The organism is Desulfovibrionales bacterium (assembly GCA_028715605.1).
In the GTDB taxonomy this organism is placed as follows: Bacteria; Desulfobacterota; QYQD01; order QYQD01; family QYQD01; genus QYQD01.
The window spans coordinates 1-57,671 of record JAQURM010000007.1 but is presented as its reverse complement, the minus strand read 5'-3'; the positions used below and the strand labels follow the sequence as shown (position 1 = coordinate 57,671).

General features: G+C 49.6%; 57 protein-coding genes. 17 read left to right on the top strand and 40 right to left on the bottom strand.

Annotated elements, in window-relative coordinates; genetic code table 11:
• Window positions 1–104: 104 nt before the first annotated feature.
• From PHT49_08425 to PHT49_08325, 21 genes are all read right to left on the bottom strand, one after another.
• Window positions 105–1,070, bottom strand: a complete 966-nt coding sequence (locus tag PHT49_08425) for a radical SAM protein (GenBank protein ID MDD5451901.1) — start codon at window positions 1,068–1,070, stop codon at window positions 105–107.
• Entirely contained in the window at window positions 1,067–1,333 is a 267-nt protein-coding gene (locus tag PHT49_08420; GenBank protein MDD5451900.1) for a zinc ribbon domain-containing protein, read from the bottom strand. Before PHT49_08420 ends, PHT49_08425 begins: the two co-directional genes overlap by 4 nt.
• 38 nt (window positions 1,334–1,371) lie before the next feature.
• Complete coding sequence (locus PHT49_08415) at window positions 1,372–2,430, bottom strand: hypothetical protein (protein MDD5451899.1); 1,059 nt, start codon at window positions 2,428–2,430, stop codon at window positions 1,372–1,374.
• Window positions 2,431–2,654: 224 nt separating this feature from the next.
• On the bottom strand, window positions 2,655–2,906 hold the full coding sequence (locus PHT49_08410; GenBank protein MDD5451898.1) for a hypothetical protein: 252 nt from the start codon (window positions 2,904–2,906) through the stop codon (window positions 2,655–2,657).
• A 162-nt stretch (window positions 2,907–3,068) separates the two neighbouring features.
• A complete protein-coding gene (locus PHT49_08405) occupies window positions 3,069–3,974 on the bottom strand; it encodes an ARMT1-like domain-containing protein (GenBank protein ID MDD5451897.1) in 906 nt (301 codons plus the stop codon).
• Window positions 3,971–4,342: a DUF5320 domain-containing protein gene (locus tag PHT49_08400; protein ID MDD5451896.1), complete on the bottom strand. Its 372-nt coding sequence runs from the start codon at window positions 4,340–4,342 to the stop codon at window positions 3,971–3,973. The genes PHT49_08405 and PHT49_08400 overlap by 4 nt, the downstream gene beginning before the upstream one ends.
• A gap of 50 nt (window positions 4,343–4,392) precedes the next feature.
• Complete coding sequence (locus tag PHT49_08395; GenBank protein MDD5451895.1) at window positions 4,393–5,004, bottom strand: NifB/NifX family molybdenum-iron cluster-binding protein; 612 nt, start codon at window positions 5,002–5,004, stop codon at window positions 4,393–4,395.
• A gap of 26 nt (window positions 5,005–5,030) precedes the next feature.
• Entirely contained in the window at window positions 5,031–5,504 is a 474-nt protein-coding gene (locus PHT49_08390) for an iron-sulfur cluster assembly scaffold protein (protein ID MDD5451894.1), read from the bottom strand.
• 21 nt (window positions 5,505–5,525) lie between these two features.
• Window positions 5,526–5,903 (bottom strand): CGGC domain-containing protein, encoded by a 378-nt coding sequence (locus PHT49_08385; GenBank protein MDD5451893.1) that lies wholly within the window; start codon window positions 5,901–5,903, stop codon window positions 5,526–5,528.
• Window positions 5,904–6,191: 288 nt separating this feature from the next.
• Window positions 6,192–7,580: a sigma 54-interacting transcriptional regulator gene (locus tag PHT49_08380; GenBank protein ID MDD5451892.1), complete on the bottom strand. Its 1,389-nt coding sequence runs from the start codon at window positions 7,578–7,580 to the stop codon at window positions 6,192–6,194.
• Between the two features lie 192 nt (window positions 7,581–7,772).
• The gene (locus PHT49_08375) at window positions 7,773–8,495 is read right to left on the bottom strand and encodes a 2Fe-2S iron-sulfur cluster-binding protein (GenBank protein ID MDD5451891.1); all 723 of its coding nucleotides are present in this window, start codon (window positions 8,493–8,495) and stop codon (window positions 7,773–7,775) included.
• Between the two features lie 16 nt (window positions 8,496–8,511).
• Window positions 8,512–10,365 (bottom strand): NADH-ubiquinone oxidoreductase-F iron-sulfur binding region domain-containing protein, encoded by a 1,854-nt coding sequence (locus tag PHT49_08370; protein ID MDD5451890.1) that lies wholly within the window; start codon window positions 10,363–10,365, stop codon window positions 8,512–8,514.
• Entirely contained in the window at window positions 10,352–10,837 is a 486-nt protein-coding gene (locus tag PHT49_08365; GenBank protein ID MDD5451889.1) for an NAD(P)H-dependent oxidoreductase subunit E, read from the bottom strand. The genes PHT49_08370 and PHT49_08365 overlap by 14 nt, the downstream gene beginning before the upstream one ends.
• Window positions 10,838–10,840: 3 nt before the next feature.
• Window positions 10,841–11,308, bottom strand: a complete 468-nt coding sequence (locus PHT49_08360; GenBank protein MDD5451888.1) for a 4Fe-4S dicluster domain-containing protein — start codon at window positions 11,306–11,308, stop codon at window positions 10,841–10,843.
• Entirely contained in the window at window positions 11,274–12,020 is a 747-nt protein-coding gene (locus tag PHT49_08355) for a hydrogenase iron-sulfur subunit (GenBank protein ID MDD5451887.1), read from the bottom strand. The genes PHT49_08360 and PHT49_08355 overlap by 35 nt, the downstream gene beginning before the upstream one ends.
• A gap of 279 nt (window positions 12,021–12,299) precedes the next feature.
• Entirely contained in the window at window positions 12,300–15,335 is a 3,036-nt protein-coding gene (locus tag PHT49_08350) for an FAD-dependent oxidoreductase (protein MDD5451886.1), read from the bottom strand.
• A gap of 18 nt (window positions 15,336–15,353) precedes the next feature.
• Window positions 15,354–15,548 (bottom strand): FAD-dependent oxidoreductase, encoded by a 195-nt coding sequence (locus PHT49_08345; GenBank protein ID MDD5451885.1) that lies wholly within the window; start codon window positions 15,546–15,548, stop codon window positions 15,354–15,356.
• A gap of 26 nt (window positions 15,549–15,574) precedes the next feature.
• Window positions 15,575–15,949: a hypothetical protein gene (locus PHT49_08340; GenBank protein MDD5451884.1), complete on the bottom strand. Its 375-nt coding sequence runs from the start codon at window positions 15,947–15,949 to the stop codon at window positions 15,575–15,577.
• Between the two features lie 2 nt (window positions 15,950–15,951).
• The gene (locus PHT49_08335; GenBank protein MDD5451883.1) at window positions 15,952–17,766 is read right to left on the bottom strand and encodes an aldehyde ferredoxin oxidoreductase family protein; all 1,815 of its coding nucleotides are present in this window, start codon (window positions 17,764–17,766) and stop codon (window positions 15,952–15,954) included.
• Between the two features lie 85 nt (window positions 17,767–17,851).
• The gene (locus PHT49_08330; protein MDD5451882.1) at window positions 17,852–18,061 is read right to left on the bottom strand and encodes a hypothetical protein; all 210 of its coding nucleotides are present in this window, start codon (window positions 18,059–18,061) and stop codon (window positions 17,852–17,854) included.
• A 243-nt stretch (window positions 18,062–18,304) separates the two neighbouring features.
• Window positions 18,305–19,870: an FMN-binding glutamate synthase family protein gene (locus PHT49_08325; GenBank protein ID MDD5451881.1), complete on the bottom strand. Its 1,566-nt coding sequence runs from the start codon at window positions 19,868–19,870 to the stop codon at window positions 18,305–18,307.
• Between the two features lie 372 nt (window positions 19,871–20,242).
• Here PHT49_08325 and PHT49_08320 point away from each other — a divergent pair, with 372 nt between their 5' ends.
• Window positions 20,243–21,502, top strand: coding sequence for a helix-turn-helix domain-containing protein (locus tag PHT49_08320; protein ID MDD5451880.1), 1,260 nt, complete (start codon window positions 20,243–20,245; stop codon window positions 21,500–21,502).
• Between the two features lie 14 nt (window positions 21,503–21,516).
• On the opposite strand, the gene PHT49_08315 is transcribed toward PHT49_08320, so the two are convergent.
• From PHT49_08315 to cobN, 3 genes are all read right to left on the bottom strand, one after another.
• Window positions 21,517–23,538 carry a putative cobaltochelatase gene (locus tag PHT49_08315; GenBank protein MDD5451879.1) on the bottom strand — a complete coding sequence of 674 codons (2,022 nt, stop codon included), beginning with the start codon at window positions 23,536–23,538 and terminating at the stop codon, window positions 21,517–21,519.
• 18 nt (window positions 23,539–23,556) lie between these two features.
• Window positions 23,557–24,642 carry an ATP-binding protein gene (locus PHT49_08310; protein MDD5451878.1) on the bottom strand — a complete coding sequence of 362 codons (1,086 nt, stop codon included), beginning with the start codon at window positions 24,640–24,642 and terminating at the stop codon, window positions 23,557–23,559.
• A gap of 297 nt (window positions 24,643–24,939) precedes the next feature.
• Window positions 24,940–28,836 (bottom strand): cobaltochelatase subunit CobN, encoded by a 3,897-nt coding sequence (gene cobN / locus PHT49_08305; protein MDD5451877.1) that lies wholly within the window; start codon window positions 28,834–28,836, stop codon window positions 24,940–24,942.
• Window positions 28,837–28,993: 157 nt separating this feature from the next.
• Here cobN and PHT49_08300 point away from each other — a divergent pair, with 157 nt between their 5' ends.
• Window positions 28,994–29,296, top strand: a complete 303-nt coding sequence (locus PHT49_08300) for a BrnT family toxin (GenBank protein ID MDD5451876.1) — start codon at window positions 28,994–28,996, stop codon at window positions 29,294–29,296.
• The gene (locus tag PHT49_08295) at window positions 29,293–29,565 is read left to right on the top strand and encodes a BrnA antitoxin family protein (GenBank protein ID MDD5451875.1); all 273 of its coding nucleotides are present in this window, start codon (window positions 29,293–29,295) and stop codon (window positions 29,563–29,565) included. Before PHT49_08300 ends, PHT49_08295 begins: the two co-directional genes overlap by 4 nt.
• 208 nt (window positions 29,566–29,773) lie before the next feature.
• On the opposite strand, the gene PHT49_08290 is transcribed toward PHT49_08295, so the two are convergent.
• The 4 genes from PHT49_08290 to PHT49_08275 all read right to left on the bottom strand — a co-directional run bounded on the left by PHT49_08290 (window position 29,774) and on the right by PHT49_08275 (window position 31,923).
• The gene (locus tag PHT49_08290) at window positions 29,774–30,364 is read right to left on the bottom strand and encodes a hypothetical protein (protein ID MDD5451874.1); all 591 of its coding nucleotides are present in this window, start codon (window positions 30,362–30,364) and stop codon (window positions 29,774–29,776) included.
• A 35-nt stretch (window positions 30,365–30,399) separates the two neighbouring features.
• Window positions 30,400–30,738 carry a hypothetical protein gene (locus PHT49_08285; GenBank protein MDD5451873.1) on the bottom strand — a complete coding sequence of 113 codons (339 nt, stop codon included), beginning with the start codon at window positions 30,736–30,738 and terminating at the stop codon, window positions 30,400–30,402.
• Window positions 30,739–31,009: 271 nt separating this feature from the next.
• Window positions 31,010–31,291 (bottom strand): hypothetical protein, encoded by a 282-nt coding sequence (locus PHT49_08280; protein ID MDD5451872.1) that lies wholly within the window; start codon window positions 31,289–31,291, stop codon window positions 31,010–31,012.
• A gap of 128 nt (window positions 31,292–31,419) precedes the next feature.
• Window positions 31,420–31,923: an isoprenylcysteine carboxylmethyltransferase family protein gene (locus tag PHT49_08275; GenBank protein MDD5451871.1), complete on the bottom strand. Its 504-nt coding sequence runs from the start codon at window positions 31,921–31,923 to the stop codon at window positions 31,420–31,422.
• Between the two features lie 252 nt (window positions 31,924–32,175).
• Here PHT49_08275 and PHT49_08270 point away from each other — a divergent pair, with 252 nt between their 5' ends.
• From PHT49_08270 to gatA, 3 genes are all read left to right on the top strand, one after another.
• Window positions 32,176–33,267 carry a DUF4124 domain-containing protein gene (locus PHT49_08270; protein MDD5451870.1) on the top strand — a complete coding sequence of 364 codons (1,092 nt, stop codon included), beginning with the start codon at window positions 32,176–32,178 and terminating at the stop codon, window positions 33,265–33,267.
• 376 nt (window positions 33,268–33,643) lie between these two features.
• Complete coding sequence (gene gatC / locus PHT49_08265) at window positions 33,644–33,928, top strand: Asp-tRNA(Asn)/Glu-tRNA(Gln) amidotransferase subunit GatC (GenBank protein ID MDD5451869.1); 285 nt, start codon at window positions 33,644–33,646, stop codon at window positions 33,926–33,928.
• A gap of 9 nt (window positions 33,929–33,937) precedes the next feature.
• Window positions 33,938–35,401 (top strand): Asp-tRNA(Asn)/Glu-tRNA(Gln) amidotransferase subunit GatA, encoded by a 1,464-nt coding sequence (gene gatA / locus PHT49_08260; protein MDD5451868.1) that lies wholly within the window; start codon window positions 33,938–33,940, stop codon window positions 35,399–35,401.
• 173 nt (window positions 35,402–35,574) lie between these two features.
• On the opposite strand, the gene PHT49_08255 is transcribed toward gatA, so the two are convergent.
• The 4 genes from PHT49_08255 to PHT49_08240 form a co-directional block, all read right to left on the bottom strand.
• Entirely contained in the window at window positions 35,575–35,865 is a 291-nt protein-coding gene (locus PHT49_08255; GenBank protein MDD5451867.1) for an integration host factor subunit alpha, read from the bottom strand.
• A 69-nt stretch (window positions 35,866–35,934) separates the two neighbouring features.
• Window positions 35,935–37,215, bottom strand: coding sequence for a phosphopyruvate hydratase (gene eno, locus PHT49_08250; protein MDD5451866.1), 1,281 nt, complete (start codon window positions 37,213–37,215; stop codon window positions 35,935–35,937).
• 155 nt (window positions 37,216–37,370) lie between these two features.
• Complete coding sequence (locus PHT49_08245) at window positions 37,371–38,150, bottom strand: hypothetical protein (protein ID MDD5451865.1); 780 nt, start codon at window positions 38,148–38,150, stop codon at window positions 37,371–37,373.
• A 280-nt stretch (window positions 38,151–38,430) separates the two neighbouring features.
• Complete coding sequence (locus PHT49_08240; GenBank protein ID MDD5451864.1) at window positions 38,431–39,339, bottom strand: hypothetical protein; 909 nt, start codon at window positions 39,337–39,339, stop codon at window positions 38,431–38,433.
• Between the two features lie 118 nt (window positions 39,340–39,457).
• Between PHT49_08240 and PHT49_08235 the strand changes: the two genes are divergently transcribed.
• The 9 genes from PHT49_08235 to PHT49_08195 all read left to right on the top strand — a co-directional run bounded on the left by PHT49_08235 (window position 39,458) and on the right by PHT49_08195 (window position 47,505).
• A complete protein-coding gene (locus PHT49_08235; GenBank protein ID MDD5451863.1) occupies window positions 39,458–40,324 on the top strand; it encodes an outer membrane lipoprotein-sorting protein in 867 nt (288 codons plus the stop codon).
• The gene (locus PHT49_08230) at window positions 40,290–41,693 is read left to right on the top strand and encodes a hypothetical protein (GenBank protein ID MDD5451862.1); all 1,404 of its coding nucleotides are present in this window, start codon (window positions 40,290–40,292) and stop codon (window positions 41,691–41,693) included. Before PHT49_08235 ends, PHT49_08230 begins: the two co-directional genes overlap by 35 nt.
• A gap of 40 nt (window positions 41,694–41,733) precedes the next feature.
• Window positions 41,734–43,998: an efflux RND transporter permease subunit gene (locus PHT49_08225; protein MDD5451861.1), complete on the top strand. Its 2,265-nt coding sequence runs from the start codon at window positions 41,734–41,736 to the stop codon at window positions 43,996–43,998.
• A 69-nt stretch (window positions 43,999–44,067) separates the two neighbouring features.
• Window positions 44,068–44,343 carry an AbrB/MazE/SpoVT family DNA-binding domain-containing protein gene (locus PHT49_08220; protein ID MDD5451860.1) on the top strand — a complete coding sequence of 92 codons (276 nt, stop codon included), beginning with the start codon at window positions 44,068–44,070 and terminating at the stop codon, window positions 44,341–44,343.
• Window positions 44,333–44,590 carry a hypothetical protein gene (locus PHT49_08215; protein ID MDD5451859.1) on the top strand — a complete coding sequence of 86 codons (258 nt, stop codon included), beginning with the start codon at window positions 44,333–44,335 and terminating at the stop codon, window positions 44,588–44,590. The genes PHT49_08220 and PHT49_08215 overlap by 11 nt, the downstream gene beginning before the upstream one ends.
• Before the next feature lie 16 nt (window positions 44,591–44,606).
• Window positions 44,607–45,488: a ThiF family adenylyltransferase gene (locus tag PHT49_08210; GenBank protein MDD5451858.1), complete on the top strand. Its 882-nt coding sequence runs from the start codon at window positions 44,607–44,609 to the stop codon at window positions 45,486–45,488.
• A 97-nt stretch (window positions 45,489–45,585) separates the two neighbouring features.
• Window positions 45,586–46,899, top strand: coding sequence for a nitroreductase family protein (locus tag PHT49_08205; GenBank protein ID MDD5451857.1), 1,314 nt, complete (start codon window positions 45,586–45,588; stop codon window positions 46,897–46,899).
• Window positions 46,883–47,170, top strand: coding sequence for a type II toxin-antitoxin system RelE/ParE family toxin (locus tag PHT49_08200; GenBank protein MDD5451856.1), 288 nt, complete (start codon window positions 46,883–46,885; stop codon window positions 47,168–47,170). Before PHT49_08205 ends, PHT49_08200 begins: the two co-directional genes overlap by 17 nt.
• Entirely contained in the window at window positions 47,167–47,505 is a 339-nt protein-coding gene (locus PHT49_08195; protein MDD5451855.1) for a helix-turn-helix domain-containing protein, read from the top strand. The genes PHT49_08200 and PHT49_08195 overlap by 4 nt, the downstream gene beginning before the upstream one ends.
• A 108-nt stretch (window positions 47,506–47,613) precedes the next feature.
• Here the strand turns inward: PHT49_08195 and PHT49_08190 are convergent, their stop codons facing one another.
• Window positions 47,614–48,501, bottom strand: a complete 888-nt coding sequence (locus PHT49_08190; protein MDD5451854.1) for a PEP-CTERM sorting domain-containing protein — start codon at window positions 48,499–48,501, stop codon at window positions 47,614–47,616.
• A 473-nt stretch (window positions 48,502–48,974) separates the two neighbouring features.
• On the opposite strand from PHT49_08190, the gene PHT49_08185 reads away from it, so the two are divergent.
• Window positions 48,975–49,283: a hypothetical protein gene (locus PHT49_08185; GenBank protein ID MDD5451853.1), complete on the top strand. Its 309-nt coding sequence runs from the start codon at window positions 48,975–48,977 to the stop codon at window positions 49,281–49,283.
• Window positions 49,284–49,296: 13 nt separating this feature from the next.
• Here the strand turns inward: PHT49_08185 and PHT49_08180 are convergent, their stop codons facing one another.
• The 5 genes from PHT49_08180 to PHT49_08160 form a co-directional block, all read right to left on the bottom strand.
• Window positions 49,297–50,031, bottom strand: coding sequence for a choice-of-anchor N protein (locus PHT49_08180; GenBank protein MDD5451852.1), 735 nt, complete (start codon window positions 50,029–50,031; stop codon window positions 49,297–49,299).
• Window positions 50,032–50,277: 246 nt separating this feature from the next.
• Window positions 50,278–51,150, bottom strand: coding sequence for a hypothetical protein (locus PHT49_08175; GenBank protein MDD5451851.1), 873 nt, complete (start codon window positions 51,148–51,150; stop codon window positions 50,278–50,280).
• A gap of 440 nt (window positions 51,151–51,590) precedes the next feature.
• Window positions 51,591–52,310: a metal-dependent transcriptional regulator gene (locus tag PHT49_08170; protein ID MDD5451850.1), complete on the bottom strand. Its 720-nt coding sequence runs from the start codon at window positions 52,308–52,310 to the stop codon at window positions 51,591–51,593.
• A 107-nt stretch (window positions 52,311–52,417) separates the two neighbouring features.
• Window positions 52,418–54,409: a ferrous iron transport protein B gene (feoB, locus tag PHT49_08165; GenBank protein ID MDD5451849.1), complete on the bottom strand. Its 1,992-nt coding sequence runs from the start codon at window positions 54,407–54,409 to the stop codon at window positions 52,418–52,420.
• On the bottom strand, window positions 54,387–54,893 hold the full coding sequence (locus PHT49_08160) for a transcriptional repressor (protein ID MDD5451848.1): 507 nt from the start codon (window positions 54,891–54,893) through the stop codon (window positions 54,387–54,389). The genes feoB and PHT49_08160 overlap by 23 nt, the downstream gene beginning before the upstream one ends.
• A gap of 515 nt (window positions 54,894–55,408) precedes the next feature.
• Between PHT49_08160 and PHT49_08155 the strand changes: the two genes are divergently transcribed.
• Window positions 55,409–56,284, top strand: coding sequence for a substrate-binding domain-containing protein (locus PHT49_08155; GenBank protein MDD5451847.1), 876 nt, complete (start codon window positions 55,409–55,411; stop codon window positions 56,282–56,284).
• 157 nt (window positions 56,285–56,441) lie between these two features.
• On the opposite strand, the gene pyrF is transcribed toward PHT49_08155, so the two are convergent.
• The gene (gene pyrF, locus PHT49_08150) at window positions 56,442–57,158 is read right to left on the bottom strand and encodes an orotidine-5'-phosphate decarboxylase (protein ID MDD5451846.1); all 717 of its coding nucleotides are present in this window, start codon (window positions 57,156–57,158) and stop codon (window positions 56,442–56,444) included.
• A partial coding sequence (locus tag PHT49_08145; protein MDD5451845.1) for a TlyA family RNA methyltransferase occupies window positions 57,148–57,671 on the bottom strand: 524 nt, incomplete at its 5' end. The genes pyrF and PHT49_08145, both read right to left, overlap by 11 nt.

The following is a 57,671-nucleotide window of genomic DNA, read 5'->3' as shown; positions in this document are numbered from 1 at the left end:
GTCATCTTCGTTTCATAACGCCGTATAACTATTCGGCGCTTTCAAATCCAAGTCCTACCGAACGAATTGATCTGGACAAAATATGATCAGACCGTTCTCCAACTTCATGACCTCGAAGCTTCTGTCGATCCGATAACGGTATAGAAAACCCGGCCATCCACGAGAACCGTTGTCACCTTTCCGGCAGATTTGAGCGCATCGAGTTGTTTGACCGCTTCCGTGATATGAATGCCAAGACCGCTTGCAACATCGGCAAAGGTACACGGTCGTCTGCCAAGCAACGCCAGAACGTCCTCATTTCTGGAGCCGGAAAGGGCTGTGGCCTGCGAAAGGTCACGTTCATTCTCGCTGATGATATCCACTTGATCCGGAAAAAGTCCTTTCAGAGTGAGAAGCTGGTCGGACGAGAGAGGAAAGGCAAATTCTTCAGAGGGTGGACGAACAACGGTGTTTAGTTGCACCCGCGCCGGTCGGATTTGCCTAATAATGGCAGCAATCTTCTCAACCTCAGCGGGGATTCCCGTAACGCCGCCAAGCAGAAGAACCTCCAGCCACAATTCCCCTGGAAAGCGTTTACTAAAGGAAACAACGCCATCGACCATTTGCTCAAAAGAGATACTTTCATGCGGACGATTGACGTATCTAAAAAGCGACTCATCACCAGCGTCCAGCGATGGAAGTACAAGGTCGGCTGTCATCAGGGCATCCTGGACTTCACTCATCCATAACAGCGAGCCATTGGTCAGGACGGCCACCGGAATATCCGTCAACCCCTTGATCTTGCGGATCAGGTCACCGATGCCGGAATTCAGCGTGGGTTCGCCGGAGCCCGCGAGGCTGATGTAATCAGGAACATCCCCCACAGCCAGCTTCTGTCCCAGTTCGACCAAGACATCTTTAACCGGGACGTATTCCTTTCGCTCAAGGGTTTTATTCGTAGTCCGGCCCAATTGGCAGTACACGCAGTCATAGGTGCAGGTCTTGAACGGCACAAGATCGATCCCGAGAGAACGACCCAGGCGCCGCGACGCAACAGGCCCGTATACGTGCTGAAAACCGCCCGCACTCATAATTTGTCCCCGCACGGCGGTTCTCCGCAACGTTCGTCTCGCCCGCAGCAGGTCTTACCCATTTGTTCCGGTGAACATCCGCCCCCGCGTTGTCCTGTTCGGCTATGCCCAAACCCTTTGAGGATAAATCCTACACTGCCGCTAACCAGCCGCCGGACTTTTCCATGGCATTCCGGACACTCTCTGACGGGGTCCTCCGTAATCCGCTGCCGCCATTCGAATATCAAGCCACATACCTCACATTCGTATTCATAGGTCGGCATGGCTCACCTCCAATATTTCTTTGGCACATGCCACGACGTTATTTTTTATTACTTCTTTGAGGCTTTTCCATCTGCCTTAACTGTTTTTCCGTCAGCGGAGAGCCAAAACCCACATACTGTATCTTTGGAGCAGGTGGATTGGAAATCAGCGTCCACGTTCCGTTGTTAAAATTTTGATATACGCAATTGTACTGAACTCCACTCACAACGGGAATAATACCTTTTTTGTTTTGCTTCTTCCCTCCCTCGAGCCAAGAAAGATCAATGCTTCCCTTAAGAATTTGTTTGACGGTTTCGGTGGCATGGCATTCTTCGCATTTAGTCCCATCTCTCTTCACTGAGTGACTGAACTGGGGGGCAAACATAAGGAATGTTTTGTCTCCCGGCAAAACGAATGATTGCATATTGGCCGAGGTCACTTTCCCTTCATAGTTCATTAGAAATTTCCAGCCGGAGACAGGAAGACTTACCCGCTTCTTTTCTTTGATCATGGTCTCAAAATGACAGTTATTGCAGCTCACCACCTGCCGGACATGACAGGCCTTGCAATCTAACTTATTTCCATGGATCGTGTGTGAAACGCTTTTTGTAAGGGATTCGTGGCATTTTTCGCATGTCACATCCATTGCGCCTTGCTCTTTCATTGATTTGTATTCAATGCCATCGCCGTGAATCTCGCGCGCGGTGTGACAATCCATGCAATTCATTCCGTTTGCAAAATGGACATCCGGCGTATTAGCTTCCCTGTCAATTTTCATGATCACTCCCTCACGGGCATGGCAGCTTAGGCATTTCTCTTGGTTTTTAGCTGTTTCAACAGAGTACGTCGATTTCCCATTAGCCTCTTTTTTATGACAGGCATCGCAGGATGAGACATGACAATTTTTGCATCCAAGGTCTGAGTATGGGACGCCGGTGATGATTTCGAGTCCTCCCCTTGACTTGTCATACCAATAAGACATTCCTCCGGCGGTGGCGTGAAGACCGGATGAAAAAAAACAATCCTCTTTCTTTATCCCCTGCGCGAAGCTGAAAACTGCCATTCCCAACACAACAACGCTTCCCAAAATTAAACCGGCCAGCAAATTTCTTTTCATGGCTCCCTCCTATTATTGATGAAAACTGATTGCCCCGGCGGGGCATATATTCACACATGCACCGCACCCAACGCAGTTTTGCGCATCAACGTTCGCCTTGCCGCCCTTAACAGCAATAGCCCCCATTGGGCAGATATCAACGCACTCGTTGCACCCCTTACACCGTTCCTGGTTAACTATAGCGACATAACGTTTCCTTTTCTTAATATCTTGAACTGGTGGGGTCACTTGCTGCATTTGCTTCGGTTGCTGTGTGGATTGAATTTCTCCGTCTTTGGGGCCGTTATGAGTAGGCAAGGGATATCGGCCGCAGGCAATGCCGCTTCCGAAGCCCATCGAACCCCTACGACCGCCGCCCATCCTACGACCGCCGCCCATCCTACGACCGCCGCCCATCCCACGACCGCCGCCCATCCCACGACCGCCGCCCATCCCACGACCGGCAAAAGCCAGACCAGCGCTTTGGGTCGAGTCAAGGGCAGGACTCGGAGAAAGCTTGGAATCCGGGACGAGATCGGGTTGTCTGGCGGCGTTGGATTTCGTTGTGACTGCTATTTTCATATTCAAAATTTTCCTTTCCCGGTAAAATCCGGCGATGGCCGAACGCCTGTTAATCAGCGCCCTGTAAGCTGATGCTCTCAGCGAACATTTGATCTTTCAGCGGAAAGATCGCTCTCCAAATTCGATATCATATTTCCCGAACGGATCAGCGCCTGTGTCCCCAACGGCAGTCCAGCATGGTCCGCGATTACAGGGCACTTGGCCTTGAACAGAAAAAAAATATTGGCCGGCCCGTCGTTAAGTGTCTCATAGTTGCCTTGCCCCTTGGCAAGGATCAGATCAGCCTCGGCGAATCGCCGTCGAAATTCCTGGTTGCACTCCTCAAGTATCGTCCCCGGCGCATCCGAACCGTTGTCGATGATCTCGACGATTTCGTGGAGTCCCACATCCAGGGCGTCGTCCATGGTCGCGTCGTTGATGACCGGCGCGCCCCGCACGGCTACGGTGACCCGCTCCGGTGAAAGTTGCTCGATCAGCAGCCGGTCAAAGACAATCTCCCCGGCGTTATCGGCCAGGTACAGGATACTTCGGGCTTTGGCGACAGATTGTCGAAATTCATCCATCTCCCCGATGAAAGCCCCCGCCAGCGCCTGGCTAACGGATTGGCGCACATCGGACTCGGTCACGCTGCCGTTTACACCCATGTCGATCACATTCCCTGCAATGGCCAGGCGCACCGCAATGGCCAGCGGGTCCGACGCGGCCTTGATCTCAGCTTTCAGCTCCGGGAGCAGACTCAAGGCCATGCGGTTCTGATGTCCTTTCGCCAGCCGGTAAGGGTCCTCTACGCCGGTAATCTCCCGGAGGTGCCGGTGAATACGTTGACCCATAACGGGAGGCGGATGATCCAAGTCCATTTCACCGGTCCAGCGCAACACATCACGCACAACGCTTTCATGAACGATGCGGTCCGTAGAAACCATCCTAACCGCCTCTAATGCCTGACGAATGAAGCAGGGAATGCAATCGAGAGACGTATTCATGCCTTCGCAGATCCGGTTTCAATCTCGGCGAGGCGCTTCTTGATTAATTCCAGTTCCGACTGCAATGCGTCGGCCTGGCTCTTGAGTGCCTGCTTTTCCATCTCCGCATTGGGTTCCTGGTATGGCATTGGGTATCCATAGGACCCTGCATACCCTCCAAATCGCATCCAGCCCGGACGGCCTGTGGCATAAAACATGTTTCGCCTCCCGCGTCCGCCGTATCCGCTACCCCTTCCAAACCCCATGCCAAAACCCCGTCCTGGGGCAAAATTCGCGTATCCCGGCATCCCAGAACCCGCGCAGTAGCCGGCCGCGCGTCCCGTCATTGGTCCCATTCCCATGGGTCCGGTTCCATCTCCTCCTGGCATCGTCGTGTCCTCCTTTTATGGTTCTATTTAAAATGCATCTGGTTCATCTTCTATTTCCTGGTCATGGTGGCCCCGCACTTTTGGCACTTGCGCTCGACGCAGGGCACGCCGCGTTCGTGTGGTTCTTTATGCCCGCATTGTGGGCATACGCAGTAGCCGGCAGGTCCGGCCGCCACGGAGCCGTCAGATGCTCCCATTCCGCCATGCGCGCCTGCGGTCATAGCGGCTCCCTCCTGATAAATATCGCGCATTCCCCTGAAGCGACGGCGCCCGCGCCCGCAACAGCCCGGCATGGCAAAGGCATTCCAATCGACCCGCCCTGAGAGCCAGGCCCGGACAACATCATGTAAATCGCCAGCTACAAATGAGATAACACGGATTCCGTAAGCTGTGACCAATGCATGCAACGGCCTGGAAATGGCGCCGCAAACCAGCGTCTCGATGTCCAGCTCCGCCAGCCGAAGCGCCTTTTGAACCGGCAGATTGTCCGCCAGCGGCTCCCGGCTTTCGCGAACAATCTGCCCGAACTTGGCCTCGATAACATGAATCTGCCGTGCGGTGTCAAAGACCGGTGCAATTCGCTTGTCCAGAGTTGCGAAAGCTATTTTTGTTCCAGAAAGCGCTTGTCTGGAAGGAGAGGCCTCGGTCCGGCCTCCATTCATCCTACCTTCAAATATTCCGGTTTTGTTCATTCGCAAACGTCTTGACCTACTGTTGTGGTTTTGTATTTTTGCGCTTGCCTGACAAGATAATCGTTAGCCGCCGCCTGGAGAGTCTCGGCGGCCAGAAAGGCGCAATGCTCATGGTCTTTGGGTAGGCCGCCAATGGCTGATAAAATGGCCTCCCCTGATATTTCAAAAAGTCCTTCGGGATCCTTCCCCAAAGACATTTCGGCCGCGAAAGAACCACACACCACGCTGGGACCGCATCCATCTGTTAGAAAAGACGCCCTGGTCACCCGATGCGCATCAACCTTTAGATAAATCTGCATTTGATCTCCGCAAGACCCTCTCAGAGAGGCCTTGCCATCCGCATCGTCCATCGCTCCCAGATAGCTGGGATTTCGCCAGCGCTGGTAGGCCTTCTCACCCCACTCTCTCATGGTTTCCTCAAAAATGCCTGATTGAAGTTGTTGTACAAAGGCATCCAAATCGTCTGTCATCGCCTTGACCTCACCCCATGCTCACTCGAATACTTTCGGCTGATATCCCTCTGGAAGATGGGCCGTACCTTTTACACATGTAATTTCTGCCTCCTGGGAGATACGATTAAGAATCGTATCCACGCTGTCACAAAAGCCGCCGCCCGCCACCCATTTCCCGTTTTCCTGGCGGGCGAAGGTACAGGTACACCAATGAATTACCTCGGCGCCTTTACTCTTCAGGATTTTCGACAGTTCTACAACGCCTTCCCCCGGACACCGGCAGGTGAAAACCCCGACGAGTTCGGCATCCGCATAGCGGGCAAAGGCCTGGGTGGTGTTCTTCATACTTTGAAGACAACCGGTAAGGGGGCATCGCTTTTCGTTTTTTTCACAACGGATCAAACCAATTTTTGCCACTTCGTTCTCCTTTCGATTACAAAGCAATTACCGGTAGTTCTTGAACATGCATAGCGAGCGCATTCCCCGCAGCTTACTGCGGGGAGCTTCAATGTGATTTTATGCCTCACTCAATATATACTTTTTGCCTCGGCCATCAAAATGCATAGACTATGCCAACGCGTAACCCTCGGCTACAGAACTCATATCTTATTGAAATACGATGTTGTTATATGAAGGAAGATAAAATTCGGGGATGGCCAGGTTGCATACAAGCTACCATCATAGCCCGCCAGAGGTGCGCAAACGCTACCGCATGCTCGTGGACCGGCCGGGTTGCCGGGGGAGGGCAATGCCCAGCCTCTTCATTCTGCGAAAGAGCGTGGTCTTGTGAATGCCAAGTTCCCTTGCCGCCGCCAGCCTATTGAAGTTATTGCGTTCAAGAGCGGCGTGAATGGCCTGGGCGTCGAGAATATCGTGGGCGGACCGCAGATCGGAATCCGTACGCCCGGCCTCGCCATGAGCCGTTAACCCCTCGGGCAGGTGTTCGATGCCGATGCGCCCCTCGTTGCAAAGAATGAAAGCGTGCTCGATGGCGTTTTCCAGCTCACGAATGTTTCCCGGCCAATCATGGGACATAAGGAAAGACGTGGCTTCCGATGTGATTCCCTCAACAGTTTTTTTCTGCAACCGGTTGAACCGGGTGATAAACTGATCTACCAAAAGGGGGATGTCCTCTTTTCGCCGGCGCAAAGGAGGCAGTTCGATGCGCACCACGTTCACGCGGTAATAGAGGTCCTCTCGAAAAAGGCCCTGACGTACCAGCTCAGCCAGATCCTTGTTTGTGGCGACGACGACCCGCTCATCGGCGGTCTCCGAGCGGGTTGCCCCTAACGGCTCGTATGTCCGCTCCTGCAGCACACGGAGCAGCCTGACCTGGAGGGCCGGGCTGATCTCGCCGATCTCGTCGAGGAAGATGGTCCCTCCCTTGGCCAACGCGAAACGGCCGGGCTTGTCCTTGTTTGCGCCGGTGAATGCCCCAGCCTTGTAGCCGAACAACTCCGACTCCAGAAGCGTATCGGGCAAGGCTCCGCAGTTGACCGCGATGAACGGCCCCCGGTTACGAGGGCTGAGGGAGTGAACCGTCCGCGCCACCAATTCCTTGCCGGTTCCGGTTTCTCCGAGGATGAGAACCGTACTGGGACTGGCGGCAATGGCGGGCAAAACCTCGAACAATCGCTGCATCAAAGGACTTCGGCTGGCAAGATCGCCGATCCGGAACTTTCCCTTCAACTCCCGGCGCAGCGCCTCAATTTCGGAGAGGTCGCGAAAGGTCTCCGCGCCGCCGATCACGCGGCCGGAGGCGTCCCGTAGCACGGCGGTGGAGATGCTGATGGGGATGTGGTTTCCGTTTGAGTCGATGATATATCCGGATTTCCCGACGATGGGTTTGCCCGTCTTCAAAGTCTCTTGAAGCGCGCAGGCGGCCCCGCACATGTTGGAGCGGAACACCTCTGAGCATCGCTGGCCGATCGCTTCTTTACGCGATACGCCCGTGATCTCTTCTGCCGCCCGGTTGAACGAAGTGATGCGCCATCCCGAGTCCACCGTGAATACACCGTCCGAGATGCTCTCCAGGATGGCCTCGGTGGGGGTAAGACTCCCGGATTTCATGTTTTTTCTATAGGTCAGACTCATAATGCCTCACACTGCTTCCTTGAGGTTATTTTTCTCCGCGCGGGCTGATGCTACGTCGCGATCGGGATGGTTTTCCTAAAAGCCTACTATACTATATATTACACATGCCTGCAAAAAGCAAAAAAGCCCAGCTATGCAATGCGGACGGGTATATGGCAGCTTTATAAAGGGAAAAGATGGAAGGGCAGTCTCTTAAAACGGCGTTCTTTTATGCTTACTCCGAAAGTCGGCGATAACCCGCTTTATCTCCTCAAAGAATTCTTGCTCAATTGAGCATGTCTCACACTGATATTTATTCGGGCAGGGAGAAAGTGAGAGTTTACCCAGGTTCATACGCCGCAGTTTTGGTGTTTCTTCGTCAGGGACCATCTCAATGCACCCTGTAGGGCATATATACGTGCATGAACCACAGCCGATACAGACATCCGAGGCCACCCTAAAAGGGGTCGCCACTTCGCGTTCCGTACCCCGATTGGCCAGGCCTATGGCCCCGACCCCCACGACTTCTTCACAAAAACGGACGCAGAGTCCGCACAGGATGCACTCTTTCCCCTCTTTTTTTCGGAAACGGTTGAAGTCAATCCCCATCTGCACAGCCATGGTCCGTAGCAACGGCACATCAGGACATCTCGCCAGTAAGAGTTCCACGATTACCCTTCTGATTTTTCTGACCCTGAGTGTATCGGTAAAGACCTCCATCCCCCCTTCTGCCGGAAAGTTGCAGGACGTTACCAACCTGGACTGCCTATTCTGAATAACCTCCACCATACAGAGGCGACACGACCCATACGCCTTGAGGGCCTCGTGGTAACAGAGAGTGGGAATAAAAATACCGGCTTTCCTGGCCGCATCAATAATCGGAGCGCCGCGGTCGATCTGTACCCTTTGGCCGTCAATTATTATGGCTACCTTCACTCTTTTTCTCCTACGGCTATTTGACTCTGATTGCTTCCCGCTTGCATATACTGTAACAGATACCGCACTTAATACACCGCTCACGGTCGATCACATGGGGCTTCTTTTTTTCGCCGGAAATGGCTCCCTGCGGACATCTGAGCTGACAGAGGGTGCAACCGTTACAACGCTCCTCGTCAACAACATATTCAAAGAGGTTTTTGCATACCCCGGCCAGGCACTTTTTATCAAATATATGGGCCTCATATTCATCCCGGAAGTACCGAATAGTGCTGAGCACAGGATTGGAAGCAGTCCCGCCCAAGGCACACAGAGAGGCCGGCGTCATAACACCGGCAAGATCGCTTAATAATTCAATATCACCTCTCTGTCCCCGGCCCTCGCAGATATTTTTCAATATCTCATGCATCTGTTTCAGGCCTTCCCGGCATGGGACACATTTGCCGCACGATTCGAACATCAAGAAGTTTATGAAGTACCTGGCGACATCCACCATGCAGGATGTCTCATCCATCACGATCATGCCGCCTGAACCCATAATGGCCCCAACATCCCTGAGACTGTCATAATCAACAGACATGCCTATCTTACTGATAGGGATACACCCTCCGGACGGCCCTCCGGTCTGAACCGCTTTGAAACGCCTGCCTTTTCTGATCCCGCCTCCAATATCAAAAATAATTTCGCGGAGAGTAGTCCCCATCTCCACTTCGACCAACCCCGTATTCCTGACCTTACCCACCAGCGAGAATATCTTTGTCCCCTTGCTTCCGGCCGTTCCCATATCAGAATACCAGGACGCGCCGTTTAAAATTATCTTGGGGATATTGGCAAAGGTCTCCACGTTATTCAGGACTGTAGGTTTGCCCCATAATCCTTCGATGGCCGGGTAAGGCGGTCTGGGCCGCGGGGCGCCGCTCCTGCCCTCGATGGAAATCATGAGGGCGGTTTCTTCTCCGCATACAAACGCCCCGGCACCCCTGCTTATCTTAAGCGTGAAATCAAAATCACTGCCCAGAATATCCCGGCCCAGAAGGCCATATTCTTCCGCCTGTTTTATAGCACGGGACAAGTGCATAATAGCTATCGGATATTCACCCCGCACATATATAATGCCTTCACGCGCCCCGATGGCAAAACCGCCGATGATCATCCCCTCGATAATACTATGCGGGTCGCCCTCCATAAGACTTCGATCCATGTACGCGCCGGGATCACCCTCGTCACCATTGGCTATAATATACTTCGTGTCACCGGGCGCAGAACTGCAAATTCTCCATTTTATACCGGTTGGGAAACCGCCTCCGCCCCTTCCCCGGATACCGGAAGCGACAACGGTTTCCACTATCTCTGCCGGAGTCATAGCGGTCAGGCTTTTTGCCAGAGCGTCATATCCCCCAACCGCTATATAGTCTTCTATATTCGTCGGATCGATCCGGCCGCTGTTATGAGAAACGACCTTCTTCTGTTTTTTATAAAAAGGGATGTCTTTTTGAGACACAACCACTTCTTTAGTCTCCGGGTGCCTCCATAATAATCGATCTATGACCTTATCCTTTAAGGCGGTTTCGGAAACAATATCCGTAACATCTTTAGCGCTCACCCGGCAGTAGAAGCTATTAGCCGGCTCAACGACCACAATAGGACCCATTTCACAAAAGCCATGACATCCGGTCTTTTTGATTTCTACCTTGTCTTGAAGTCCTTTTTCTTTTATTTCGTTTTTAAAGGCGTCAATAACCTCCCCGGACCGTCTGGCCTGACAGCCGGTGGTGCAGCAAACCCCAATTACAACCCTGTTTGGATCTTTCTTTGCAAGAATCGATCGGCGCAATTCTTCCAGGTCTGATATAGCTCTAATCCTGTTCATGGGGTAACCTTTTTGACTCCGGATAATATTTCGAAAGAATTTTCTCGATTTTGCCGGGATGCACGCCGTCGTAATAATCCTTGTCTACCACAGTAACCGGCGCCAGGGCACAGGCGCCAAGACAGTTAACCGTCTCCAACGAGAAATTACGGTCATCTGTCGTTTCCCCTGCTTCCACATTGAGTAGCCTCTTTACTTGTTCCAAATTCCGCGCCGCGCCGCCAAGATGACAGGCGGTGCCGCAACATACTCTGATAATGTGACGTCCTCTCGGCACCAGACTGAAACACTTGTAGAAAGTGGCAATGTCGAAAATCCTTGTCAGCTTGAGTTCCAGCTTCCCGGATATGTAGCGAAGCATTTCCTGCGGCAGGTAATTCTCGATCTCCTGTAAATCCTGCATGATGCCGATTATTTCCGAGTGACGGTAGCCGTGCTTTTCCAATATAGAGTCAACTTTTTTGAGGTCCATTGTTTAACCTGCTTTCGCCGTATACTTTCGCCAGCAGGGCATGATATGCGTCCCCCGCATGCCTTCTTTCACCTTCATAAACATGGTACGACGGCATAGATCCTGTAAACAGGCCTTAACCGGCTCCAACCGTTTCAGGAAGTCATCGTCAACGCGCCCCTCGGCCAGCGCCATTTTTTGCAGCTCGGTGGCTATACGTGCGAACTTTATCCCTTGCGGACAAACGAAATAGCAGGAGTTGCACAGGCAGCAAAACCAGATAAGGTCAGATGAAAGAACCTCATCTCTCATACCCAGAACGATCATGTGTATGATGCGCCGTGGGTCGAAATCCTCTATGACCTCCCGAACCGGGCATACCCCCGTACATGACCCGCAGGAATAGCAGGGCTTTATCTCCTCCAGGCCTATCTTCCCGGCGATTTCGTATTTGAACTTAGGATCCGCTTGAGTTAACAGAACTGTTTCCATACGGTACTCCGCTCCAGATATTCCTCCTGCCCAGCGTGTCGATACAGTACTTGACCCGTTCCGGCGAAAGATTCAGCAATTCCGCCAGCTCTGCGATGTCGTTCTTGTCTTTCTGAAGGAACAGGAGAGTCTCAAAAATGTCCATTTCATCAACGAGCGTTGCTCTCAGTTTATCTTCAGAGGGAAAATCGGCGTTGCTTTCCTTCATCTCTTTGGCCTGTTTCGCAAAAGCCGCCCGCAGCTTCATGCCCTCCGCAGCCAGCCTGGCAGCCTCCAGCTTACGGAGCAGAAGCCGGCGATCAACGCCCTCACTTTGCCCTACCGGGCCAAGGGCTCGGATTCGATGGGAGAAGTCGGTTACCACCTGGACAAAACGCGGGCCTTCGGCAGCAGAGACCCATTCCAGACTCACCCTTCCCTTGTCCACTCCAACCTGATCCAGGATGGTGTGGATTAATTTGATCTTTTTTATGGCTTCGAAATTACCGGACCGGTAATGACATTCACCAAGGTGTCACCCGCCCATGAAAATCCCGTCCGCCCCTTTGACAAAACCGTCCAGAATAAAGGCGGGATCTATCCTGCCGGTACACATGACCCGTATAGTCCGAATGTAGGACGGATACTGAAACCGGGCCACACCCGCGGCATCCGCCGCCGCATAGCAACACCAGTGACATAAAAATCCAAGTATTTTAGGTTCATTCACCATACTCTCGTTCCTCAAGTCGAATATCTCACCGCAGAGAAGACTTTTATTGAAAAACTAAAATAACACGTTAGGTGTTTGAAACAGTCCTGCACTCAGAAAAGGCTATTAATCTGGAACTCACGAACCCATGAAAGAACAGAGCAACCATAAGCCGCACTGCTGAAAATCAATTTCTCAATAATACTTTCCTGATCTCCTGAGTTCCTGATTCAAACGTCTTCCTGAATTCTTTGCGTCCTTTGCGCCTTTGCGGTGAATGCCCAATTCATCTCTCAATCCTTATGAACCATCTGCCCCAAAAGCCGCAATCTGAGCGCTGATCTGGTCGTGCGTAAACCGGCCCATGCTGATGGCCCTGGCCGGGCAGTACGAAGCGCAAATTCCGCACCCCTTGCATGCAGCAATGATTGTTTCCGCTTTCTTTACCTTTCCCACTTTCGTCATCCGGATAGCGCCATAAGGGCAGAAATATTCGCACACGCCGCACCCAATGCATTTCTCCTGGTCGCAGGATGACACGATGGGTTCAGCTTTTACGTAGCCCCTGGCCAGCATGATCGCCGCCCGAGACGCCGCCGCTTTGGCCTGAGCCACGGCTTCATCAACCGGTTTGGGAAACTGGGCCATGCCACAGATATAGACTCCGTCTACATAGGAATCGACCGGCCTGAGCTGCACGTGGGACTCCAGGAAAAAACCGTCCGCCGAACGTGGCACGGATATGGCCTTTTCCAGAGTCTTGTCCTCTCGCGGCACGATGGCCGTGCTTAAAACCAGCAAACTGCCTTCAATAACGATTTTCTTTTTGATGAGCGGATCGGTAACGGTGACACGCAACCTCCCATCTACCCCGGCGACCACGGGTTTGTCGTCCTTCTCGTACCGGACAAAGACAACCCCTTGTTCTCTTGCCTGTTTGTAGTAGTCCTCGTGGAATCCGTAGGTCCTCATATCCCGGTACAGGATGTATACGTTCGTTTCCGGACTGATCTCTTTGATCTTGATCGCATTCTTAATGGCCATGCTGCAGCAGATGCTGCTGCAATATGGATGCTTCTCGTCGCGGGAACCCACGCATTGTATCATTACCACTGTGTCTTCTTTAGCCGGGATAAATTGACCGGAGGCCAGCCTTTCTTCCAGTTCATGCTGGAGCACCACCCGTTCAGACCGGCCGTACAGATATTCATCCGGCCTGTAGGCCATGGCGCCGGTAGCCATAATGATGATCCCGTGCCGCAGGTTCTCTTTCTTTTTACCTGAAAATCCCCCTGTATCCCCCTTTTCCAAAGGGGGAGTGAGAGGTTTTCCCTTTTCTAAAGGGGGAATTGATTGGTCCCCGTCTTCTTCCAAGGGGGTGCTTAACATATCCCCCCCTTTAGTAAAGGGGGGTGAGGGGGGATTAGTTTCATTGTCCTTTGTGTCGCCATGCGACATGTGTGTTTCATTGTGGTTTTGCCTTATAGTAAGCACTGTCTCGAAATTCCCCACGAATCCTTTGACAGTCTCGACCTCGGCCTCCAGCAGTACGTGGATAAGCCTGTGGTTTTCTACCTTGCGGATGATCTCTTCAAGATAACGCTGCGGGTCTTCCCCTTCCAGGGTGTAATGGATATTATGGAGATTGCCGCCCAGCCTGGCCGTTTTCTCAACCAGATAACATTCAAAGCCCTGCCCGGCCAATGACAACGCCGCCGTCATACCGGCCAGTCCGCCGCCGATAATCAACCCCTTCGGGATTACGTCTGTAACCGGCTCAGAGAGCGGTTTAATCAGCCTGGCTTTGGCCACAGCCATACGAATCAGGTCTTTGGCCTTTTCTGTGGCCGCCTCCTTTTCGTGCGCATGCACCCAGGAGCACTGATCCCGGATATTGACCATTTCCAAAAGACACCGGTTTAACCCCGCTTCTCTTATGGTCTCTTGAAATAGCGGTTCATGCGTCCGCGGAGTACAAGCGGCAATAACCACCCGGTTGAGCTTTTCCTTATCAATAGTTTCCTTGATCAGGGCCTGTGTATCCTGAGAACATGAATAGAGATTATCCTTGCTGAAAATTACATCGGGAAGGGTAGCCGCATACTTTTTGACCTCCCCTACGTCCACTACGCCGCCGATATTCTTCCCGCAGTGACAAACAAAGACCCCGATCCGTAACCCTTCTTGATCTACCGGGCGTTCCTCGGGAAAGGCCTTCTCCGCTATGCAGGTGCGGCGGACCGCGGTCAGGAGTTCGGCCGCACAGGCAGCCGTACCGCTGGCCTGCATAACGCTATCCGGAAGCGCCATCGGCCCGCGAAATCCACCGGCAACGTATATGCCGTCCCTCTGCGTAACAAGGGGCGAAAACAGACCGGTTTTGCAAAATCCGTATGAATTAAGCCCGATACCCGTGGCCTTGGCCAGAGAGAAATTCCCATCGGGCGCTTCCAGACCCATTGGTAATACAACCAGATTGAACGTATCCTGCCGTAACGTGCCGTCTTCTATAACATATTTTATGGCGAGGTCTTCTGTTTCGGGATCACGTTTGATCCCGGAGACCCTGGAGCGGACAAATTTTATCCCGCATTCCTTCGCCCGTTCATAAAAGGCCTCCAGCCCCTTGCCGTACATCCGCATATCCATAAAGAATATCGTAATATCCAGATCCGGCTCATGCTCTAAGGCCACTATGGCATCTTTAACCGCATATTTGCAGCACACTGACGAACAATAGCTTTTACCGGAGGCATTATCCCGGGAACCGGCACATTGTATGAAAGCGATCTTTCGGGGCTTTTGTAAATCAGAAGGCCGGAGAATCCTGCCTACGTAAGGGCCGGAAGCGCTGGATATCCTTTCAAATTCCAGACCGGTAACAACATTAGGGGAGTCCTGGTAATGATACGTCTTTAATTTTGCCGGGTTGACCTGCTTAAAGCCGGTAGCTAAGATAACAGAGCCAACCTGATAGGTAGAGACCTCTGACCTCTGATTAAAATCGATTGCCCCGGCCTGACAGGCCCGGGTGCACTGTTTACACTCCCGTCTGTTCAAAAACAGGCAATAATCAGGATTAACCGCATAGGCGGAAGGCACGGCCTGCGTATAAAGAATATCAATGGCTTTTTTCTGGGATAGATTCTGGTTATGAGGATCCGGGATGGTAACCGGGCAGTACTGCGCACAGACCCCACAAGCCGTACACTTGGTTTCATCCACATAACGTGGCTGTCGCCGTACCTTGACCCGAAAGTTTCCGGCAGTACCCGATACTTCCTGGACCTCGGCGTTGGTAATGATTTTTATATTTGGAGACCGACCGGCCTCCACGAGCTTGGGCGCCAGTATTCAGAGGGCGCAGTCATTGGTCGGAAAGGTCTTATCCAGACCGGCCATGATACCACCTATGGCCGATGACCTTTCGATCAGATAGACATAAAAACCGCCATCCGCCAGATCCATAGCCGCCTGGATCCCGGCAATTCCACCTCCGACTACCATTACCGATCCGATGAGTCGATTATCGTTAATTTGAATCTCCATGGGGACCATCTTTTTTATATTTGCGTCTAGTCCTCTACCAGTTCCAGGGCACCGGTGTTGCACCAGCGCACACAGGAAGGACTGGGCGGTATGCCACAAAAATCACATTTCAAAGGGATACCGGTCTCAGCCTCCACGAAATACGGTTTTTCCGGACAGGAGGCCCGGCAGAAGGCGCACATGTCATAAGTCTGCTCACCAATGACGATGTAGTGTTTTGAAGTGCAGGCCGCATCCACAAACGGCCCGGCGATCACCGGGTAGTAGCGATTGCCGTCCCTCATCACCCTTATACGGGCCCGTCTAGGATTTACCGTATTTGCCACATGGTTGAGTGAGCAGGCCGTCTCACAATGCCTGCACCCGGTGCATTTGGTATGATCGATCTTTATTCTTGGCACTCTCACACCTCCAAGTTCAATGCCTGTAACGTCTCAGGCCGTGGCTCACCCTGTTCATTCCAGCCCCTGAGATGATAATATTCAGGGATCATCTCCTCTATCCTGCTGACTTGCCCCTCGGCCGGCCCATCAGGAACCGGTTCCTTGATAAACCGCTCCGGAAGTGTATCATGCGTCCGGTCAAATCCCGCTTTCAGGTTAAACATCCTCTCCAGGTTCCAGATCCTTTCACCGATAAACAAAAGGTCATCTGCCTTATAATTCGTTCCCAGGCAACTGTTCACCATGGGTACGTAGTTATTGAATTTGAGTCCCATCAGAGGCCAATTGCACAGCCCCAGAGAGTCCATGACAGCGGTGGTATTCTGATACTCCTTCACAAGCAAAGGCTTTCCGCCAATTTCCCATGGATCAAGAATTTGATGTACATTAAGGAGTTCGTCAATGAACGTGTAGGCGAACAGATGATGCGGCCCATAGTTACATGTCGCAAAATGAAGTCCCATGCCCTGAATGGCGCGCGGGTCAAAAGGAGACAGAGAATGACCCTTTACGCCCATAAAGACCTCCGGCCTTCCGAACTCTTTGGCCAGGGCCCGCCCGCCCTGACCCAGACGTCTGGCATATCCTTTTTTAGTGGCCATCAGGTGTAGCGCCTCCACCATGGCCTCCCCGTTGCCGAACCGAAGGTCAATTTTTAGCTCCTCAGGGGTGACCACTTTTTTCTCCACTAATTCCATGATAGTGGCGAGAGTCCCTCCGGCAGCTACGGGGTCCAATCCCATTTCCCCGCACATCATACTCGCCATACCGATCGTAGTCAGGTCGGTAATCCCGCAATTCACCCCCAGAGAACCGATGGCCAGATAGGTCGGGGCCATCCCCTTCCCTTCGTAGGCAGAGTATTTAACATCCGCCTTTTTGATGCAGGCGATAGGGCACGCAAAGCAGCCGCGACTCCTCAAGGCAAAGGCGCTGTTCAGGGCATCAGTAGCGATATTTCTTAACGGAAGCGGGGCACGGCGAAAATTATTCTGTGGCAGGATTCCTTTCTGATAACATAACCCCACCAGAAAAGCAGTTCCCGTTTGCGACATGGACTGGGTAAGAGGGGCGCTGTTGAGCTTATTAATCAGGGTGGTGACCACCTGCATGAATCGATTCCCATCCGCCACCTGGAGGGAGTGCCGACCTCTGACGGCAATGGCCTTAAGGTTCTTTGAACCCATAACCGCGCCGATGCCCGCGCCCCCTACCGGGAGGAACCGGTCATTAATCAGGTTGGCCAGGGGCAAAAGTTTCTCGCCTGCCGGACCAATGGAAACCAGATAGGTTTCCCGTGCGCTCCACGGATCACCCAGGTTATTCTTAAACAGTTCCTCGGTTTCCACCGTGGTACGGCCCCAGTATTCCAGGGCCGGGATAAGCCTCACCTTGTCATCCATAATCGAGATAATAACCGGCATCTCGGCCTTGCCTTCTACGATTAGCAGGTCAAAGCCGGCAAATTTCAGCTCGGCGCCAAAATGTCCGCGCATCTTTGCACAGGCCAGTCCGCCGGTTAATGCGGACTTGGTTATTACATTGCACGAGGCCCCGGTTATAGCCCCTGTGCCCACCAGGGGACCCGAAGAAAAGACGAGTTTGTTTTCAGGGGAAAGCGGATCTACCTGAGGGGAAACTTCGTCTGTAAAAATCCTGGCGCCCAGGCCCCGCCCCCCTATAAACCTTTCGAGCAGCCCGGGATCGATCTCCTCAATATTATGTCTTCCTTCGGTCAGGTTTATCCTCAGACAACGCCCGATCCATCCGTTCATTTCTCGTTCTCCCTGTTTCCTACAGCTAAATCAATTAGGACGTCCGCCTGAGGCGGACGTTCCTCTGCGTCCGAGATGGAAATCCCTATGCGGCTCCTTTAAGCCACTCTACGGTCTTGTCTTTCAGGGCCTTGTCGTATCCGAAGGTGACACATACGGTGCGGCAACAGCCGCAGCCGATGCATTTGTCGGTATCCACATAGATGGAACCCTGCTGGTCTATTATGGCCCCCACTGCGCATACCGGCAGTGCAAAACAGGACTTGCAGTTGTGTTTGCATATCACATTTAACATAGCTTGCTTCCTCCCTTACTAATGTTTAAGATTAACGGCTTCTTAAAAAGTCCATTTGCTGCGTTGTCCGCCTCCGGCGGATCACTGCGGCGTAGCTATGGAAATAGTTCACCGTTCACTGTTTACCGTTCACCGTAAGTGCATGGTTTGTTGACGGACAACGGATAATAGGATTTGCGCGCCTTGCAACTGAAACTTTTTACTGTGCCGTCCAAACTTTTACTTTCTACGAGTTCATCAAGATTAGCCTAATATCTTATCTATTTCTGCTGCATCGGACTCCATAACATAGGAAATTCCGGAGACTTCCGCCGCATCCCTGGTCAAGGCCACCAGATCATTACGATCAATGTATTTGAGGGCAAATTTTCTGGACCCGGCCATAAGTTGCTGGAGGCCCTGTTTCAGCCGGTCAATATAAGAATACATACCTATGGCCCCGCCCGGAAGTTTGGTAAAGTCTTTGCCAAAGCGTTCTTTAAGTTGCGCCCCTACGCCAAAGAGGCGCAGGTATCCTTGCTCTACATCTTCACCTTCCAACTCCATTTTTTGCGCCATTAACTTTCCATGGGTCTTGCCCACCATGGCCGCGGTGAGAATGGCCCGTCCCAGGCAAATGGCCTTGACATAGGGAGCGCCCAGCGCCAGGGCCTTAAAGATATGGTCTTCCAGAGAGAGACCGCCCGCTATGGCAATGGGCGGGATATAGGCTCCCCTGGCCGCCAGCCGCTGACACATCTGATAGGTCAGGCATTCTAACTGCACGGTGGGTATGCCCCACTCATTCATCATACGCCAGGGACTCATGCCGGTTCCGCCGCCGGCTCCGTCTATGGTAAGGAGATCAATCTTGGCATTTGAAGAGAACTTAATGGCCCGCGCCAGATCTGCCGGGCGATAGGCCCCGGTCTTAAGAGTCACATGCTTTGCGCCGACAGACCGCAGGTGTTCGACCGATTTGTAAAAGGCCTCCTCATCTACCATGCCGAGGCGGGAATGCCGTTCAAATTCTGTTATACCACCGGCCTTAAAGGCGGCCTGGACGGCGGGATTGGTTGGATCCGGGAGCACGATATAACCCCGCTCCTTCAACTGCAAGGCCCTCTCGATCGAATGCAACTTGACTTCGCCGCCGATGTCTTTGGCGCCCTGGCCCCACTTTAATTCAAATATCTCGATGCCTAACTGCCCAATCACATATTCCGGCACACCCAACTTGGTGTCTTCCACATTGGCCTGAATAATAATACCGCCGGTCCCGTCGTACCATTGACGGAAGGCGTTAATGCGACGTTCCATCTCCGGCGACCTGGATATTTTCCCATTCTTGAATTCCGCCTGAGAATCCATGCCACAAATATTTTCACCCGCAACTACCAGCACACCCGAGATGGCTGCACCCACAGCCACATCTTCCCAGTTAATACGGGCGATATCCGTGGACCCAACTGCACCGGTAAACACCGGAAAATTCAGCTTGATGTTGCCGCCCGCACCCACAGCCGTAGTCGTATCCACGGCCGGGAACGTGGCCTTATCGGAATCGGCCTCAATTCCCACGGCGCCCACAGCCGTACCCTGGATATTAAAATGGGAGAAATCTACCGGGTAGTCCTTTTCCGAACCAGAGGTGATGACTCCAAAAGGCGCAGGATATATCACCTCTCTCCCCTTAAGGGCTGACCGGCCGATTTCGCACGGCCCTTCACAGCCGTCCACACAGGTCACGCAAATTCCTGACCCGGGGGCGGGTGTCACCCTGGTTGTAGTCAGGGTAGCGGCGCTTCGATTTGGTTTGCTAAATGACATAATTCTTTTCCCTCCTGCGTAATGTTTTTTCTGATAGTTATACTGAATAAATTAATAGTCAAAACAGTTATACTTAACAATCCGGGCAAAAAAAAACCGCACTACCACTTAGGGTAGGCGGACATCATCGTCATCTGCGACCAGCACGCCGTTGTGTTGGTCACAACCAGATAACTTGCTATTATAAAAGCCGGGTTTTGTCAATAGCTAAGTTATTTGTACTAATTTTCTCTAACGCCTCTGTTGATAGAACATCTTCAGGAGAAATCTTGACTCATAGACAGATCAAGAGTATGAAATTTATTATCTTAACTGAAAGAAGGGGTATTGCCAATGCGCAAAAAGGCGTCTGTTAGTTCTGGAGTAAGTCACTTGGACCGACTGCTCGGCGGTCTCTTCATCGGTGATAACGTGGTCTGGTATGATCATTCCGGCAGCCTGGCATCGGTCTTTTGTCTTAATTTTCTCCAGGCATCACTATCCAATCATAAGCCGGTAATTTATGTCACCTTTGACCGCTCCCCCAGGAACCTCCTTGATAAACTGGGTCCCCTGGCGGACAGCCCGAATCTTACTATCCTTGACGCCTTCACCTGCGGTAAGGGAGCATCCACCTCCGTCTTCATGAAATTCTACGAAGAACCTGATCCTGAACGCCTCTGCCATATCAGGAGGGTGGAAAAGCCGGGAGACATGGACTATGTAATAGAAGCCCTCTATGGGCTCCATGAGGCTTTAAGCGGAGATGTCCGTCTCGTATTTGAAAGTATCACGGGCATGCAAAAACTCTGGGGAGGGGAAGAGGCCGTACAGAAGTTTTATTCTCATTCCTGCCCCCGCCTCTATGAATTGAATACTATAGCCTACTGGATAATGGAAAAATTGGCTCACTCGCCCCAACTCAGGGCCCAGATCAATCAGATTGCCCAGGTGGCCATCGACCTTTCTATAAAAAGAGGCACCACAACCCTGACCATTCTAAAGGCCGAAGGTCGCAGCACAGCGGATATGCATGAACCTTACCGCTACTGGACAAAAGGTCTCGCCATCACATTTGACAGGCAAAAACAAGGGGCCAATGGGATCAACCTGGGCTCTCGCGTCAAAGAACTCCGGATGAAACAGGGCTTATCTCAGGCTGAGCTTGCAAAACTAGTGGGAGTTACTCCCAGCACTATCTCCCAGGTAGAGACCGACATTATTTATCCCTCACTGCCGGCCCTTCTGAAGATGGCCGAGGTCCTTTCAGTTGATGTCGGTTCACTATTACAACCGTCTTCAAAATCAGAAAAACAGATCATCTTTCCGGCTGCTGAGGCTGTAGAAGCAGGGTTTGAGGATATCCCTACCGGATCGATCCAGGGTAAGCTTTTAACACCGCCGGATTTTCAGGGCAACATGGAACCCTATATCATTGAAATAGAGCCCCACCAAGAGCTGCCTGCCCATTTTTTCCTTCATAAAGGCGAGGAGATAGGCTATGTCCTTTCAGGCAAATTAAAAATGGTTATCAGTAATGCTACTTACACTATCCGCGCCGGAGACGTGATCTATCTGACCGCAGAGATGCCGAGTCAATGGGAAAATCCAGGGCCTAATGTGGCCAGGTTGTTGTGGATTAAAGCAAAATAGGACTGAATATCCAGCTATTGGAATAAGTCGTTCCGGATAGCCTCAAGCAGGTCATTTGCCTTGAGGTCATCGATCTTAAAATACCGTGCCCCCATCTGGGCTGAAAGTTGACAGGCCAGGCCAAATGAGATCATACCGGCCTTCTCCACATCGATTACCACACTCCGGATACGGGAATCATCTCGTATCACATTGGCTATCTCCATAGACTCCATAACTGGTTTTCCTCCATACAGGCCTATATTCGCCTTGCCGTCGGAGATCAAAATAAACATAGGATAGATATTGGGGTCCTTATGGAAATAACTCTCAATGACCTCATATCCCAGGGTTATTCCATGTGACAAAGGGGTCTTCCCGCCGGTCGGCAGCTCTTCCAGGAGCTTATAGGTGAGTTCGATACTGTTGGTTGGGGGCAGGAGCACCTCCGCCCGGTCTCCCCTAAAGGCTACCATAGCCACCCGATCTCTCTTCTGATAGGCATCTATAAGGAGGGAGCGGATGGCCCCTTTGGTTGCGATCATGCGTTTGCCCGCACCCATAGAGCCGCTGGCATCCACCACAAAAACGATAAAATTGCCGATCTTCTTCTCTCTTCTCCTTCCCCTGATGTCACTCTTTTCAATGGCAATGGCTATATCTTCCCTTTTCCTTTCCCTCTGATAAGGGGCGGCCGCCCGGATCGTGGCGTCAAGGGCAAAGTCCGCGTCTCTGTGGCTCAATGTGCTTCTGACATAGCGACCCGCTTTCGTGGATGTCTCGGTCCGGCTCCTACGCCCCGAACCCTTACGTACTACCCGGTCCTTCTCCGCCTGTATAGGCTTGACCCGGAAGGGCGTGCCTGTGGAAAAAACCGTTTCCAAAGAAGAGCGCCCTGCCCCCTGGTCTTCCTGCTCCCCTTCCCCTTGCCCTCTGGATGAACGTCCTTCCTGCTCTTTATCCCCCCGGCCTTCCTTTTGACTTTCTGCCTTGTTGTCCCTTGACTCAGCGCGGGTTTGATCTTTATCTGCGGAAGATTCGTCCGGCTCTTCTCTCTCCTTTTCCTCGTGGCGGGGCTGAGGAGGCATCCTCATCCGATGAAGGAGCACAAATCCTGCCGCTCTTTTGATATCATCTTCAGTAACTTCTTTTCTCCCATCGAAAGCGGCAACGGCTATGGCTGTTTTTCTCATGATGATATCCGCACGTTGCCCGGCCACATAAGCCTCCAGTGCCAGTGTAGAACAGAGACGGAGCATCTCTTCCGGGATACGGACAGAGGGAATAACTTTTCTGGCCCCAATTACCCTTTGCTCCAGCGCATGCTGGGCATTCTGATAGCGCTTAATAAATTCATCCGGGTCTTTTTCAAAATCCTCCCGGCGCTTGATCACTTCTACCCTTTCGCCCGGACTCTCTATACCTTCCACCTGGACACACAACCCAAACCGATCCAGAAGCTGGGGCCGTAGTTCTCCTTCCTCCGGATTCATGGTTCCGATCAGGATAAATTCGGCCGGATGTGTATAAGCGATCCCTTCCCGTTCGACAATATTGATCCCCATAGCCGCAGCATCGAGAATAATATCCACGATATGATCGTGCAGGAGGTTGACCTCGTCAATATAAAGAATACCCCGGTGGGCCCCGGCAAGCAGTCCGGGTTCAAATCGCTTTTTCCCCTCCTTTATCGCATACTCGAGGTCAATCATTCCCACCACCCGGTCCTCTGTGCACCCCAAGGGAAGATCGATCACACTGATCTTTCTGCTGATAACAGGCAGGGTATCTCCTTGCTTTACCCTTGCCTTACAGTCAGCACACAAACCTTGATAGTCATGAGGAGCGCAATTGAAAAGACATCCCGGAACCACCTCGATCTCAGGCAAAAGGGCGGCCAGGGCCCGAACCGCTGTTGACTTGGCGGTTCCCTTCTCTCCCCGAATGAGCGCTCCGCCGATGGAAGGTAAGACGGCATTGAGCAACAACGCCATCTTCAGGTCGTCTTGACCCACAACAGCGGAAAAGGGATAAACGTTTTCTTTAGTCCAATTCATGCATGCGCCTAATATTTCTCATTTGTGGGTGTGCTTATGGCTATGGACATGCGCATGAGCATGTACATTCTCAAAGTCACCACGAATAATTTCTTCTATTTTTCCCGCCTCTACACCGGCCTTTTGAAAGGGTTTTCTCCGCATCCTGTGTTGCAGCGCCATTTCCGCGACCGTTTGGATATCTTCTTTAGAGACCTTTTCCCGTCCATGAAAAGCGGCAAACGTCTTTGCCGCCTTCATTATGGTAATATCTGCCCGGTGCCCATCCACGTGCATTTCAATCGCGACGCGGGCGATCAGATGCAGCATGTCATCGGACACAATTACCCGGTCCAAAAGCTCCTTCGCCCGGACAATGGCCTCCTGGAGTTTATTTTCTTCCTCTTGCCAGGCCTTCCGGAACTGCACGGGGTCTTCTTCATACGCGGCTCTTCTTTTAACAACCTCTACCCTCAGATCCGGATCAATGATCCCCTCCACGTTCACACAGAGTCCGAAACGATCCAGAAGCTGGGGGCGCAGTTCTCCTTCTTCCGGATTCATAGTCCCCACCAGAATAAATTGAGCGGGATGAGAATAGGAAACACCCTCCCTCTCCATGATGTTCACACCCATCGCCGCCGAATCCAGAAGCACATCCACGATATGGTCATCAAGGAGATTGACCTCGTCCACGTAGAGAATACCCCGGTTCGCTTCGGCCAGGATACCGGACTCAAACCTCTTTTCTCCTTTTTTTATCGCCTGTTCTATGTCCAGCGTACCCACCACCCTGTCTTCTGTGGAACTCACCGGCAGATCAACCACGCGAATCTTTCTCCTCCCAACCGGCAGGCTTTCTCCCTGTTCAAGACGGGCCGCACACTCCTGACACATCTTTTCTTTTACATGCGGCTCACAACCAAATTTACAGTCCGCGACCACCTCTATCTCCGGGAGAAGATTGGCCAGCGCACGAACGGCCGTTGATTTGGCAGTCCCTTTTTCTCCGCGGATGAGCACCCCTCCCAGCCTGGGATTAACAGCATTCAAAATCAAGGCGCTCTTCATCTTCTCCTGGCCTACTATGGCGGTGAAGGGATATGTCACTCTTTTTGTTTTCATCCGATCTTTCTATTCTCCTTTCAATGCTTCATCTCATCTGGGGTTTCCTGGGTTTTAAGCGAACCATTTGTCTCCGAGCGAAACTTGCTGTAGAAGGGGGGAACCCATCGAGGGCGCGCAGGAAGGGGAAAGCCAGCCCTTTAGAGGCCGGAAGGGGCAAGCATTCCCCACCTGCAAGCCCCGAAAGGGTCGCTGCGGAAGCCGTGAAGCGAAGGGACAAAGAAGTTCGCTGAAGAAACGCAAGATTATCAGATTATCCATGAAGTCTCCAAAGAACCTGGACGCACTCATAACTCATTACTTATTCCCTGTCACCGATCTTACTTTGTCCTTAATTCCCTGCATCATCTCCCCCCAATTCTCTACGTCATCAGGGGTCAAGACGTCTATGGAACCGCCCTGGAAATCTCCTTCCACCCCTTCCATTCTTTCTTCTATCCATCCCTCTATGGCCAGGTATGCATCCTTTAATTCATTTAAGACCTCCGGGTCCGCCGCCCATAGACCCCTTTTCTCCGCTTCCAGCAGCCTTCTGGCCATCTCTTCCAGCGCCCAGGGATTGTGCTCCTCAAAGAATTCCCGGTTCTCTTCGTCTAGAATAAAGGTCCTGGCGATGTCATCAAATATCCAGTCATCAACCTCCTGGGTGGTGGCCTCCCAGCCATAGACCCGGCCGACCCGTTTGGATATATCCCCGGCGCCTTTGTACCCGTGGCGCTTCATGCCTTCAATCCACTTCGGGTTGAGCAGTTTGGTCCGCACCACCCTCCTTACCTCGTCTGCCAGGTCCTTCACCTCCACATGTTCCGGCTCCCGGGTATCTCCATAATAGGTCTTTACCTCCTTACCGGAGATGTTCCGCGCCGCAGCCGTTATCCCGCCGTGGTTGCCGAAATAACAACAGCAGCCAAAAAGGTCGTACTCATCCGTTACCACCTTATTAAAGGTGACATCCACCGTCTTCAGGCTATGAATCAACTGTTCATGAGATTCCTGACCATAAATGCCTTTGCCGTAGGCATAGCCGTTCCAGTAAATAAAGACATCGGCCAGGTCTTTCTCTTCCTTCCAGGCCGAGGCATAAACCGCCAGGTTGACCCCGGGCATATAGGTGCCGGGTTTGGAGGCAAACACCCTTAACGTAGCCTTCCGCCAGGCATCCTTATTCGCCGGCGATTCTCCCTGAGAAGCCATCTGTTCCAGGACATGCTTCCTCACGAAATTCATCTCAACCGATTCATCCAATGCAGCCACGGCCTGGACGGCCTCGTCCACGAGTTCAATGCAATTCGGAAAATTATCCCTGGTTATACCGGAGACGCGGATGGTTACATCTATCCTCGGCCTGCCCAGCTCTTCTAGAGGGATAATCTCGAACCCCCTCACCCGGCCATTCGAGAGCCAGCAAGGCTTAACTCCCAACAGGCGCATAATTTGGGCCATCCCTTCTCCATCAGACCACATAATATCAGCACACATCCAGTGTATGGCCACATTTTCCGGGATCCTTCCCTCTTCGCGCCGGTATTTCTCAATGAGAGCATGGGCCAGCCTTTCACCCACCTGACAGGCAGCCTTGGTTGGAATCCGCTGCGGGTCAAGGGAGTAGAAATTTCGGCCGGTCGGGAGTACATCGGCCCGGCCCCTGGTAATCAGACCGGAAGGACCGGCCGGGATATAGCCGGCTTCAAGTCCGTGCAAGAGGGCCTCTATTTCTTTGGAGTCCTCTATCCGGGAATCAAGCTCCAGGATTTGCCTTCTCACTAAATCAAGCCCTTCTAAGTGGCTCTCATCCCTCATCCTCTCACCAAGAATTTCTTCCAGCGCTCTCCCTAATTCTCCACTATTATTATTTAAAACTTTCTTGATAAGTTCCCGGCTCAGGATGTCGATCTCTTCCAAAAGCTCTCCGTGGCTCTTAAGGTAATGGGCGTCTATGGCTCCCTGATCGCTGAGGAGATCCTTTAGATCCAGTCCCATTAATCTACAGATCATCTTGCGAAGCGATACCTCTTCTCCGGCATCGTAACGCAGGACGGAGTTGATAAAGTCAATCCGCTTATCCCCTTCCGGAAGCTCCCCAAAGATATGCATTCCATCCTGAATCTGTGTATTTCTGATCCGGCTTAAGGCGTCATGCGCAGCTTTGGCCGCTGTTTCGAAAGGCAGATCATCGGTAAGTTTAATTTCCTTATCCAGATTGATCTTCTTCATCAGGTCCAAAATCAAATGTTCCAGGACATGGGCCCGTCCCTTATCGGTAATCCGGGCCTGCTCGTATTCTCCCAGATAGCGCCCGAGTTCCTCAAGCTCCTCATAGAGTCCACCCTGGGTCATCACGGTCTGCATATGGTCCACCAAAGTGGCATAACTCCGCCTCTTGGCAATGATCCCTTCAGGTGAATTATCTGCGTTGTAGATATAGAGATGCGGGAGTTCATGAATCGATATATCCGGCAGACAGGCATCAGAAAGCCCCACGCCTTTGCCCGGAAGAAACTCTACATTCCCATGTGTACCTACATGTACAATGACATCCGCACCAAAGACCTGTTCCAGGTAGCGGTACGTGGCCAGATACTGGTGCGGCGGCGGAACGTCCGGGTCATGGAGTATCTTGCATACCCTCCCGTCGCATTTAGACCCGGCACATCCCCTCTTGGGTTGCACGCAGACCACGGCATTCCCATAATCTACGCCGGTTATAACTATCTTATTTTCATATACCATCGCCGCCGGAATCCCGTGCCTCTCCTCCCCCGGAGGCTCTCCCCAGACATCCACTATCCGTTTTTTCGTCCTTTCCGGGAAAGTCACCCACCACTTCAGATATTCATCCAGCGAGACCATAGCCAGGGCTCCGCCCCTTTTTACTATCTCATCTATTGCCGTCCAACGAAACTCTGAGATGGCCTTCCTGTCCATGATGGTCTCGATGAGTTCCTTACCGCTCGTAGGCACATCTAATTGATACCCCTTCTCTTGCATGGCCTTCATGATCCGGGCCACGCTTTCCAGTGTATCCAGATGGGCGCCGCAGCCCACCGTGGCCTCTACTGACGCGCATGGGTTATTATGGAGTATGAAGGCTACCTTTCTCCGGGAGATCGGCTTCTGTCTTAATTCGATCCACTTTTTCACACGTGTAGCCAGGCGGCCGCACCTCTCCCGGATAGCCGCCCGCTGTTCCACAGTCACTCCGGTTTCTTCATCGCCGGATCGCTTCGCCGCCCCAATGATGACAGGCTCTATAACTCCCTCAAACTCCGGTAGCGCCACTGACCAGCTGATATCCGTGCTCAATCCCTGCGCATCTTTTTCCCATTCCTCTATATTCTTGGAATAGGCCGTAATCGGCTGAAACACCGGGACATCCAGCGTCTTGAGCATCTCCACACCAGAAGATGTATCCCCGGCATTGGACAGGTCTTCTCCCCGGACCTTATCCAGCAAGAAAGGCTGTAGCTTGACTAGGGCCTGCACCCTTAAGGTCCCCCCTCCGGTCAGGAAAACCTCCCTGACCACCTCTCCGCTTCCCTTAGCGCCCAGGTTCTCATCCTTAACACTGTACGAAAACGCGGGGATCACATTTAAATCCTGTTTTTCCAACGCCTCGATCAAGGCGTTCTCGACTTCCAGATTGTCATTTACCCAGTAAAAACGGGAAAACAGTATGCCTACGCCCGGTTTATCCTTTGGTTTGTACCAGGCGAGATAATCCTCAACGGTCCTGAAATATCTTCCGGCTCGAGGGTGATAAAGCCCTTCCCAGGGGACCTCCTGAGGTGGTTCATACCGTATGTCCATTCCTCCCGCTTCTTTGGCGAGATAACAGAGCATATTTACAAAATTCTCTTCCCCTCCGATGGTGACGTAACTGTAGCAGGTGCTCACCACCTCGGGTCTGACCGTAGAGAGGTACCAGAATGACGGATCATAGCTGATGCAGACAATGGGGACTTTTTGACCTATCTCTTTTAATTGCTCTTCGACAGTATCCCAGAAGCCTTCCGAAGATCGATAGAGCAAGATGACATCGGCGTCCCGAAGCCCTCTCAGGGTCTCTTCTAATTTGGAAGGGTCGTTTTCCAGGGCCTTGGAGGAAAATGCCTTGAGGTCCAGAAAATCTAATTTCCTGGCCGAACGCACCAGCATCGGGATATGGCTGTTCCACATTATGGCTCGAATTTTCATAACATGCCTCGAGGGAAATTAGTAACACAAAAATTAATATGGTGTTACTTAACAAGTCGGTGGGTAATTGTCAATGACCATCCATGCTAATACTTGGAGAAAGATTTGACGCAATGGCGTCTTGACAAATTGTATATTTCTGAGATATACAAAATATATGAGTATAATAGATCAACCGGTCAAATGTGTCGGATTTGAATGGGACCGGGACAACCTCCTGAAGAACTGGGAAAAACACGGTGTGTCGGCTGTAGAATGTGAGCAGATTTTTTTCAATCGGCCTTTGATTACGGCCCAGGATGAAAAACATTCGAAAGGAGAAAACCGATTTTACGCCTTGGGGCATACGGACGCCCAAAGGTATTTATTTGTAGTTTTTACGATCAGGAGCAATCGTATTCGGGTCATCTCGGCCAGGGATATGAATAAGAAAGAGAGGAGGGAGTACGAATCATTATGAAAAAGAAAATTCCGAAATTTGCATCGGAAGATGAAGAGCGTAAATTTTGGGCCACTGCGGATTCAACTGAATACATCGATTGGAAAAAGGCCGAAAGGGCAGTTTTACCCAATCTCAAACCTTCACTCAAAACAATCTCGCTGCGTCTCCCGGAATTCATGATAGAAGAACTTAAACTTTTGGCAAACAAACGTGACATTCCTTATCAATCCTTGCTTAAAATGTTTTTAAGCGAACGTATAGAGCAAGAATTGAAATCGGAAACATGACGGAACAGACTGAAAAGAAGTAGAGATTGCAAGATGTACAGCTTTAAAGAAATTGCTGCCACAGGTCGCCCCGTGGCGCAGGGCGATACATAAAACGCCGCGCATTTTCTGCACGAACGTGCGCATCTATCTCACTGGATAATAAGCGATGTTTTTCAACGATGTCCCGGCCTCCTACGGCCAGTAAGTATTATATACTGTACCAACCTCAATCTATCAAATACATATTAAGTGTGCCGTCTTCATGTTTTTCTTCATAAAACGAACCCAAACACCCCCTCTCGTATTGGAGGGTCTCCTTGCTGATATTCGCTAGTAATCTACCGGATTGATCGTATATGCGACAATACAATAGCAAATCCCCATTCTTGAATATCTCAGCTTTCAGCAAAAGCTCATTCGAATCATGTACATATAGTTCTGAATAAAGCTTTTTCTCGATAGGCATTAGTATCCCTCTTTCGTTCTCATGAAAGTATGATACGGTAATCCTACAGCCTAGCACCTTAACTTCGAACTTATCAGGATTAACTTCTACTGCACGGTGGCCTTCTCGATTATATAAACTAGCAGAAACTATAAAATACTTATTATTATAATTCTGGACCTCCAGCAAGTTTTTGTCGTTATTCGTAATTATAAGGTGATGGCTGAGTTCTGTTCCAATGATTATTGATGCCTTCTTATGATTTGGGCTTCTTACGGACAAACTTTTCGATCTGTCTTTTTTCCAATATTCTTCAATAAAACTAACGCATTCCTCTGGATAGAATATATTGATATTAAATCTCTGTTTCAAGATGTCTCTTTTGTCATGAAAATGCCGATCATACGTTAAAAAAAATCTCTATCATTCATATAATGAGTATTTAAGTGAGCTGCGTCCCTTATTTTTCTTTCATCTATATTTTTGTTTTCAGAGCCAAGCTTGCCAAATAATATAGATGAAATCTCCTCACGAATTGACGGACGAACAAACAATCCACCGAGATGCTTTGTATATTTAGAATGGCCTACCAAATTTACTCCGTAATCCTCCTTGAATTCCTTTGATTTTGCCAGAAAAACAGCTTGCCTTTTGATATTTGTAATTTTCTGAAATTCAATTTCCATTGTATCGGTTTTTACCAAATGAATAAGCCCTAAATTATTCCAATATTCAAGGGTGTTCATAGCCTCAATTCGCTGTTTAGTGTTTATCAAATTGGTATCAAATGAAATTAGGAATATTCTCATTTTTCAGATACCTAAACAACTACAAATTGAAAGGGACGAATCCGAGGGGATACGTGAACTTTCGTTGTTTCTCACCATGCTTTTTGTTTATCCCCTCACAATAACATTGTTGAAAAATGACACCTACTACCACGATACTTTTTAACGCCCTTTCGATATATAAAGAATAAATCACGTTCCGCAGCAACCAAAACACTGGTGTCGAGTATTACGCCCATGGTTTTTCCGTTGGCATTGCAGGCTGGCTTTTTAGTATTTCCTCAAGATCTGCTTCAAATGACTTTGCTTCTTCGCCGAGGAGAGGTAGGGCTTCCAGGAGTTCTGGAAGTTCACCTAAAGTCCGTTCAACTTTGAACTCCCCAACGGGACCAACAGCCGCTATTGGTTTTCCACCCTTTAGTATTGTATAATGGCTGCCTCTGTATCTAATGTTGTTTAATAAGTCGGAAAACTTACGTACCGCCTCGGTTGCTGTTATCTTTTTCCCCATCGCCATATCCTTTAGTAAAATAAGATTATATTTTACATAGTTAACTCATATAATCAACTTGTTAAAACTGTGCCTATCGTCACAAAGGCACAAAGCGCCTCAAATTGTTCTCTATGATAGCGCACTGCTTAGAGAATACACGCAATCTTAGGGAAAAATTTGGGAACCTTTCTCTTGTATTCCAGATATTCATCGCCGAAGCGCCTCTGTAATTCTTTTTCTTCAAACGGGATGATGATCACGTGAACCGTAAAGAAATCCAGGACGGCTATCAAACCCACGATCAAGATGCCTGTAATCAGGAAGGCCCCGAGGAAAATCATGCTGTGCGTCAGATACGTAGGATGCCGCACTACGGCGAAGGGCCCCTTTTTCACCAGGTGCATCTTCACCTTGTCTGAAAACTCCGGGATGCCAACGAGTCCGAACCTCAGGTATATGCCGGTCAGGATATGGAGGGCCAGTCCGGAGATAAAGAAGGCCCAGCCCGGATAAGTCAGGAACGCCGGAGGCGTAATTTGGTAAAAAAGGAGGCGTTCCTTTATGGAATAAAGGCTGTAGGCCAGGGGCAGCCAGAAGATGATCGGAAAGACGAGAGTCGCCATGCCCAGCCTTTTGAAAAGACCGGTCATGAGGTGGACCGGAATCCAGAAGAGCGGAATCACCGGCCAAAATATGATAACCGATAAGGCTATAAGGTTTTTCAAATCCATAAATCATTATACCAATTTTTCACAAAAAATCTTTGCCTACCGATACTATTACAACGGCATTTAAATACATAACCTTGCCAAATCCCCCCTCACCCCCCCTTTTCTAAAGGGGGGGTGAGGGGGGATTCAGGCTCTTTAATTGCCGGAGTAATAATCAAAACAGAGATGAAAATGAAACTGCCAGATAGTCATATAAGCGCTGTCCTCGTTATTATCATAATTTTGCTGGGTCATGCAGGCCCGGTAGCGGGCACCACTTACAAATACGTCGATGAAAATGGCGTTATCTGTTTCACGGATAACCCCGCCACTATTCCCAAGGCATTGCAGGACAGGGTAGAGACAAAAGATTTTTCTGCTCCCAAGCCAGACAACGCATCAAGAAGGAGCCAACCCAATGACCCTATCGTATTTACTCCCCCATCTTCCTCCCGGAGTAAGGACTTAATTCATTACCGATACGATGACCGGTTGGACCTGACTGCCAACCTCCTCGGCTACGATATGGAGGTCTATCCTCAATTGTTCGGAGAGAAAATCGACAAGGCTCAAATAATCAGCCGGCTGGAGGCCATCGCCCGTGATATCAGAAAGGATATGAAGAAATGGAGCAGAAACGACGCCAAGACACTGATCGGCTGCATGCTGGACAGAATAACGTATTCAGGTTTTAGTTACCAGAGTGGAAAGCTCGAAGAAAAGATAGTATCTCTTCCATATATACTGGAGAATAAAAGGACAAACTGTTTTGGCTTCAGCCTCCTCTGCCTCGCCCTGGGAGAGCGATTAGGGCTGCCGCTTTACGCGGTCGGCATCCCCTGTCCTAACGTCGGCGAGTTCCACATGTTCGTCCGCTACGACGATGGCCGGGAATGTTTTAACTTGGAGGCTACCAATAGATGGCGGGGCCTGAGATATGGAGATAGCAAGTACGTGCAGAAGTGGGGAGCATGGAAAAGTCCCTATTTCTTTAGAAATCTAAGCAAGCAGGAACTAGTCGGTGACTATCTGTACTACCTCTATTATCTCTCTGAACATCATAAAAGGTGGGAGCTGGCCGATGAATGCGCCCAAAAGGGCCGGGAGCTGGCGCCGGAATCCTGGTGGACCAATTACATGATGGCCCGCGCCGCTCTCCGTCAGGGAAATACCCGGCAGGCTAAAAGGTGCGCGCAGAAGATGCTCGAAGTCGGGTACATGGCGCCTCCGGAATTGCTAGAGCAGCTTGATATCGAGTATCCAAATAACCGCTGGGTTAAATAACCTCATTTGTAACACTTTGGGTTTTTTAAAGGTATGCCTAAGCAAGGCGTTATAAGGGCCAAAATCCCCCTCAATCCCCCTTTTCCAAAGGGGGAAGTGTTTTCTCCTCCCTTTGAAAAAGGGAGGTTGGGAGGGATTTAAGAATACTCTTTCAAACAGCTAAACTGATAAACTCATTTAATCAAACGCCGATGCATTCTGGAGATAGATAAAGGGGAAAAAGGACAAAAGGTGAGAAGCTATCCGAAGTCCCTTGGGTTAAACTCGAATCTTGTGAAATATATTAGGATATGTTATTAGACAATGGCTCGCATCCGGCGGGTGAGCCATTGGAATTGATGCCCCGGACATTTGGATAGCAAAGCGAGGAAAAAACGTGAAGATCAGCCGCGAGGATGTCCAGCATGTGGCCAAGCTGGCCAGGCTTTCTTTTTCCAATGAAGATCTCGAGCTATTTACAAATCAACTGAACCAGATATTGACTTACATGGATAAGTTAAACGAACTGGACACGGCAGATGTCGAGCCCACACACCACGCCCTGGCCATCACCAATGCCTTCCGGGAAGACGCGATCCGGCCGTCTGTTCCTAACGAAAAAAGTCTGGCCAACGCCCCGGCAAAGGCAGACGGATCATTCACTGTGCCCCGTGTCATCTGAGGTCCTGCCATGCAACTCTATGCCCTGACCATCCACGCCCTAAGCGAATTATTACTCAAAAAGGAAGTTACCTCGGTTGAGATAACCGAGTCTGTACTGGCACGCATAAAAGAGGTTGAACCTAAGGTTCACGCCTATATCACACTTACACCGGAAGCGGCTATGGAACAGGCCAGAGAAGCCGACCGCATCCTGCAAAATGGCAAGGGCGGCCCGCTGACCGGCATCCCCATCTCTATAAAGGATGTTATCTGTACGGAAGGCGTACGCACCACCTGTGGTTCATATATCTTGAAGGATTTTATCCCCATCTATGACGCTACGGTAATCAGAAGACTAAAGGAGGCCGGGGCCGTACTGCTCGGCAAGGTAAATATGGATGAGTTTGCCATGGGTTCGTCCACAGAAAACTCGGCCTTCCACATAACCGGAAACCCCTGGCGACTTGACTACATACCGGGCGGGTCAAGCGGAGGCTCGGCAGCCGCCGTGGCGGCAGACGAGTGCATCGCCTCCCTTGGGTCCGACACCGGCGGCTCCATCCGGCAGCCGGCGGCGCATTGTGGTGTGGTGGGATTAAAGCCCACCTACGGTACGGTATCGCGTTACGGGCTGGTCGCCTTTGCCTCGTCGTTAGACCAGATAGGGCCGCTCACCAAGGATGTCACTGACTGCGCCCTGCTTCTAAATGCCGTACATGGTCATGACCCCCTGGATTCAACCTCGGCCCCCCGGCCGCAAGTGGACTATACAAAGGCGCTGGTTAAAGGAGTCAAAGGGATTAAGATCGGCATCCCCAAAGAATACTTCGGCCCCGGCTTATCCCCTGATGTTGAAAAATCTGTGCGCACTGCTATAGAGGCACTTTCCGGCCTGGGTGCAGAGATCGTAGAGATATCTCTTCCCCACACCGAATACGCAGTGGCTATCTACTATATAATTGCCCCGGCTGAGGCCAGCTCCAACCTGGCCCGCTACGATGGTGTAAAATACGGCTTTCGCGACGCTGAGGCCAAAGAACTTCTGGAGATGTATGAGAAGACCCGGTCAGGAGGTTTTGGAGCCGAGGTAAAACGTCGCATCATGCTCGGCACCTATGCCCTCTCCTCCGGTTACTACGATGCCTATTATAAGAAGGCCTCCCAGGTGCGCACCCTGATCGCGGAAGACTTCAAAAAGGGCTTTGACCGGTGCGACGTCATATTAACGCCGGTTGCGCCTACGCCACCCTTTAAAATCGGAGAAAAGGTAAACGATCCCTTCCAGATGTATCTATCTGATATTTTCACTGTACCGGCCAACCTGGCCGGGTTGCCCGCCATCTCTGTGCCGTGCGGATTCAGTGCGGAAGGACTGCCGGTTGGGATCCAATTGCTTGGTAATCACTTTGCGGAGGAAAAGATATTGCAGGTGGCCTACAATTTTGAATCAGAGACAGACTTCCATACAAAAAAGCCGACTCTTTTATCTTGAGATATCGATCCTGTCATTCCTATATCTTGATGAACTCGTAAAAAGTCAGTGGACGGCACAGTAAAAAGCTAAAGAGTAGCTGAAGGCTAAAAGCTTAAAGGAGTAGGCATTGCAATTCTCCCCTTCACCTTTGAGCTTACATAGATGCAGCAAATGGACTTTTTACGAGACCGTCATATCTTCTTATTATTTATTCTCTGCCGGAGGATGCTGGAAGGCTTAAATGTGACTACCCGCCGGGGGGATAGCATTAATTCCGCACCGGTCTGAGGGTTTCTGCCCCGTCTTTCCTTTTTATTCTTGACGTTAAATTTACCAAAACCGCTGATGAGCACGCTCTCATTATCAGCCAGGGAGGTCTTAATTATTTCTAATAAGGCTTCCATGGCCAGTACGGCTTCAGCCTTGCGAAGCTTGTTTTTTTCATAAATATGATTGACAAGATCAGCCTTAGTCAGGGTCATAGAACTAACCTCCGGGGGTAAATCTATTACTTTGTCAAAAATCAGACATGACGGCCATCCTTGTAACCTTTACCGGGCAAAGCTTCCCCGGCCCATAAACAGCGCCGCAGGGCCCAGTTCCTCTTCGATGCGTAAGAGCTGGTTATATTTAGCCACACGTTCCGAACGCGAAGGGGCGCCGGTCTTGATCTGTCCCGTATTTAAAGCCACGGACAGATCGGCAATAACCGCATCTTCGGTCTCACCTGAACGGTGAGAAATAACGGAACGATACCCGGCCCGATCTGCCATTTGAATGGCTTCTATAGTCTCGGTCAGGGTGCCGATCTGATTCAGTTTAATCAATATGGCGTTTGCCACGCCCTCCTGTATCCCCTTAGACAGGATGCCGGTGTTGGTGACGAATATATCATCACCTACCAGTTGTATCTTGCCGCCTAACTGGCCGGTAAGTTTCTTCCATCCCTTCCAGTCATCTTCAGACAAACCGTCCTCTATGGAAATAATCGGGTATTTTTTCAGCCAGTCTGCATAAAAACCGACCATCTCGTCTGTATTTTTATTCGGCTTTTTCTCAGCGAGCAGCGTATATGTGCCCTTATCGTAAAACTCACTGGCAGCGGGATCCAGGGCAATATATATGTCCTTCCCCGGCTTGTAACCGGCCTTCTCGATCCCTTGCAGGATAACCTCCATGGCCTCCTCATTCGACCTTAAGTTTGGGGCAAACCCGCCTTCGTCACCCACGGACGTCTGATGCCCCTTGCCCTTCAGGACCCCCTTCAGGGCGTGAAAGGTCTCCACGCCCATGCGCATGGCCTCACTAAACGAAGAGGCCCCGCAGGGTACGATCATGAACTCCTGGATATCCACGTTATTATCCGCATGAGCGCCGCCATTCAAAATATTCATCATGGGCACCGGCAGTACGCGGGCGGCAACACCGCCAAGATAGCGATAGAGCGGAATCCCTGATTCTTCTGCCGTAGCCTTGGCTACCGCTAAAGATACGGCCAGAATGGCATTGGCGCCCAGCTTACCTTTATTATTTGTCCCGTCCAGGGCTATCATGTTCTTATCGATAAGCGCCTGCTCGGAAGACTCAAAACCTATCAACACCGGAGCAATTTTCTCATTGACGTTCTTGACCGCCCTGGAAACGCCTTTACCCATATACTGGGTTTTAATCTTATCGCGGAGTTCCACGGCCTCTTTTTTGCCGGTCGAGGCGCCGGACGGGACGGCGGCCCGCCCCATATAGCCGGATTCCAAATAAACGTCAACCTCTACAGTCGGGTTACCCCGGGAATCAAAAATCTGTCTGCCAATTATATTAATGATTTCGCTCACTTATCCTCCATGGTAAAATAAAAATGAGCAGCCGTTCAGAAAATCTGGGCTAAACATAGCAAAACACAGATACCCTGTCAATACATATATTTAACGATCCAATTGGGCACGGGGGATGCTGTATTCTCCAAAGGAAGGGCAGTCTTGTGATGGACCTAACAATAAAGTCTTTTATCAGGCAGGTGATAGAACTGGCGAATTTTCTCCATTGGCCATCCTTTCCTTAAGAAACAGGAAAGCGCCTCATCGAGAACGATATTCTTTGATATGGTTTGTGAAAGGGGATGTCCCTGTTCACAAACGAACCGGTAAAGATGTCTATTTTTCCTGCTTAATCTTTTCTCGAAAGTATGCAGATTTAACCGCTTACCCATGGCTGGAGAGTTTCTGACACTGGAATAGAGTTTTTCATCACCCAGATGTTCAAATAATAAGACATTTTCGTAAAAAGACCCGTGCTTGGGATGGACAGCGATACAGAAATCATCAATATCCGCACTCCTGGCATAAAAATACACGAGCTTGACTAATGCCAGGAAGATAAACATCCCCTTGCCGCTCAAATCCTCGTGGACTGCCAGGCCGGAAAGCTCTGCCGCTTTTCTTCCATGATATCTCAGGAAGTCCATCTCAATGTTGTAGATTTCATCCATGGGCAGTCCTAATGGTGAGTCCGGGATAATAGTAAGGGTCATTATTACTAAGTCATCCTTCTTGGCGATAAACGTCCGGGTGTCAGGGAGTAAATTATAAATCCCTATTCTCATTTCAGAATGGTGCGGTTTAACATATCCTCGTGCTACATAGGCCTTGTAGATAAGATTATATGACTGCTCCAATTCATCCAGAGTATCAACTACCTTGAATTCTATATCCTCGGCGCTAACCGGGGATTTTGCCGGGACATCATCGTCTAAGATATCTAATGTTATCATAATACAGCCTCACCTATAATTTTTAATATAACTATTATAAATATAGCAAAAAATATATAAGGTGTGAATTTATTTTAACACTTTTTGTTCCAGCAAGAAGATTTATGCCCGGGCAGAGCACTATCTCGTTTTCATCCGGAACCCCAAAAATTCCGGATGAGCTATCAGCACTCAGCTAGCAGCGCTCAGCTTAATGTGTTGTTTGTCTTAGATTTTTGCTGATAGCTAATCGCTGATCGCTGAAAGCGTGAAGCCGGAAACAGTAGTTTCCGGATGAGCACTATCTCGCAGAAAAATAGCCGGGTGGAAGTACCTGGGTGAAGTCGTAGTCAGGATAGCATTTCCGGATGTAGGCCAGTTTGTCGTCGTCAATTTCCACAAAGAGATCGGTCTGTTCTACAAAAAAATACCGTATATCCTCCAGGGACATCCTGAGACCGCCAGTGGGATAGGACTTCCCCCATTCTGATTCATCGCCATTATTGGCCGTGAAGAAAAAGGTATAAAGATCACAGTCAAAATCCTCCATATTATAGACATCCGCAAATCGTGCATGCGCTGTGCGCAGATCCATACGCTCCAAAATGGCCGGCGCATCCTTTACTGACGGGAAATATCTCAACTCTCCGATCGGCTCAAACAAAAGTATATCCTCATAGAAACGGGCATGCTTAGGATTTACGGCGATACAGATGTCGTCGGTCTGCACATACTGAGCGTAGGCGTAAACCACCTTGAAAAGAAGCATGAATATATTACTGCACTTAAATTCCTTTGCGGTGACCAGAGAAGAACCCTCGGATACCAGGCGGCCTTTATTCCTTAACATATCCAGCTCGTTTTTATATATTGCATCGGATGGCAGTCCCAGGGGAGAATCGATAATAAGGGTGGCGGTGGCAACCGCCCTCCCCTCGGATCTGGCAGTAAATACCCGGGTCGAGGGTAATATGTTTTGGATCTTCAGCCTCATTGTCGAAGGATCCGGATCCATGTAACCCAGTTCTACATATCTATCATGTGCCAGAGAAAAGGCCTCGATCCATTCTTCCCGTGAAGTGGCGGTCTTAATCCGGTAATCAAGGGATTGTCCTACTTCGGTAAGCCGGGACCGCCTCAGTCTTATGGCCCTGCGACTCTCCGGGAGATATTTTTTCTCTCTCAGAAGTTCTGCGTTTCTTATCAGCATCTGGCTTAACTTCTTTTGTTTAGTTTTTTTCGTTAACGTTCTTATCGGCCCTATTCCAATTTTGATAAAAACTTCCCATAAGGATACGGAACTCCCACAATCAACTTTTTTATTAAAATTGCCGATTGAAAAAGCAGAGATTATCTATTACGATCTTATTATTCTGATCGGAGGCAGAAAAAGGCCTATGTGTATTAAAAATATATGGTGTAAAAAGCTATTAACTTCGTTTCTCGCATTAGTCCCTGTTTTATTAATATTAACGAATACATTCGCGGAGCAACAGCCCTCCGCAGAATCCATCGCGCAAAGAATTTACGACCGGGATACCAGCCGCGACTCCCATGCCATCGTACTTATGAAGCTTATTGAAAAAGATGGCCAGAGCCGTGTCAGAGAAATGGAGATATGGCGAAGGGATTTTGGGGAGTTTAAAAAGACCCTGATCCGTTTTAACAGCCCGGCTGAGATAAGAGGAACGGGTTTCCTGACCTGGGAAAATAAGAGCCGGGACGATGACCAGTACCTGTTTTTACCGGAACTAAGGAGGAGTAGAAGGATTGTCTCAAGCCAGAAGGATCAAAAATTTGTCAACTCAGATTTTACCTATGAAGACATGCAAAGGAGAAGGGTCGAAAAGGATGTCCATCACCTTTTGGGATCGAAAATTCTAAGTGGTTTCAACTGCTGGGTGTTGGAAAGTACCCCAAAACCCTCTGCCGAGTCTCAATACGAAAAGTTTGTAGCCCTTGTGACCATGGATAGCTATGTGCCTATTCAAATTGACTATTACAAGCATGGCCGGGTAGTGAAACGCTATACGGTGTTCAATCTCCAGAAGATAAGTGGTATATGGACGGATATGGTGGCCGAGATGGCCGACCTCCGTAACCAGCACAGGACAGTGCTTGAAGTCCAGAAAATTTCATATAACGTCAATGTTGACCCAAATGTCTTTACCGTACGCAATCTGGAAAAATATTAAGAAGGGCAGGGCCTTATTCCTGCTTTTTGCCCTGGCTGCATTCCTGCCATGCACTGCCTCTGCCCAGCCTTTCTCCCTGATCCGCGACTCCAAAGTCAGCGGCAACATCTGGGTTCGCGGGACAGAAGACCTGCGGCACGACGAACCTTACGAAGACACACGCACCCTTAGAAACAAGTTATTCCTGGAAGGAAAGGCCCAAATTGAGGAGCATATCAGGATGGTTGCCTCGGTGATGTCAGATTACCTCTGGTTTCGCAACGACGGCTCAAGAGATGACTTCAGCACTGAGATGTTTGAGGGTTATGTAGAATTCTCGGAGCAGAAGTGGGATATAACACTCGGCAACCAGATTGTGCGCTGGGGCAAGGCAGACGAAATAAGTCCGGTGGACAATCTCAATCCGCAGGACCTGCGGGAGAGTATCACGTTAAGGCTGGAAGACAGAAAACTACCCGTATTTATGCTGCGGGCGCGTTATTTCTTGTCCGAAGGCGCCATAGAGGGTATATATAAACCACACTTCCGCAGCGCCAAAACCGATTTCTTTGGCTCAGACTGGGCCACCCTCAAGCACCTCAAAACCCAGGTAAGGCACTCCACGACATTATCACAGGCGCTTAAAGACTACCTGACCGGCCTGGAGATAAGGGAAAAGGAATACTCCACCGGCCTGGAGAACAGCGAGGCCGGACTGCGGTTTACCGGAACAGTGGGCAACCTCGACTATGGAATCAGCTATCTTTACACAAGAAATTCCTTCCCCTTTATTGAAAGTTTTCCCATTAAAAACATTAATGTCAGCAACCCTTCGGCAGAGGCGCTTTTGGGCCAATTGGCACAGGCCCAATTGCTTGACGAGGACATCATCGTAACCTATGAGAGAAATCAGGTTATCGGGGCCGAAGTCGAGACCACCATGGGCCTCTTCGGCATCCGGGGCGAGGCGGCCTATATGACCGACCAGGTATTTTTAAAAAATGACCTCACCTCTACCAGCAAGCATATACTGCACTACGTCCTTGGTATCGACAGGACCTTTACCAACGACTGGTATGCAAATTTCCAATTATACCAGAGAAAGATATTCAGCTATGACGACAGAATCCTTTTCGACCATGAGTTTGAATCCGGCCTTTTCCTTCGCATAAACAAAACCCTCTTCCACGACAAACTGCGCCTCAATCTTGATTCACTTTACAACGTTACCGACAACGGCTTCTATCTAAATCCAGAGGTTGAACTGCGTTATGTGGATAATCTATCTATCTTCGCGGGCCTGAATATTTTTGACGGAAAAGCCGATACATTTTTAGGAAACTACGACAGAAATGATCAGGGTTATCTTGCCGTCAGGTTCTCATTTTAACCCTGAAAGCCTTCGGACATTTTAGCAGTAAGCGATTCTTATGGAGAAAATAGCCCGGCTCATATTACGAAAACGCTGGCTGCTTCTGGCAACCCTCTGCATCCTTACGCTCTTCTTCGCATCCATGATCCCCAGGACGAAGATGGAACATTCTGTAGAGTCTTTTGTCCTCAAAAACGATCCCGATCTCGTCTTCTTTGAAGAATTTAAGAGGCATTTCGGCACAGACGAATTCTTTGTCCTGGCCTTCAGGGATGAAAATATCTTCACCAATGAAATGCTGGCGAAGATCAAAGCGCTTACAGAAAAGCTGGAAACCATAGAAGAGGTGCGGGATGTAATCAGTCTGACCGACGCCACGGACATCCGGGGCGAACAGGATAACTTTTATGTCCGGTCCCTGGTAGAAAAATTGCCGCTTTCCCCGGATGAACTAAACGCCCTCAGGGAAAAGGCCCTCCTCAACCCTCTTTATGTCAACAGGTTGATCTCCAGAGACGGCCGTACTACAGCCATTATCGTGAAAACCTTTGATCGCCCGGACGATGACCTCTATCGAACCCGTCTGCTCGAAAAGGCGGATGCCGTCATCAACGACGTCTTCCCCCGGAACCACCCCAAAATCTACAAGGCCGGCTGGACGGTAACCGATAACACCTTAAGCCGGTATATGATGGGCGATCTCAAGACCTTTGTCCCCATCGTCTTACTCCTGATCGCCTCTGCCCTTTATTTGATCTTTAGAAGCCTCTGGATCATGTCCATTGCCACGGTAAATATCATAATCTGCCTTATATGGACCATGGGGTCGTTTCCGCTGGTCAACGCCACCATAAATAATATAACCACCATGACTGCCCCGCTCATCATGACCATCGGCATTGCAGTGGCTATTCACATAATCGATCAGTATCGGGAAGACCTCCCCCGGCTGCCCGATAAAGACTCCGCCCTTATATCTTCCATAAGGCTGGCCATTCTTCCCTGTTTCCTGGCGAGCTTTACCACGGTTGATGGCTTCATCTCGCTGAGCGCCAATGATATCCCGCCCATACGGGACTTCGGCTATGTGTCTTCACTGGGCATATCCTTTTCCTTTTTAGTATCCATAATCTTCATTCCCATTATGCTCTACCTCCTGCGCCATCGCCCCATAAATTTTAAGCCTCACGAAAATACCTCACAGACGAAGATCATCCGCTTTTTTTACACACTTGTGAACAATCATGAAAAAAAGATAATCATTCTTACCCTCTTTATAATAGCGCTCTCAGTCTGGGGCGTATCCCGCATAAAAGTAGAGACGAACCTTTTGGAATACTTCAAAAAGGGCAGCGAGGTCTATCAGGCCACAGATTTTGTCGAGAAAAATTTGGGTGGTGTAACTACCATCGAGATCTCGGTCAAAACAAAGGAGATGGACGGCATACTTGAACCATCGGCGCTAAAAAAGATAGACTCTGTGGAAGAATTTCTACGCGGGCAGGAAAAGATTGACAGCGTCATTTCTGTGGCAGATTATATTAAAGATATGAATCAATCCTTCCATAACGAAGACCCGGCTCACTACAGGCTGCCGGCCGGCAAAAATCTGGCTGCCCAGTATATGCTACTTTACGGCGCCGGGGATATCCGGGATTACATTGATCCTGACTGCAAGACCGCCCGTATCTCTGCCCACTTCAGGGAACACAATTCAAGACACATCCGGGCCATGATAGACAAGACCGATGCATTTATCAAAACCTTGCAAGGACCTGATCTTGAAATTCGGGTAACCGGCAAATCCTTGCTTACTGCCAACCTGATCGAGGCCCTGGTAAACGGCCAGATATATAGCCTCTCTCTGGCCATCTTTCTTATCTTCGGCATAATCTTTGTCATTCTCCGGTCGTTTTCCCTCGGATTTATAAGCATTATACCCAATACTATCCCGCTTCTCATTAACCTCGGTGTAATGGGGTGGCTGGGCATCCCCCTCAATACCTCTACCGCCATGATCTCCACAGTGGCCATAGGTATAGCGGTTGACGATACCATTCACTTTCTGACCCGTTATAAGCACGAGAGAAGAATGGGCAAAGGCAACTTTCAGGCCATTGCCATAACCATGCAGTCTAAAGGATCAGCCGTAATTTCCACCTGCATGGTAATTGTGATGGGGTTTGGGATATTGGTATTATCTAACTTTATCCCTACCATTCAATTTGGGTGCCTGACAGCGTTTACTATGTTAGTCGCGCTCATGGTAGAGCTGACTACGCTGCCTATCTTACTGAAAATTGTGAATCCAAGAGTTAACTAACTCTTGACATTGGTAAATTAACGGATATATTTTACTGTAAAATAGTAAATTAGGGGGTTATCATTTACCATGAAGATAAGTTCCAAAAGGCAGGTAGCTATACCCAAAAGGATCTTGGAGACACTAAGGCTAAAGCCAGGCGATGAAATCGAATTTGTAATAGAAGGAAATACAGCCAAGATAGTACCCATCAAAACCATTAGAGTACCAAGAGATCAGGCCTGGTTCTGGACGCCGGAGTGGCAAGAAAAGGAAAAAGAAGCGGACGAGGATATAAGGAAAGAACGTTATCAGGAGTTTGAAAATGTGGAAGATCTCTTGAAGGATATTCACGGTGAAAATTAGGCGTACAGAATCCTTACTGAAAGATTACAGAGGCCTTTCACCGGAAATTCAAAAACACGTTGATAAACAGATCACCCTCCTGGTCAAAAATCCCAGATATCCCTCACTTAAGATGAAAAAACTCAAGGGCGCTGACAAGTTCGAGGTAAGAATAACTAGGGGCTATCGGATGACCTTACGATACGACGGTGAAATCCTTGAGTTACGAAGAGTTGGTACGCATGACCTTTTAAGAAAAGAAGGGTAGCTACTTACCGCCTGATATGAAAGATAATTCTACAATACCCTGGTCATACGATGAGGCTTTTTGCCGAAACATAGGGCTCATATCTCCTGAAGAACAGCAAAAGATTAAGAAGGCCCGGATAGCCATTGCCGGAGTCGGCGGCGTAGGCGGCCACTACCTGCTCACATTAGCCCGCACCGGATTCGAACGCTTCAATATCGCTGACTTTGACCATTTTGAAGTAGCCAATTTCAACCGGCAGGTGGGAGCCACCATAGAAAACGTCGGCATGCATAAGGCCGAAGCCATGAAGAAGATGGCCCTGGCTATAAACCCACAAGCCGATATAAAAATTTTTGACCAGGGTATAAGCAAGGATAATATCGCCGAATTCCTGAAAGATGTAGATATCGCATTAGATGGCGTAGATTTCTTCAACATAGAGACTCGACGGATGCTCTTTCGGGAAGCCAGAGCACGCGGCATCTATGCCATTACCTCAGGGCCAATGGGGTTCAGCGCCACTCTGCATGTCTTCGCCCCCCAAGGCATGGGTTTCGATGGATATTTTGATCTTAATGATAATCTGCCAGAAATCGATAAGCTCATAGCCTTTGGCCTTGGTCTGGCGCCCAAGGCCACACATCTTAAATACATTGAGTCATCATCGATAGATCTTACCAAACAAACCGGGCCTTCCTTGGGGCTGGCCTGCCAGCTCTGCAGCGCCTTGGTGGCCGCGGAAGTCATAAATATGATCCTGAAAAGAAGAAAAATAAGGGCCGTCCCGTACTATTTTCAATTCGACCCCTACCTTCAAGTTTATAAACAGGGTTATCTACGCTGGGGAAATCGAAATCCTATTCAGCGGTTGAAAAGGTGGTATGTAAAGAAGTATTTTCTAAAATCAGGCGGTTAGGTTTTGGACGCAGATAACTGCAGATTTTACTTATTAAAATTCGAATTTCGAATTTACTGTGCTGCGGGTATCAGCGAAAATCAGCGTCCAGAATAAAATGATTCCAAAAGATACAATTCTTAAAATCGTTGAGGCCGGGACCTGGGCGCCTTCGGGCGACAACTGCCAGCCATGGCGTTTTACATGGGATGGACAAAAACTCCTTCTCCTTAACGTGCCAGAAGGGGATACATCCCTTTATAATTCAAGGCAGAGGGCCTCTCTCATCGCCCACGGCGCTGTCCTGGAAAACATGGACATCGCCGCCCGCTCCTATGGTTATTCCATGTGCCCTACCCTCTTCCCTGTAAGCCAAAACGCATCTTCGAAAGAAGAGCAAAGCTCACTTATAGCTGCCATTGAGTTTCAGGAATGCCCAAGGGAAGATGATACGCTATTACCGTTTATTACCAAACGCGTCACCAACCGCAATCCGTATAAAAAACGAAAAACTATCGACAAAGAAGTCATTGCCGCCCTTATGTCCCTCCCCGAAGAAACAGGGATCGGGGAGCTATATTTAACCGGCGATAATCTCCCCTCACCCCTCACCCCTGAAATCCCCCCTAGCCCCCCTTTGCAAAAGGGGGGATGTGGGGCTTTATATGCCCCCCTTGATAAAGAGGGAACCCCGCTATCTCCCCCTTTTCCGCACTCAGGCGGATTCGCCGAGGCGAAGAAAAAGGGGGATACAGGGGGATTTTCAGAACAAATAAAATTCCTGGCTAAGGCAGTAGCCATCCACGACCGGATGCTATTTGAGAACGAAAATCTGCATCATTTCGTCTTCGAACACATCAGATGGTCAGAGAAAGAAGGCTTGCAAGCAAAAGACGGCATGCCCATAAAGACCATGGGGCTGAATCCCTTCCAGGCGATGGCCTTCAGACTACTCGGCAACTGGGCGTTGGTTTCTTCTCTGAATATCTTCGGCTTAAGCCATATGCTCCCGTTCCAAAGCTACAAACTCTGCCTTGGTTCCTCGGCCATGGGCCTGATCCAGATGCCCGGCGCCACACCTGAAGACTTTGTCCTGGGCGGAAGGCTCTTGCAACGGGTCTGGCTCACCGCCACCAAACACGGTCTGGCTTTTCATCCTATGACCGGCATTACGTTTCTCATCCAGCGCCTCTATCTCGACAGAGAACTGGGTTTTTCAGAAACCCACAAGAGGTTGCTTGAAAAGGCGTGGGATTACTTACAGAGTGTTTTTCCTGTAAATAGATCAAAAGGGATAATAATGCTCTTTAGATTGGGCTATGCCTCGCCACCACCTGCACAGGCTCCCCGGAGGACTGTCAAGCAAGTCCTTGATATTGACAAAAATGATTATATAAATTATCATATTAATAGTCATGAAACGAATCTATAAGTCAGCATTTATAAAATTTGTCAAAAAACAAAGGCGTCCCTTACAGTTAGCAATTGAAGACGAGACAGATGTGGTTCTTGAAAATCCGGAAGTCGGCGAGGTCAAGCCAGGTGATCTGGCTGGTTTCAGGATCCATAAGTTTAAGTTTCAAAAGCAGGAGTATCTGTTAGCCTACCGAATGGAAACAGATACTTTGACCTTCTTTATGGCAGGGACCCATGAAAATTTTTATCAGAAGTTAAAAAGGTATATAAAAGAGGCAGGAATATGAGCATCGCGGAAAAAATTTACAAACAGATTGTTGAAATGCCAATTAAAGAGCGAGAAAAGCTTTTTGCCGCCATCGCCAGACAGGGATTTGAAAAAGAAACTTATTCTCATGAGGAGGTCTTTGGAGAACTCAGACAAAGGCCCTTTATTATATCAGAGACTGCTGAATACCTTGGCGTTTCAGTGATTACCCTGAGGCGTTGGGTCAAGCAAGGCAAGATCAAAGCTGAAAAGATTGGCAAAAATCTAGTCTTTGAGGTGGATGAGCTAAAAAGAGTGAAAAGTGCTTCCCCTCGCCGGGAAGTGCCCAGGCTCAAAAAGAAATTTGTCGCCTAAGGCTAACGTGTTATCCCCCCTCAAAAAGCAAAGGGCGAGGAATATCCCCGCCCTTTGCTTTTTACTCCTGTATCCTGACTTCTGTCTTCTGTATTCTGCCTTCTAATCTTACTTCTTCTTCCCCAACTTCCTCCGGGCAGCCCCAGCCAAACCGATCAAGCCGGTGCCGAAGAGAAGCATGGTACACGGCTCAGGGACTGCATACCTGGCCGAGCCGTCAACCTGCAGATTCAGATCATAAAGATCACCGCCTACAGTTTGACCCGTGTAACCTGTCCAGTTGCTGGGCAATACGACATCAGGAATGCCGTCACCGTTTATGTCCGCATCACTATTGGAATCCGTGAGGGCCGCCAAGAAAGGAAACGTGGAAAAATCCACACCGTCTTCCGTGAACATAACACCGGGAAGCACCCATCCACTCACAAAATCAACATCGATATTCCCATCGAGCGTAGGGAAATTAAAATTTCCCCCCCCAGACATAAGGCCAAACGATGCTATCTGTGTGCCGTCCTTGTAGCCCGATATCGTGCCTCCGCCTATACCTGGCTGCGCAAACGTCGCCGAATTAGTGTCCAGATAGAAATCAAGCGTCGCAGTGTTAAACACATATTGCGCATTACCTGCGACAACAGCCGTATGCACTCCCGTCATTGTAGCTACACCTGTCAGCTCAAAATCACCGCCACCTATAAAACTCCCGTCGCTGTACTTTATGATCGTACCCGTAGCGTCATTTTGGAGTCCTGAGGTTCCGACCTTAAAAGCCACCACATCCGTAAAAGGATCGCCTCCGTCTAAACCATTTAGATCGGTATCCGTGATGTTTACATGACTGAGACCCGTGTAGGTCATATAGTCAATAGCCTTAACAGTCTTCCCCCCCACCTGTAAACTCCAGTCGTCCAGTATTACAAGCGCCGCTGAGGCCTGAGCCACGTTTAAGGCGAATACGCCCAGTAGACACAATGCTAAAACAAACCATTTTTTCATCTTCTTCACCTCCTTCCCTTTAAAATTTAAACTTTTAAAAAATCTTTTTCCCATTTCTTCACCCCCTATTAGGATTGTTAGAATCGTTAGACGTTCGAACGATTCTAACATATTAAACAAATCGAACATGTTACCAAAGGCCGTAGTGAGCCATCATTCATATTGCCCACTTGCATTAATTTACAAGCAACCTCCATGCCAACCAGCACAACATGATTGAACAAAATAGTATCAGTAATGGTATCCAAGAGTTAGAGTATTCGCAGAACATTGAGCACGAACCGATTCAGAGTGAAAAGTGGAAGTGAATTTCCACTCAGAGGAAATCTATTTCCACTATGGGTGGTAAAACTTTTCATATCCAAAATCTTTTCACCGCAGAGCGCAGAGAAATTTTAGCTTACATCATTTTATTTGCATTTTAATAGCAATATGCTAACATATTGACTAATCTCACGTAGGAGGACAGTGCCATGCCCACTTTATATATCCGGGATATATCCGCCAGCGCCTATCGGAAGCTTAAACTCCGGGCCCGGCGTCACCGCCGCGCTCTCACGCAAGAGGCTGCTACTATTCTTGAAAAAGCGCTCGAAGAACCGGAGAAGGAAACCGATATCTGGGCTGAAATGGACGCCATAAAAGAGAGCATTTACACCCGCCTTGGTTCGCTCGGAGATAGCGCCCCTCTCATCCGCGAGGATCGTGAGATTGGATTGAAGAATTTAAGGTTTAATAGGTTCGACTCGAAAGGACCTACTAGGTTAATCCCTACCTGCTAATCGCTATTAATCCCTATTTTTTACACTTTTTCCTAGCTACACAGCCCAAGCTAATCAAGCCGGTCCCTACCAGAAGCATGGTGGCCGGTTCGGGGACACCACTGCCGCCGTCATGGGAAAACGGACTAAATATACAGTGGGTTTTATGGTTGGCCTGGATATAATGGTCGTATGCCACTATATCGACCCACGTATATCCATCCGCTGAAATATGGAACTTTTTCGTCTCGCCCTCTGCAAGGTCACCCCATTCATCACCGGGGATATAATTCTGGACCGTCTCGCCCGTACCAAAATCCCCGATAAGATATTCATAATACGAAGTTGGAAACACACCGTGGGGAGGCAATTCAGCGCCATCACCCATGATTGGTATCCCGTCCGGACAAAAATAAATATAGGGATCAGCGCTATAATCGGCTGTTCCATCCAGCGTTTCAAAAAAATCCGGCTCTTTCACAACATTCCCATCATCGTCGATCAACTGTCCTTTAAGCCAGGTAACATCAATCGTGCCGTTTTCATTAACAGGAACTGCGGCGGCAAACTTTATATCATAAATATTCAGGTTTGCCCCAACGACCCAAAGGTCGTAGTCATAAGAGTAGATAATCCATGTCTCCGTTACCGGGTCGTATGTAGCGCCGGGTATGTATATCTGGAGATTGGGCACGGCCTGAACAGGGGTGGCCAGACCCAGGATCAGTAAGGCTATTGCTATGGATGTGGTGATTGAACGAATATTCATTTCTGCCCTCGTACATTACCTTAAGCAATATCTGTACCATTGATGGATTAATCGGTTTTAATCTAAAAATAATTTGACATATAAGATAGTTATCTTATACGGGAAAATTGATAGTAGGATAAGAAAGAGAAAAGGAATGTCATCTGAATGGAAAAATACTTCCACTATGTGTGTAAAGTTTTTCACATCGAAATTCTCCTGCTCACCGCAAAGAACGCAAAGAAAAAAATCTATCCTTTAAATAAGTCAAAACGAAAACTTCTGTCTCTGGTAATGACGGAGGCAGGTCTTAAGGTTGGTGGCCAGGCCCTTTTTGCTGTTTACTATAAAAAGGTTGTGGTTTATGTGAAAAAGTTCTTCCTTGAGCCGCACTACCGGCCTCTGTTTTCTGCCTTCCACCCCGTAAAGGCGGCTTATTTCCTCCTCAAAAAGCGGGACTATTTTATCTTTCATACGAAGCTCGGTATCCACCAGAAAGAAAGCCAGATGCGGTGACAAGTCCTCCAGGCGTTGATAAAAGGCCCGGACATCCGCGGCCTCCACGCCCTTCGGCGGCGAGGATTTTACTTCTCCATAGGCCAGGCGGTTATCCAGACAGGCAATAACATCATAATCCCCACCATGGGGGGTCTCTCTGAACTTTACACCGTAGATAGCCGGGGCCTCAAATTCCCGGATGAATACCTGGGCGACAAACCATTCGAGGGTGGGGCCTATACTTGATACCGATTTTATGTCCAGGGCATAGCCGCCTCGATCCAGCCTGGCAACGAGTCCTATCTCCTCAAGAAAACGGAGGTAGTTGGCAGCGGTGTGTGGTGAACAATACCGGGTCAGGTCTTTTAAGGTAAAGCGCTGCTGATGCGTTATGAGATCACGCAAAAAAAGCCGGAAGGAGTAACGCCCCATCAGGCGATAAAAATGTCCCTCTACCCTGGCATCCGCCTCAAGGGATAATAATAAGCCTCTATCCGGATTATACTGGATCAGGTTAAACCCTTTTTGCCGGAGGATAGAGACCACGGTCACATCCTGGCGGACCAGACGATGCTCCAGGTGGAGGATTTTATCTTTTAGGCGGGCAATCTCTTTCTTCAGCCGCTCGATTTCTTTTTCCATACCCTCAGCTTTCAACTATCAGCCTTCAGCTTTCAGCCTAAACAACCAAAGGCTATGCAACGGCAGTTAAATACATGAACATGCATAGCGAGCGCATTCCCCGCTGCTTGCCGTCCAGGTCCGACCCTGGCGGGCAGCGGGGTTAGCGAGCGAATACGATGCATTTTGCCTTGCATACGGAGATCCCCCGTCCGCCTCAGGTCCGCCTGCGGCGGACGGGGAGCTTCAATTCGCAAAATCCCCCTGTATCCCCCTTTTCCAAAGGGGGAAGCGTTTCTCTTCCCTTTGGAAAAGGGAGGTTGGGAGGGATTTAAGAATACTCTTTCAAACAGCTAAACTGATACAAAAGGCTAAATATCTCACGGCTAACTTGCTGACTGAAGATCCGCCCATGGCGTGATCTGCGGCTACCCGCTAATCGCTAAACACTACCCGCTATACTAAACCGCCTTTACATAAATATCATGTACGATCTCCGGATCGACCGCCACCGTAGTCTCACCTACCTGTATAATAGGGGAAGGCTTCTTCTGCCGCATCTTGATTATACTTCCCGGCGCCACACCCAGGGCGCTCAACTTATCCAGCCTGGCCGGAAAGTTGGTAGAGATGAAGACAATACGCCCTTCTGCGCCCGGATCGAGGTCGTTAAGGGGCATAACCAGAGGCCTTACACTCTTTTCAGGGGCGGTGCAGCATTTTCCCGGTGGAATAGGTTTGCCGTGCGGACAGACTGGAGGATGGCCGAGGAAAGTACAGACACTATCTGTGACCTCAGGGCTCAAAATATGCTCCAATTTACAGGCCTCTTTCTCTGCCTCCTCCTCCGAAAGTTCAAAGATCTCCATAAGCAGCCGCTCGGTCAGACGGTGCCTCCGTATAATCTCCCGGGCCTTTTCCTCTCCTTTTTCCTTGAGATAGACCTTGTCCCCTTCCCTGGCAAAGAGTCCTTCCTGCTCCATGTAGGAGAGAATATTCCTGGCCTCAGGATCCGATGCCTCGCGCTGGAGATCAGCCACGTCTGAGACCCCATTTTCGCGCAGGTTCCAGATAAATTCCAGCAGTTCATCGATGGCCCGGTCACGGGTTTCTGCCTCCCTGTGACAAAACGGCCCCCGGATATGACAATGTGGTTTTCTCTTCCCCCAGTTAAATTGCATAGGTACCTCCACGTCTAACTTCGCCACAGAGCACACAGAGGTCACAGAGTTAACTTATAAAAATAAATCTTCTCTTGTATCTCTCTGTTATCTCTGCGGGTAATAGATTATATTTTAAAACCAGTGATTTTCAAAATTAAATTCAGCAGCCCCCCCACAGTAAAGGCCACAGCCAGGATAAAGCCGCTGATGGCCGCGCCAATTTTCCAGCCCCTTTCTTTGACAATAACCAGGAAATTCGCCAGACACGGGACGAACAAGGTCATGGTTACCAATGCCACCAGGATCTGCTCGGCGCTCAGCGCATGTGCCCGCGCCAGGGCCAGAAGACCGGCCGCACCATAGTCACGACGCAAAAAACCGATGAGAAAGGCCTGGGTGGTCTCTACCGGAAGTCCCAGTACGCCTTTAATAAGCGGTGAGGCGCCCTTTTCGATATTTATCAATATCCCGGTCTTATCCATTATAAAAAGTATGAATGTGCTCAGGGCAAAGAGGGGTACGGCCTCTTTAAGGTACCACTCTATGCGGGACAGGGTCTTAATGAGGATATTCCCGATCCTGGGAAGGCGGATGGGCGGGAGTTCCAGGACAAAATCGGAAGCTTCGCCCGGCAGATAGCGTGCCGCCAAGTAGCCGACCACCGCCAGGACAAGACCTACGACCCCGGCCCAGAGCACAACCATCATGGGAGAAAATCCGGAGAGCATGCCGAAAATAACGGCCATCTGCGCCGAACAGGGGACGCCCAAGGCCAGGAGCAGGGTGACGATAATCCTGTCACGCTTGCTTTCCAGGATGCGGGTGGTAAGCGTAGCCATAGTGGCGCACCCCAGCCCCAGAATCATAGGCAGAATGGCCTTACCATTAAGACCGATTAACCGGAATATCTTATTACTCATAACCGCCAGCCGGGGCAGATAGCCGGAATCCTCCATCAGGCCGAAGGCTATGAAAAAAAAGGTAATAATGGGCAGGATCAGGGCAAAGGCATAGGTCATGGCCATGGTCAGAAGACCGTACTGGCCGACCAGCAGGTCCCTCAGCCAGGCCACCGGCACCAGTCGCCCGGTCCATCTTATGAAAAACGGGTTGATATACTCTCCAAAGACCGTCTCTTCCATAAAGTCAACGGCCACGCCGGCGCCAAAAACGCCGATTACCTGATATAGTAAATAAACCGCGCCTATCAGAATAACCACGCCCCAAAACGGATGTACGGATAGTTCGCCAATGCGGGTGGAGAGCCGCTTTCGTTTGATAGGCTTAATCATGGTCACCCGGCGCACAATTTCATCCACCTTTTCCAGGCGGACCTGGTTAATCAGATAGCTTATGGGCTGATCGAATCCGGCCTGGCATGATCTTCGGATCGCCTCGATCTCGTTGATTCTGGATTCCGGCAGGCGCGCATGCAACCATCGTTTAAGGCTTTTATCCCCGGAAAGGAGCATGATTGCAATGGAACGAGGGCTTATATTCTCTTCCGGCAGGAACTCCGCTATCTGAGAGATGGCCTCTTCCAGGGCCGGATGGTAACTTATGTTCAATGTGGCCTCTCTCAGATCAACAAGCTCTTCTGTTATCTTTTCCAGATTCTTTTTCTGCGTGGCTACGGTGGAAATGACCTTGGCGCCGGTCAGCGAATAAAGCTCCTGATAATTTATTTTGATGCCGCGTTCGCGGGCCTCATCCTCCATATTAAGCACAAGAAGAAAAGGCAACCCCATTTCAGACAATTGGCTGGATATAAGGAGGCTACGCCTAAGGTTCTTGGCATCAGCCACCTGGACGATTAAGGCATCCTTCTCATTAAGTAAAATATTGCGCGTAACTATCTCATCTTCAGAGGTGGGCAGCAGGCTGTTTACGCCCGGAGTATCCAGCACAGTGATATTTTTACCCCTCCATTTGGTCGTGCCATGTGAAACCTCTACGGTCGTCCCCGGATAGTTTGAAACCACGACGTATTTACCGGTCAGGTAGTTGAAGACCACGCTTTTACCCACGTTCGGGTTGCCGACCAGTATGATTTTTTTTGTTGACTTCCGGTTAAAATCCTTACTCTCCATGCCCCTATTTTTTCCCCGCTTTCTCATCTGAAAATCCCCCTGTATCCCCCTTTTTCAAAGGGGGAATGTGATGGTGCCCCCCTTTACTAAAGGAGGGTGAGGGGGGATTTTTCTCTTTTTTCAAGCAATCCGCACATTCACCGTATATCTCTAATCTGTGATCTTTAATAGCGAAATGGCGGCGCACCGCTATCTCCTCCTGTATCTTTTCGATGCGATTATCCTTGAATTCAAGTATCTTCCCGCAGGAGAGACATATCAGATGGTCATGATGCTCTCCCTGATCAACATTTTCATAACGGGTCTGTCCATCGGCAAACTTCCTCTCCACCGCCATCCCGCACTCTGTCAGCAGTTTTAGGGTTCGATAGACGGTGGTATAACCTATCCGGGAATTGAAGCGGGACGCATGCCGGTAAAGTTCATCTAAGTTTACATGGCCCTTCATACTGAAAAAAATCCGGGCTATCTCATCCCGCTGACGTGAAGACTTGAGCTTCTTCTGGGCGATATATCCCCTAAGGATACTCTGCTTTTTATAAACAGCTTTCGTGAAAAAGTCCTCCCCTGCTTTTTAGACATTATGAAAATGAATTTCATTTTCATAATCTATTTAATACATCCTTCGGGTCTTGTCAAGGAAAATAAGTGTTTTTACCGCTCGAAGATACGCCGAAGGCGTAAGAGGTCGCCGAGAACGCCGAGATAACATATTAAACAGTTTAAAGTTTTTCTCTGCGGGCTCTGCGTGCTCAGCGGTGAAAAGGCTTTCTTACAAATTGATTAATATTGGGTGTTGACTTTTATGCGCAGTTGGCTTAGCTATAAGGGCTAATTTTACCTTAAATCTCAGACTTGAACCAGGATAAGAAATGCCCTGTAAGACATGCGGCGGACATCTCTCCATCGTCAGGACTTGAAGGGACGTAACCCTGCGCTGCAAGGTTTGCGGCCGTAAATACACAATTAAAGAACTGCTTGGCGAACTGGATGAAGATTTACTGGAGCGGATCGCCATGATCCGTTGTGACCGGGTCTGATTCCATGAACAGCCCGAAGACCAAAAACAACCTGCCGGTAATCCCTTCCAATATGGACGGAGATTTGCACCACATGGAAAACCTGCATGGCGCTGATCTGGTACTCTTTGTGGCCGGGAATCAGTTTATGGTCATGCCGGAACTCCTGGCCGCCTTTCAGCAACAATCCCCGGAGATAAAAACGATATTTTATGAGACCCTGCCGCCCGGTATGGAACTAAAACAGATACTGGCGGGCGGGGCTATATTCCAGGATAGAGTAATCGATGTTATACCCGACATCTATGCCTCCGTCAATGAAAGCGCTATGCATGTTTTAGAAGAGGCAGACCTTATTGAAAAAGAAAAATATTTTCTCTACTTGCACAACCGGATAGTGCTTATGGTTCCCGAAGGTAACCCGGCCCGAATTGCCTCTGTCCATGACCTGGGCAGAGATGAGGTCAGGATCTCCCAGCCTAACCCGGAGACCGAGGATATTGCCTTGCATATCATCGGAATGTACCGGGAGACAGGCGGCGAGACCTTAGTTAAAAGGATTATGGAGGAAAAAAGGGCGGAAGGCACCGCCATCTTCACGATTGTCCATCACCGGGAAACCCCCTTACGCCTGAAAAAGCGGACGGTTGATGTGGGGCCGGTATGGGCAACCGAATATATAAATGCACGCCGGGAAGGCTTAATGTTCGAGTGTATTGAGCCAGGCCAAGACATGGATCAGCGAGATAAAATAGATTACTTTATAACTGTGCTAAAAAACGCCCCTAATCCTTCAAATGCCGCAAAATTTCTCGACTTTATAAAATCAGACCTCGTCCGGAATATCTACAATAAATATGGCTTTGTCCCTCACTTCGTATAGTTTTAGCAAACACTGTCTAAAAAAAAGAGGGTTGTTTTATACCAAGTTACGTTCAAATCCCCCTTAATCCCCCTTTTTCAAAGGGGGAGATTTTATCAGGTAATCCTCCACACTATTCCCGGAAGAACTCAATATTTTCTGTAAGTTGGACGGAGGATTAGGAGGCTTGTTTTATCTCTTCAATTATACGACGGGCAGCTTCTATAGGGTCTTTGGCGGTCCGGATAGGTCTTCCCACTACTATATAATCGGCGCCATTAAGGATAGCCTCCCGGGGAGTGACAATCCTTCTCTGGTCATCATCGGATGTAACACTCCAGGCCGGCCGTATGCCGGGAGTAACGATGAGAAAATCCCTTCCTAACCGTTCTCTTATAGCCTTGATTTCCTGACCGGAAGATATGACGCCGCTGCATCCTGCTTCTCCGGCTGACACGGCCCTCTGCACCACAAGGCGGGAAACATCATCGATAAACTCCCCGGCCAAACCCTGGACAGTGAGATCATCTCTTCCTATACTGGTCAGAAGGGTAACCCCAAGCACCTTTGTCCCGGCGCCGGTAGCTATGGATATGGCCCCGGCCAGACGTCTGCCCGCATCACAGTGAATAGTCACAAAGTCAACACCGTATCCGGAGATAACGGATAAGGCCCTTTTTACCGTCTCCGGTATGTCGTGGAGCTTCAGGTCGAGAAAAATTCCGGCCTCTGTCTCTTCTTTGATCTTCTTCAGGATAGAAGGACCTTCCGCGATAAACAACTCCAGCCCGATCTTAAATACACCAACTGTACCGGCAAGAAGACGTACGTATGTCGAAGCTTCTTTCCAGGAAGGGAAATCCAGGGGAAATATGAGTCTGTCTTTATCTCTCATATCCCTTCTTCAAATACAGGAGAAATTCTCTATTGCCCTTGGCGCCCAGAATGGGCGACTCAATAAGACCTATAGAGATCAGACCGTTGTCTCCCGCAAATTTCTGTATTTTTTCAGCCGCCTGCGTCTGAAGCGCCGGGTCGCGGACTATACCCCCCTTCCCCACCTGTCCTTTTCCAACCTCAAACTGAGGTTTGACCAGCGCTACTATCTCCGCCTGCTCTTTAAGCAGGGTAACGACTACCGGGATAACCTTCGACAGAGAGATAAAAGATACGTCTATGACCGCTATGTCCGCCTTTTCGCCTATGTCTTCCGGCCCCAAGTAACGAATATTTTTTCGCTCCAGAGATATGACGCGCGCATCCTGTCTAAGCTTCCAGTCGAGCTGCCCATATCCCACGTCTATGGCATAGACCCGCCGAGCCCCATGTTTTAGGAGGCAGTCCGTAAAACCGCCCGTCGAGGCCCCGACGTCAATAGCCACCTTGCCCTGGACGTCTATACCAAAGG

What these genes read in the sequence shown, in the direction of transcription:
- PHT49_08240 (MDD5451864.1), bottom strand. Translation starts at nt 39,339, where the DNA reads ATGCTGATAAGAAACGCAGAACTTCTGAGAGAGAAAAAATATCTCCCG.
- PHT49_08295 (MDD5451875.1), top strand. Translation starts at nt 29,293, where the DNA reads ATGAAAAAGAAAATTCCGAAATTTGCATCGGAAGATGAAGAGCGTAAA.
- PHT49_08275 (MDD5451871.1), bottom strand. Translation starts at nt 31,923, where the DNA reads ATGACCGGTCTTTTCAAAAGGCTGGGCATGGCGACTCTCGTCTTTCCG.
- PHT49_08415 (MDD5451899.1), bottom strand. Translation starts at nt 2,430, where the DNA reads ATGAAAAGAAATTTGCTGGCCGGTTTAATTTTGGGAAGCGTTGTTGTG.
- feoB (MDD5451849.1), bottom strand. Translation starts at nt 54,409, where the DNA reads ATGAGAAAGCGGGGAAAAAATAGGGGCATGGAGAGTAAGGATTTTAAC.
- PHT49_08280 (MDD5451872.1), bottom strand. Translation starts at nt 31,291, where the DNA reads ATGGGGAAAAAGATAACAGCAACCGAGGCGGTACGTAAGTTTTCCGAC.
- PHT49_08190 (MDD5451854.1), bottom strand. Translation starts at nt 48,501, where the DNA reads ATGAAAAAATGGTTTGTTTTAGCATTGTGTCTACTGGGCGTATTCGCC.
- PHT49_08270 (MDD5451870.1), top strand. Translation starts at nt 32,176, where the DNA reads ATGAAACTGCCAGATAGTCATATAAGCGCTGTCCTCGTTATTATCATA.
- PHT49_08300 (MDD5451876.1), top strand. Translation starts at nt 28,994, where the DNA reads ATGAGTATAATAGATCAACCGGTCAAATGTGTCGGATTTGAATGGGAC.
- PHT49_08325 (MDD5451881.1), bottom strand. Translation starts at nt 19,870, where the DNA reads ATGTCATTTAGCAAACCAAATCGAAGCGCCGCTACCCTGACTACAACC.
- PHT49_08335 (MDD5451883.1), bottom strand. Translation starts at nt 17,766, where the DNA reads ATGAACGGATGGATCGGGCGTTGTCTGAGGATAAACCTGACCGAAGGA.
- PHT49_08395 (MDD5451895.1), bottom strand. Translation starts at nt 5,004, where the DNA reads ATGAATGGAGGCCGGACCGAGGCCTCTCCTTCCAGACAAGCGCTTTCT.
- PHT49_08175 (MDD5451851.1), bottom strand. Translation starts at nt 51,150, where the DNA reads ATGGAAAAAGAAATCGAGCGGCTGAAGAAAGAGATTGCCCGCCTAAAA.
- PHT49_08400 (MDD5451896.1), bottom strand. Translation starts at nt 4,342, where the DNA reads ATGCCAGGAGGAGATGGAACCGGACCCATGGGAATGGGACCAATGACG.
- PHT49_08310 (MDD5451878.1), bottom strand. Translation starts at nt 24,642, where the DNA reads ATGAAAACAAAAAGAGTGACATATCCCTTCACCGCCATAGTAGGCCAG.
- gatA (MDD5451868.1), top strand. Translation starts at nt 33,938, where the DNA reads ATGCAACTCTATGCCCTGACCATCCACGCCCTAAGCGAATTATTACTC.
- PHT49_08170 (MDD5451850.1), bottom strand. Translation starts at nt 52,310, where the DNA reads ATGCAATTTAACTGGGGGAAGAGAAAACCACATTGTCATATCCGGGGG.
- PHT49_08255 (MDD5451867.1), bottom strand. Translation starts at nt 35,865, where the DNA reads ATGACCCTGACTAAGGCTGATCTTGTCAATCATATTTATGAAAAAAAC.
- PHT49_08360 (MDD5451888.1), bottom strand. Translation starts at nt 11,308, where the DNA reads ATGGAAACAGTTCTGTTAACTCAAGCGGATCCTAAGTTCAAATACGAA.
- PHT49_08180 (MDD5451852.1), bottom strand. Translation starts at nt 50,031, where the DNA reads ATGAATATTCGTTCAATCACCACATCCATAGCAATAGCCTTACTGATC.
- PHT49_08200 (MDD5451856.1), top strand. Translation starts at nt 46,883, where the DNA reads ATGAAACGAATCTATAAGTCAGCATTTATAAAATTTGTCAAAAAACAA.
- PHT49_08330 (MDD5451882.1), bottom strand. Translation starts at nt 18,061, where the DNA reads ATGTTAAATGTGATATGCAAACACAACTGCAAGTCCTGTTTTGCACTG.
- PHT49_08370 (MDD5451890.1), bottom strand. Translation starts at nt 10,365, where the DNA reads ATGAACAGGATTAGAGCTATATCAGACCTGGAAGAATTGCGCCGATCG.
- PHT49_08185 (MDD5451853.1), top strand. Translation starts at nt 48,975, where the DNA reads ATGCCCACTTTATATATCCGGGATATATCCGCCAGCGCCTATCGGAAG.
- cobN (MDD5451877.1), bottom strand. Translation starts at nt 28,836, where the DNA reads ATGAAAATTCGAGCCATAATGTGGAACAGCCATATCCCGATGCTGGTG.
- PHT49_08195 (MDD5451855.1), top strand. Translation starts at nt 47,167, where the DNA reads ATGAGCATCGCGGAAAAAATTTACAAACAGATTGTTGAAATGCCAATT.
- PHT49_08285 (MDD5451873.1), bottom strand. Translation starts at nt 30,738, where the DNA reads ATGAACACCCTTGAATATTGGAATAATTTAGGGCTTATTCATTTGGTA.
- PHT49_08205 (MDD5451857.1), top strand. Translation starts at nt 45,586, where the DNA reads ATGATTCCAAAAGATACAATTCTTAAAATCGTTGAGGCCGGGACCTGG.
- PHT49_08380 (MDD5451892.1), bottom strand. Translation starts at nt 7,580, where the DNA reads ATGAGTCTGACCTATAGAAAAAACATGAAATCCGGGAGTCTTACCCCC.
- PHT49_08390 (MDD5451894.1), bottom strand. Translation starts at nt 5,504, where the DNA reads ATGACAGACGATTTGGATGCCTTTGTACAACAACTTCAATCAGGCATT.
- PHT49_08405 (MDD5451897.1), bottom strand. Translation starts at nt 3,974, where the DNA reads ATGAATACGTCTCTCGATTGCATTCCCTGCTTCATTCGTCAGGCATTA.
- PHT49_08315 (MDD5451879.1), bottom strand. Translation starts at nt 23,538, where the DNA reads ATGAATTGGACTAAAGAAAACGTTTATCCCTTTTCCGCTGTTGTGGGT.
- PHT49_08220 (MDD5451860.1), top strand. Translation starts at nt 44,068, where the DNA reads ATGAAGATAAGTTCCAAAAGGCAGGTAGCTATACCCAAAAGGATCTTG.
- PHT49_08420 (MDD5451900.1), bottom strand. Translation starts at nt 1,333, where the DNA reads ATGCCGACCTATGAATACGAATGTGAGGTATGTGGCTTGATATTCGAA.
- PHT49_08345 (MDD5451885.1), bottom strand. Translation starts at nt 15,548, where the DNA reads ATGGAGATTCAAATTAACGATAATCGACTCATCGGATCGGTAATGGTA.
- PHT49_08230 (MDD5451862.1), top strand. Translation starts at nt 40,290, where the DNA reads ATGTCTTTACCGTACGCAATCTGGAAAAATATTAAGAAGGGCAGGGCC.
- PHT49_08425 (MDD5451901.1), bottom strand. Translation starts at nt 1,070, where the DNA reads ATGAGTGCGGGCGGTTTTCAGCACGTATACGGGCCTGTTGCGTCGCGG.
- PHT49_08365 (MDD5451889.1), bottom strand. Translation starts at nt 10,837, where the DNA reads ATGGACCTCAAAAAAGTTGACTCTATATTGGAAAAGCACGGCTACCGT.
- pyrF (MDD5451846.1), bottom strand. Translation starts at nt 57,158, where the DNA reads ATGAGAGATAAAGACAGACTCATATTTCCCCTGGATTTCCCTTCCTGG.
- PHT49_08225 (MDD5451861.1), top strand. Translation starts at nt 41,734, where the DNA reads ATGGAGAAAATAGCCCGGCTCATATTACGAAAACGCTGGCTGCTTCTG.
- PHT49_08210 (MDD5451858.1), top strand. Translation starts at nt 44,607, where the DNA reads ATGAAAGATAATTCTACAATACCCTGGTCATACGATGAGGCTTTTTGC.
- PHT49_08245 (MDD5451865.1), bottom strand. Translation starts at nt 38,150, where the DNA reads ATGATAACATTAGATATCTTAGACGATGATGTCCCGGCAAAATCCCCG.